The 56,419-nt window shown below is 67.5% G+C and carries 54 protein-coding genes and 5 pseudogenes (1 of these 59 cut by a window edge); 17 read left to right on the forward strand and 42 right to left on the reverse strand.

Going from position 1 to position 56,419, the window contains the following annotated elements; translation table 11 throughout:
- Positions 1-106 precede the first annotated feature (106 nt).
- The 4 genes from EJK15_RS74685 to EJK15_RS22500 all read right to left on the reverse strand — a co-directional run bounded on the left by EJK15_RS74685 (position 107) and on the right by EJK15_RS22500 (position 2,263).
- Positions 107-256 (reverse strand): hypothetical protein, encoded by a 150-nt coding sequence (locus tag EJK15_RS74685; protein ID WP_240777140.1) that lies wholly within the window; start codon positions 254-256, stop codon positions 107-109.
- 80 nt (positions 257-336) lie between these two features.
- Positions 337-549 carry a hypothetical protein gene (locus tag EJK15_RS74690; protein ID WP_240777141.1) on the reverse strand — a complete coding sequence of 71 codons (213 nt, stop codon included), beginning with the start codon at positions 547-549 and terminating at the stop codon, positions 337-339.
- An 83-nt stretch (positions 550-632) separates the two neighbouring features.
- Entirely contained in the window at positions 633-1,316 is a 684-nt protein-coding gene (locus EJK15_RS22495) for a DUF2637 domain-containing protein (RefSeq protein WP_240777142.1), read from the reverse strand.
- A 485-nt stretch (positions 1,317-1,801) separates the two neighbouring features.
- Positions 1,802-2,263: an Lrp/AsnC family transcriptional regulator gene (locus tag EJK15_RS22500; protein ID WP_138712440.1), complete on the reverse strand. Its 462-nt coding sequence runs from the start codon at positions 2,261-2,263 to the stop codon at positions 1,802-1,804.
- Positions 2,264-2,357: 94 nt separating this feature from the next.
- Between EJK15_RS22500 and EJK15_RS22505 the strand changes: the two genes are divergently transcribed.
- The 3 genes from EJK15_RS22505 (at position 2,358) to EJK15_RS22515 (ending at position 4,402) form a co-directional block, all read left to right on the forward strand.
- Positions 2,358-3,248: a PhzF family phenazine biosynthesis protein gene (locus EJK15_RS22505; RefSeq protein WP_138712441.1), complete on the forward strand. Its 891-nt coding sequence runs from the start codon at positions 2,358-2,360 to the stop codon at positions 3,246-3,248.
- 17 nt (positions 3,249-3,265) lie between these two features.
- Positions 3,266-3,763, forward strand: coding sequence for a nucleoside deaminase (locus EJK15_RS22510; protein WP_138712442.1), 498 nt, complete (start codon positions 3,266-3,268; stop codon positions 3,761-3,763).
- A gap of 171 nt (positions 3,764-3,934) precedes the next feature.
- Positions 3,935-4,402 carry a nitrilase-related carbon-nitrogen hydrolase gene (locus tag EJK15_RS22515; protein ID WP_138712443.1) on the forward strand — a complete coding sequence of 156 codons (468 nt, stop codon included), beginning with the start codon at positions 3,935-3,937 and terminating at the stop codon, positions 4,400-4,402.
- Here EJK15_RS22515 and EJK15_RS22520 read toward each other — a convergent pair.
- The 7 genes from EJK15_RS22520 to EJK15_RS22550 form a co-directional block, all read right to left on the reverse strand.
- Positions 4,365-4,664 carry a helix-turn-helix domain-containing protein gene (locus EJK15_RS22520; protein ID WP_138712444.1) on the reverse strand — a complete coding sequence of 100 codons (300 nt, stop codon included), beginning with the start codon at positions 4,662-4,664 and terminating at the stop codon, positions 4,365-4,367. The two genes, EJK15_RS22515 and EJK15_RS22520, sit on opposite strands and share 38 nt — an antisense overlap.
- Before the next feature lie 5 nt (positions 4,665-4,669).
- Entirely contained in the window at positions 4,670-5,014 is a 345-nt protein-coding gene (locus EJK15_RS22525) for a type II toxin-antitoxin system RelE/ParE family toxin (protein ID WP_138712445.1), read from the reverse strand.
- A gap of 49 nt (positions 5,015-5,063) precedes the next feature.
- On the reverse strand, positions 5,064-5,606 hold the full coding sequence (locus EJK15_RS74695; protein WP_240777143.1) for an LLM class flavin-dependent oxidoreductase: 543 nt from the start codon (positions 5,604-5,606) through the stop codon (positions 5,064-5,066).
- 284 nt (positions 5,607-5,890) lie between these two features.
- Positions 5,891-6,028, reverse strand: coding sequence for a hypothetical protein (locus tag EJK15_RS70770; RefSeq protein ID WP_171074469.1), 138 nt, complete (start codon positions 6,026-6,028; stop codon positions 5,891-5,893).
- A 473-nt stretch (positions 6,029-6,501) separates the two neighbouring features.
- Positions 6,502-8,409: an ABC transporter ATP-binding protein gene (locus EJK15_RS22540; RefSeq protein WP_138712447.1), complete on the reverse strand. Its 1,908-nt coding sequence runs from the start codon at positions 8,407-8,409 to the stop codon at positions 6,502-6,504.
- Entirely contained in the window at positions 8,409-9,572 is a 1,164-nt protein-coding gene (locus tag EJK15_RS22545) for a lanthionine synthetase LanC family protein (RefSeq protein ID WP_338089886.1), read from the reverse strand. The genes EJK15_RS22540 and EJK15_RS22545 overlap by 1 nt, the downstream gene beginning before the upstream one ends.
- Positions 9,491-9,700, reverse strand: coding sequence for a hypothetical protein (locus EJK15_RS22550; RefSeq protein WP_138712449.1), 210 nt, complete (start codon positions 9,698-9,700; stop codon positions 9,491-9,493). Before EJK15_RS22550 ends, EJK15_RS22545 begins: the two co-directional genes overlap by 82 nt.
- Positions 9,701-9,863: 163 nt before the next feature.
- Here EJK15_RS22550 and EJK15_RS22555 point away from each other — a divergent pair, with 163 nt between their 5' ends.
- Together EJK15_RS22555 and EJK15_RS22560 are read left to right on the forward strand one after the other, a co-directional pair.
- Positions 9,864-12,836: a lantibiotic dehydratase gene (locus EJK15_RS22555; protein WP_138712450.1), complete on the forward strand. Its 2,973-nt coding sequence runs from the start codon at positions 9,864-9,866 to the stop codon at positions 12,834-12,836.
- The gene (locus tag EJK15_RS22560) at positions 12,833-14,170 is read left to right on the forward strand and encodes a lanthionine synthetase C family protein (RefSeq protein WP_138712451.1); all 1,338 of its coding nucleotides are present in this window, start codon (positions 12,833-12,835) and stop codon (positions 14,168-14,170) included. Before EJK15_RS22555 ends, EJK15_RS22560 begins: the two co-directional genes overlap by 4 nt.
- Before the next feature lie 67 nt (positions 14,171-14,237).
- On the opposite strand, the gene EJK15_RS70775 is transcribed toward EJK15_RS22560, so the two are convergent.
- The gene (locus tag EJK15_RS70775) at positions 14,238-14,381 is read right to left on the reverse strand and encodes a hypothetical protein (protein WP_171074470.1); all 144 of its coding nucleotides are present in this window, start codon (positions 14,379-14,381) and stop codon (positions 14,238-14,240) included.
- 77 nt (positions 14,382-14,458) lie between these two features.
- Positions 14,459-15,124, reverse strand: coding sequence for a transposase (locus tag EJK15_RS22565; RefSeq protein ID WP_171074471.1), 666 nt, complete (start codon positions 15,122-15,124; stop codon positions 14,459-14,461).
- Positions 15,125-15,681: 557 nt separating this feature from the next.
- Between EJK15_RS22565 and EJK15_RS77660 the strand changes: the two are divergent.
- Positions 15,682-16,414, forward strand: a pseudogene (locus tag EJK15_RS77660) (IS5 family transposase).
- 15 nt (positions 16,415-16,429) lie between these two features.
- Here EJK15_RS77660 and EJK15_RS22580 read toward each other — a convergent pair.
- A complete protein-coding gene (locus EJK15_RS22580) occupies positions 16,430-17,539 on the reverse strand; it encodes an IS630 family transposase (RefSeq protein ID WP_138712453.1) in 1,110 nt (369 codons plus the stop codon).
- Between the two features lie 34 nt (positions 17,540-17,573).
- Positions 17,574-18,908 carry a helix-turn-helix domain-containing protein gene (locus EJK15_RS22585; RefSeq protein WP_138712454.1) on the reverse strand — a complete coding sequence of 445 codons (1,335 nt, stop codon included), beginning with the start codon at positions 18,906-18,908 and terminating at the stop codon, positions 17,574-17,576.
- Between EJK15_RS22585 and EJK15_RS76375 the strand changes: the two genes are divergently transcribed.
- Both EJK15_RS76375 and EJK15_RS22590 read left to right on the forward strand, forming a co-directional pair.
- Positions 18,903-19,034, forward strand: coding sequence for a hypothetical protein (locus EJK15_RS76375; RefSeq protein WP_276615420.1), 132 nt, complete (start codon positions 18,903-18,905; stop codon positions 19,032-19,034). The two genes, EJK15_RS22585 and EJK15_RS76375, sit on opposite strands and share 6 nt — an antisense overlap.
- 219 nt (positions 19,035-19,253) lie before the next feature.
- Positions 19,254-20,168 carry a DDE-type integrase/transposase/recombinase gene (locus EJK15_RS22590; RefSeq protein ID WP_206061040.1) on the forward strand — a complete coding sequence of 305 codons (915 nt, stop codon included), beginning with the start codon at positions 19,254-19,256 and terminating at the stop codon, positions 20,166-20,168.
- Between the two features lie 50 nt (positions 20,169-20,218).
- On the opposite strand, the gene EJK15_RS22595 is transcribed toward EJK15_RS22590, so the two are convergent.
- The 3 genes from EJK15_RS22595 to EJK15_RS22600 form a co-directional block, all read right to left on the reverse strand.
- Positions 20,219-21,379: a transposase gene (locus EJK15_RS22595; protein WP_206061041.1), complete on the reverse strand. Its 1,161-nt coding sequence runs from the start codon at positions 21,377-21,379 to the stop codon at positions 20,219-20,221.
- Complete coding sequence (locus tag EJK15_RS72905; protein ID WP_206061042.1) at positions 21,322-21,852, reverse strand: transposase family protein; 531 nt, start codon at positions 21,850-21,852, stop codon at positions 21,322-21,324. The genes EJK15_RS22595 and EJK15_RS72905 overlap by 58 nt, the downstream gene beginning before the upstream one ends.
- A 92-nt stretch (positions 21,853-21,944) precedes the next feature.
- Entirely contained in the window at positions 21,945-22,382 is a 438-nt protein-coding gene (locus EJK15_RS22600; RefSeq protein WP_206061043.1) for an RNA-dependent RNA polymerase family protein, read from the reverse strand.
- Positions 22,383-22,440: 58 nt separating this feature from the next.
- On the opposite strand from EJK15_RS22600, the pseudogene EJK15_RS22605 reads away from it, so the two are divergent.
- Positions 22,441-22,682: pseudogene (locus EJK15_RS22605) on the forward strand (transposase family protein); the annotation flags it as partial.
- Positions 22,683-22,774: 92 nt separating this feature from the next.
- Here the strand turns inward: EJK15_RS22605 and EJK15_RS22610 are convergent.
- The 9 genes from EJK15_RS22610 to EJK15_RS22650 all read right to left on the reverse strand — a co-directional run bounded on the left by EJK15_RS22610 (position 22,775) and on the right by EJK15_RS22650 (position 31,454).
- Positions 22,775-23,683, reverse strand: a complete 909-nt coding sequence (locus EJK15_RS22610; protein ID WP_206061044.1) for a helix-turn-helix transcriptional regulator — start codon at positions 23,681-23,683, stop codon at positions 22,775-22,777.
- Positions 23,684-24,318: 635 nt separating this feature from the next.
- Entirely contained in the window at positions 24,319-25,269 is a 951-nt protein-coding gene (locus EJK15_RS22615; RefSeq protein WP_138712456.1) for a dihydrodipicolinate synthase family protein, read from the reverse strand.
- Positions 25,270-25,320: 51 nt separating this feature from the next.
- Entirely contained in the window at positions 25,321-26,049 is a 729-nt protein-coding gene (locus EJK15_RS22620) for an amidohydrolase family protein (RefSeq protein ID WP_138712457.1), read from the reverse strand.
- The gene (locus tag EJK15_RS22625) at positions 26,046-26,921 is read right to left on the reverse strand and encodes an amidohydrolase family protein (protein ID WP_138712458.1); all 876 of its coding nucleotides are present in this window, start codon (positions 26,919-26,921) and stop codon (positions 26,046-26,048) included. The genes EJK15_RS22620 and EJK15_RS22625 overlap by 4 nt, the downstream gene beginning before the upstream one ends.
- Positions 26,918-27,682, reverse strand: coding sequence for an amidohydrolase family protein (locus EJK15_RS22630; protein ID WP_138712459.1), 765 nt, complete (start codon positions 27,680-27,682; stop codon positions 26,918-26,920). Before EJK15_RS22630 ends, EJK15_RS22625 begins: the two co-directional genes overlap by 4 nt.
- Complete coding sequence (locus EJK15_RS22635) at positions 27,679-28,383, reverse strand: creatininase family protein (RefSeq protein ID WP_138712460.1); 705 nt, start codon at positions 28,381-28,383, stop codon at positions 27,679-27,681. Before EJK15_RS22635 ends, EJK15_RS22630 begins: the two co-directional genes overlap by 4 nt.
- Entirely contained in the window at positions 28,380-29,339 is a 960-nt protein-coding gene (locus EJK15_RS22640; RefSeq protein WP_138712461.1) for a Gfo/Idh/MocA family protein, read from the reverse strand. The genes EJK15_RS22635 and EJK15_RS22640 overlap by 4 nt, the downstream gene beginning before the upstream one ends.
- An 89-nt stretch (positions 29,340-29,428) precedes the next feature.
- Positions 29,429-30,220: an IclR family transcriptional regulator gene (locus EJK15_RS22645; protein ID WP_138712462.1), complete on the reverse strand. Its 792-nt coding sequence runs from the start codon at positions 30,218-30,220 to the stop codon at positions 29,429-29,431.
- A 124-nt stretch (positions 30,221-30,344) separates the two neighbouring features.
- Positions 30,345-31,454, reverse strand: coding sequence for a mandelate racemase/muconate lactonizing enzyme family protein (locus EJK15_RS22650; RefSeq protein ID WP_206061045.1), 1,110 nt, complete (start codon positions 31,452-31,454; stop codon positions 30,345-30,347).
- 131 nt (positions 31,455-31,585) lie between these two features.
- Here EJK15_RS22650 and EJK15_RS22655 point away from each other — a divergent pair, with 131 nt between their 5' ends.
- On the forward strand, positions 31,586-31,975 hold the full coding sequence (locus EJK15_RS22655) for a RidA family protein (protein WP_138712463.1): 390 nt from the start codon (positions 31,586-31,588) through the stop codon (positions 31,973-31,975).
- 33 nt (positions 31,976-32,008) lie between these two features.
- Here the strand turns inward: EJK15_RS22655 and hisD are convergent, their stop codons facing one another.
- The 6 genes from hisD to EJK15_RS22685 form a co-directional block, all read right to left on the reverse strand.
- On the reverse strand, positions 32,009-33,253 hold the full coding sequence (hisD, locus tag EJK15_RS22660; protein WP_138712464.1) for a histidinol dehydrogenase: 1,245 nt from the start codon (positions 33,251-33,253) through the stop codon (positions 32,009-32,011).
- A gap of 50 nt (positions 33,254-33,303) precedes the next feature.
- The gene (locus tag EJK15_RS22665) at positions 33,304-34,158 is read right to left on the reverse strand and encodes a carbohydrate ABC transporter permease (protein ID WP_138712465.1); all 855 of its coding nucleotides are present in this window, start codon (positions 34,156-34,158) and stop codon (positions 33,304-33,306) included.
- Complete coding sequence (locus tag EJK15_RS22670) at positions 34,139-35,017, reverse strand: carbohydrate ABC transporter permease (protein ID WP_138712466.1); 879 nt, start codon at positions 35,015-35,017, stop codon at positions 34,139-34,141. Before EJK15_RS22670 ends, EJK15_RS22665 begins: the two co-directional genes overlap by 20 nt.
- A gap of 12 nt (positions 35,018-35,029) precedes the next feature.
- Positions 35,030-36,364, reverse strand: a complete 1,335-nt coding sequence (locus EJK15_RS22675) for an ABC transporter substrate-binding protein (protein ID WP_138712467.1) — start codon at positions 36,362-36,364, stop codon at positions 35,030-35,032.
- A gap of 189 nt (positions 36,365-36,553) precedes the next feature.
- Positions 36,554-38,677 carry an FG-GAP-like repeat-containing protein gene (locus EJK15_RS22680; RefSeq protein WP_138712468.1) on the reverse strand — a complete coding sequence of 708 codons (2,124 nt, stop codon included), beginning with the start codon at positions 38,675-38,677 and terminating at the stop codon, positions 36,554-36,556.
- 10 nt (positions 38,678-38,687) lie between these two features.
- Positions 38,688-41,150 (reverse strand): hypothetical protein, encoded by a 2,463-nt coding sequence (locus EJK15_RS22685; RefSeq protein WP_138712469.1) that lies wholly within the window; start codon positions 41,148-41,150, stop codon positions 38,688-38,690.
- A 239-nt stretch (positions 41,151-41,389) separates the two neighbouring features.
- Here EJK15_RS22685 and EJK15_RS22690 point away from each other — a divergent pair, with 239 nt between their 5' ends.
- Entirely contained in the window at positions 41,390-42,538 is a 1,149-nt protein-coding gene (locus EJK15_RS22690) for a glycoside hydrolase family 43 protein (protein ID WP_206061046.1), read from the forward strand.
- A 126-nt stretch (positions 42,539-42,664) separates the two neighbouring features.
- On the opposite strand, the gene EJK15_RS22695 is transcribed toward EJK15_RS22690, so the two are convergent.
- Positions 42,665-42,868: a hypothetical protein gene (locus EJK15_RS22695; RefSeq protein ID WP_138712470.1), complete on the reverse strand. Its 204-nt coding sequence runs from the start codon at positions 42,866-42,868 to the stop codon at positions 42,665-42,667.
- Positions 42,869-42,918: 50 nt separating this feature from the next.
- On the opposite strand from EJK15_RS22695, the gene EJK15_RS74710 reads away from it, so the two are divergent.
- Complete coding sequence (locus EJK15_RS74710) at positions 42,919-43,254, forward strand: hypothetical protein (protein WP_240777146.1); 336 nt, start codon at positions 42,919-42,921, stop codon at positions 43,252-43,254.
- Positions 43,255-43,380: 126 nt separating this feature from the next.
- Here the strand turns inward: EJK15_RS74710 and EJK15_RS22705 are convergent, their stop codons facing one another.
- The 5 genes from EJK15_RS22705 to EJK15_RS22725 all read right to left on the reverse strand — a co-directional run bounded on the left by EJK15_RS22705 (position 43,381) and on the right by EJK15_RS22725 (position 50,305).
- A complete protein-coding gene (locus tag EJK15_RS22705; RefSeq protein WP_206061047.1) occupies positions 43,381-45,042 on the reverse strand; it encodes an FAD-binding oxidoreductase in 1,662 nt (553 codons plus the stop codon).
- 11 nt (positions 45,043-45,053) lie between these two features.
- Entirely contained in the window at positions 45,054-45,998 is a 945-nt protein-coding gene (locus EJK15_RS22710; protein ID WP_138712472.1) for a TIGR03621 family F420-dependent LLM class oxidoreductase, read from the reverse strand.
- Complete coding sequence (locus EJK15_RS22715; protein ID WP_138712473.1) at positions 45,985-46,680, reverse strand: lysophospholipid acyltransferase family protein; 696 nt, start codon at positions 46,678-46,680, stop codon at positions 45,985-45,987. Before EJK15_RS22715 ends, EJK15_RS22710 begins: the two co-directional genes overlap by 14 nt.
- A gap of 290 nt (positions 46,681-46,970) precedes the next feature.
- Positions 46,971-48,161 (reverse strand): cytochrome P450, encoded by a 1,191-nt coding sequence (locus EJK15_RS22720; protein WP_206061048.1) that lies wholly within the window; start codon positions 48,159-48,161, stop codon positions 46,971-46,973.
- Between the two features lie 1,469 nt (positions 48,162-49,630).
- Positions 49,631-50,305 (reverse strand): hypothetical protein, encoded by a 675-nt coding sequence (locus EJK15_RS22725; protein ID WP_138712475.1) that lies wholly within the window; start codon positions 50,303-50,305, stop codon positions 49,631-49,633.
- Positions 50,306-50,375: 70 nt separating this feature from the next.
- Here EJK15_RS22725 and EJK15_RS74720 point away from each other — a divergent pair.
- The 4 genes and pseudogenes from EJK15_RS74720 to EJK15_RS70780 form a co-directional block, all read left to right on the forward strand.
- Positions 50,376-50,475, forward strand: a pseudogene (locus tag EJK15_RS74720) (IS481 family transposase); the annotation flags it as partial.
- A gap of 690 nt (positions 50,476-51,165) precedes the next feature.
- A complete protein-coding gene (locus EJK15_RS22740) occupies positions 51,166-51,372 on the forward strand; it encodes a hypothetical protein (protein ID WP_138712478.1) in 207 nt (68 codons plus the stop codon).
- A 179-nt stretch (positions 51,373-51,551) separates the two neighbouring features.
- Entirely contained in the window at positions 51,552-51,935 is a 384-nt protein-coding gene (locus tag EJK15_RS22745) for a transposase family protein (protein WP_171074472.1), read from the forward strand.
- Between the two features lie 17 nt (positions 51,936-51,952).
- On the forward strand, positions 51,953-52,174 hold the full coding sequence (locus EJK15_RS70780; protein ID WP_171074466.1) for a YciI family protein: 222 nt from the start codon (positions 51,953-51,955) through the stop codon (positions 52,172-52,174).
- Here EJK15_RS70780 and EJK15_RS77665 read toward each other — a convergent pair.
- Positions 52,123-53,454, reverse strand: a pseudogene (locus tag EJK15_RS77665) (IS3 family transposase). The gene EJK15_RS70780 and the pseudogene EJK15_RS77665 sit on opposite strands and share 52 nt — an antisense overlap.
- A gap of 41 nt (positions 53,455-53,495) precedes the next feature.
- Between EJK15_RS77665 and EJK15_RS70790 the strand changes: the two are divergent.
- Positions 53,496-53,726, forward strand: coding sequence for a hypothetical protein (locus EJK15_RS70790; RefSeq protein WP_171074467.1), 231 nt, complete (start codon positions 53,496-53,498; stop codon positions 53,724-53,726).
- A 636-nt stretch (positions 53,727-54,362) separates the two neighbouring features.
- Here EJK15_RS70790 and EJK15_RS77670 read toward each other — a convergent pair.
- A pseudogene (locus EJK15_RS77670) lies at positions 54,363-54,500 on the reverse strand (BTAD domain-containing putative transcriptional regulator); the annotation flags it as partial.
- A gap of 13 nt (positions 54,501-54,513) precedes the next feature.
- Positions 54,514-56,419: the 3' end of a LamG-like jellyroll fold domain-containing protein gene (locus EJK15_RS22770; RefSeq protein WP_138712483.1), read on the reverse strand. It continues 3,530 nt past the right edge of the window; 1,906 of the gene's 5,436 nt are visible here — the last part of the coding sequence; its start codon lies off the right edge, out of view; it ends in the stop codon at positions 54,514-54,516.

A 56,419-nucleotide genomic window follows, 5' to 3' on the forward strand; every position in this document is an offset into this window, starting at 1 on the left:
AAAATTTTCGAAGTCGTGTTACTACACTCTCGGCCCTTCGCGGCACCTCGAAGCTCGCTACAGGCCATCTACCTGCAGATTCTCGCTAACCATTCGCCACGTGTGACTACGAACTGCGGAACCCGGGTTTCGGGAATGCCTTCGCCAGGCCGGCCGCCACGGCGGGCGGCAGACTGGCCGCGGTGGAGCCAAGCAGCCGGACGCTCGACAGGTCGTACCGTTCCTGGACCCGGGCGTTGAGCAGTTCGATGGCCATGGCAGGCCCCACGAACACCGTCCCCGTCCCGAACGACTCGATCAGCCGGGCGAAGCGGGCGGGCGTGAAGCGCGGCAGGGTCAGCGCGGCAGGCGGGCGTCCAGGGCGTTGACGAGCATGGTCTGTCCCGCGTTGCTGCCGATGGGGAACGCGTGCAGGAAATGCCGGGAGTGTGACAGTTTGCGGCGTCGCGGATGGGCGGAGACGCCGTAGGCGAGATTGGCGTGGGTGGCGCCGACCCCTTTGGCCCGGCCCGTGGTGCCGTATGACGGGATGCTCAGCGGTTCCCGCACCTGAGAGGCAGGAACGGCTGAACATCCCTGTCACCACAAAGCATTTGCGATCAACCCTGCGCTGCATCAAATTCGCGCGGGATTCAGCCCAGTTCACCCGCGAGACCCGCACGCTTGATCCAGTGTCCCCAACGAGGGCTTCGCGAGAACCGCTCAGCGATGAGCTTTCCGGATGGCAGGGCTCCATCGGGACATCGATTCTCTTGAGCCCACTGCCAGACGACGCGGTGAAAGGCCGCGATGTCGGTGTCGCGACCTCGAGTGTCTCGCGGAGGCGGAACGACATCACCAACGCTGTCCGATCCGGGTTCGGACACCATTGGCACTTCAATAGATGGCGTCGCCTCGTGTCTCTCCCTGGAGTTGGACCTCGCTGAGAGCCGGCGAACCTGGGACATCAAGAGCTCGTAGCTGCCGATCAAAGCGGCGCTCGGCCAGGCGGCGATGATCCGGCCGATCATGCTCGATTCGGCAACCGCGATGTTGGCGCCGAGGCTGGCAAGGCTGCCGATCACAAGAAGGGTCCAGGCCAGCGTGCCGCCGCGGGAGCCGTACCGATTGGACAGGAGGATGGACATCGAGGCGACGACGATCGTGCCGTCGACGGCGAGCGGAATCAGCACCGCCGCCAAGGGGTCTTCTCCATGACGCAGGCAGAGTTCGTGCATGTGGCGGAAGGAGACGACCGCCGCGATTACGGCCAAGAGCGTGACGCCCGCGATGGTCGTACGCTGGATGTTGCGCACCGCGCGAATATCGGAATCCACCGCTCAGCCCTCCCCACCAGGAAGAACGAGTCGGGCGGAGGCCGTGAACGGCATGTACGTATCGAGTGTGTCCCCCCTCGGACACATACCTTTTGCATACGTGGGGGGCCAGGGACAACCTGAGCCTCCGCGAGTTGTTTCTGAGGCTTGTAGGTCAGCCGCCGCCCCGTCTGGGCGTAGAGCTCGGCCTTGTCGACCGGATCAGCCTCCTGAATGACCTTGACCAGGTCACCAAGTGCGATCATCACGGCGTGAATCTCCTCTCGCGTCATGCGGCGTCGGCCGCTGGACTGTCGTAGCTGCGGCTGAGCAGTCGGCGGCTCAAGCAGCTGTCCCACTCTTGTACCGTGCCGTTCCAGCAGCTCGTCCGCCGTGAGGATCGTCCTAGACACCGCGCACGGCTCTCGTCGGCAGGTGGACACCGTCCGGTTGCGGCGTGGCCGCCATGCCGACGAGAGCTTCGCAAGTGGGGGAGCGCCCGTCAGTCATGTGGGCAGAGGGATGGGGCGGTCCACGACCGTCTCGTAGACCAGGTCGGTGGCGATGGAGCCGACACGGGCGAGTTCGGAGGTGATCTGCTCGAGGTCGCTCATGCCGGTGGCGACGATCTCCATCACGTAGCAAGACTCCCCCGTGACACGCAGACAGCGCACGATCTGCGGTTGGCCGGCCAGAGTGGCGGTGACCTTGTCGTACAGCGAACCGTGGACCTTCATGCGGACGATCGCGCGCAGGGTGTAGCCCAAGGCTTCGGGCTCGACGCGCGCCCGATAGTCCCCAATGACTCCGTGCTCCTCCAATGAGCGCAGGCGGGTCCGCGTGGCCGAGACACTGAGCTGGATGGACTCGGCGAGCTTGGCCAGGGTCGCGCGGCCGTCGGTCTGGATGGCGGCGATCAGGGCACGGTCCACGTCGTCCAGCAGACTGGCGGCTGGTGTGTTGGTCATTCGTGCAGGATCCCGCAGATTCTGCGCCGAGACCACCGATAGTCGATCGATTTGGGGTGTGACACCCCCATTCGAGATCCCTAGCGTTGATCTCATGACGACATGGACACCGTTCTTCTTCATTGATGTCTTCGCTGAGCGTCCTCTGACCGGTAACCCGCTGGCGCTGGTGCCGGACGCGGACGGATTGACTGTGGATCAGATGCGCGCCATCGCCCGCGAGTTCAACCAATCCGAGACCACCTTCCTGCTCCAGCCCACCCAACCCGGTGCCGCGTGGCGGCTGCGGTCGTTCACTCCGATCGGCGCCGAAGTCGACGGTGCCGGCCACAACGCACTCGGCGCCTGGCTGTGGCTCGCCGACCAGGGACTGACCGGAGACGAACCGTCACGGACACTGATGCAGGAGATCGGCGCGGACGTGCTGCCGGTCGAGGTCGTCCGCCAGCCCGGGCGAGGTGTCCGGATTGTGATGGAGCAGTCCTCACCCGTGTTCGGGCCCGTGGTCGAGGACGCACGTCGCCTCGCTGCCGCACTCGGACTCAGGCCCGAGAACCTTTCACCTGATCAGCCGGCGCAGGTCGTCTCCACGGGAGTTGCCCACTTGCTCGTCCCGCTGGTCGATCGCCCGGCTGTCGACGGCACCGCTGTCGAGCCTCGGGCCTTGGCTGCGATCCTGGCCGAGGCGGGCGCCGAAGGCTGCTACGTCTACACCAGCGCACCCGGGGAGCCCAAGGCGGACGCCTACAGCCGGTTCTTCAATCCCACCGTGGGCATCGTCGAGGATCCGGCCACCGGCACGGCTGCGGGCCCGCTCGCCGCCCTGCTCACTCGTACACAACGGCTCCATGGGGGTCTGGTCGTCATCGAGCAAGGCCATGAGCTCGGGCGGCCCAGCCGGATCCAGGTCGAGGTCAACGGCGACCGGGTACGGATCTCCGGATCCGGGATCGTCACGGGTCGCGGAGAACTCAGGCTCGCATGAAACCGGGGAGGACCACGATGACCGTCGACAATCTCACCTCCACTGACCTCGCTCATCTACGCCGTTGCATCGAACTCGCCACCCAAGCCCTCGAGGCGGGCGACGACCCGTTTGGATCCGTTCTCACGGACGCCGATGGAGCCGTCCTGGCTGAGGACCGCAACCGCGAGGCCACCGCCAATGACCCGACCGCCCACCCCGAGATCGCCCTATCCCGGTGGGCGGCAGCGAACCTCACGCCACGGCAGCGATCAACTGCCACGGTATACACGTCGGGCGAGCACTGCCCGATGTGCTCGGCGGCTCATGCCTGGGTCGGGCTGGGCCGGATCATCTACATCCACTCCGCCGCACAGCTCGTCGAGTGGCGCACAGCACTCGGGCGCCCCGCCTCACCCGTGCGGAGCCTGCCGATCACCGAGATCGCACCCGACATCCCTGTCATAGGGCCGGTGCCACCCCTGGACAAGGAGATGCGGGACCTGCACACCCGGGCAGCCAGACGTCCCGACTGAGCACCGTCGGCGCCCTTTTACCAGGAGGGCATCAAGAGCCTGACAGATCAGCCCCGCTCCGGCCGGCCACCCACTCCAGCGCGCGCCCTGACGGCGCGCTGCCATTTGGAGGCGCGGTGGAGCAGATCATGAGCCGTGGCCGCAGTTCGCCTGCTGTCGTAGTGTCCTGGGATGGCAAGGACATTGCGGCTGGCGGTCGCGCAAAGCACGGTGCCTGAGGATCCGACCGATCCGAGGACGCTACGGGCGAGTGGGGCGGAAGTGCGCAGCCTGATGGAGGAGGCCGCTGCGGCCGGTGCGCGACTGGTGCAGTTCCCAGAAGGAGCGATCACATATCCGAGCAAGCACGTGATGTCTTCCGGCCCGCCTGGAACGCTGGCAGTGGCGGACTGGAGCCGCGTCCCTTGGGACGTGCTGCGCGAGGAGGCCAAGTCGATCGCGAGCCTGGCCGGAGAGCTTCGCCTCTGGGTGGCCTTCGGCTCGATCCACCCACTGACCTCGCCGAACCGGCCGCACAACAGCCTGTATGTGGTCAGCGACCAGGGGCACCTGGTTGCACGGTATGACAAGGGGGATCCCCGGAGCGAGACACGCACGGCGTTCAGCTTGCCTCGCGGAGCGGCTGAAACTGAACGTTGAGCCGCACTTCGAGTGCTTCAGCGAGACGTTCCAGCATGGGGATGGTGGGCATGGTGCCTCCGGCCTCGAAGCGCGCGACCGCGGGCTGCTTGAGGCCGGTCCGCTCAGCCAGTTCAGCCTGCGTAAGCCCGAGTTCCTCGCGGCGCTGCCGTACCGCCTCCCCCAACTCGAACCGAAGGCGAGCGGCCTCATAAGCGGCACCGGCACCTGGACGGCTCATGATCTCGGCACGCTTGTCGGCCCACGCCTTGCGCTCAGCCATGGCCATCACTCCTCGTCTGCCGTGTGCGCCTCGGCGATACAGCGCTCCATGGCCCGTATCGCCCGCTCGATCTCACCGGCCTCGCGCATCCGCTGCTTCTTGAACACCGTGAGCAGGATGATCCTCCTACCCGAAGCGATCCAGTACGAGATGCGCACAGCCTCGCGAGAGAGATGGAATCGGAGTTCCCGAAGCTTGCCGTGCAACTGCATGGTGTACGGCTCGCCGAGCAGCACACCCCGCTCCGCCAGGAGGTCGACATAGAAGTCGGCCGTCTCCTGATCGTCCTGGCTGAGAGAGTCGAACCACTTGTCGACCTCCGGCTCCAGTTCCACCTCTCCCCAAGTCATAACACGGACGTTATACGGCGGGCAAGTGCGCCGTCCTGCGAATGGCGTATCAGCCCAGTTCACCGGCCAGGCCCGCCTTCAGACCCGCACGCTTGATCCAGCGTCCCCAACGAGGACTTCCCGAGAACCGCTCAGCGATGACTTTCCGGACAGCAGGGCTCCATCGGGACATCGATTCTTCTCTTGAGCTCATCGCCAGACGACACGATGCTCTCGGACGATCAGCCCGCAGTCGGTGCTGGTCGGTCGAGGACGGTGGTGATGGCAGTGAGGATGTCGGCGGGTTCGGTGCGCGTGCTGTAGTTGGGACGTACGTCGATCCAGGCGATGACGCCGTCGGCGTCACATCAATGGTCGCCAGGCGCTTGGCGAGGACCACCGGATGGCGGTACGGCAGCAGCAGTACACCCGTCCCGAGCAGGATCCGTTGCGTAGCCGCGGCGACGAAGCTCAAGCAATCGAGCGGATCGAAGTACGGCAGCGACGGCGGGAGCTCGAAGCGTCCGACCATCGCACCGGGGGATAGCGCGATGTGCTCCGGCAGGTACAGCGACTCGAAGCCGCAAGCCTCGGCGTACTGGGCGTAGGCCACGATTTTGTCAGGGTCGACACCGTAGTAGGGGCGTGCTATAGCTGATTTCGAACTTCATCGTCATTCCTCCAGCTAGCCGATGCGATGAATGGGCAGTCGCCGGTCGGTGTGGCCCCGGTTTTGCGGCGGTATCGTGGTCTCGCCATGCGTCGACGACCTCCTTTACCCCGCCTGCCGCAGGCACGCGAGAACCTTGTCGTCAGCGTCAAGGCAACTTGCGCCCGGTCACGGAGCCGGGGGCAAGCAGCACCCGCTGTCGAGCGACAGTGCGATGGGCCCGTGCGCTACCTGACGCCGTAACCCCTGCGGTCGGAGACCTCGACGTGTTCCTTGTCGTCACCGGTGAGGTCGTCGGCCTTGCTGGAGATGATGTCTTTGCCGACCGCCTCATCCGCCGCGATGAGCGCTGTGGAGGAGCGCAATACCGCCGAGCGCTGTATCAACCGGATCAAGGAGTGGCGTCGGCCGGACTTCCGCTTCGACAAGACCCGGAGAGCTGCTTGGCCAGGCTTCACCTGCGAGGCGCCATCCTATGGATCCGGCGCCTCTGACCGGCCTAAAGATCCAAGCGCCGAGCACGGTCAGCACGTGAGGTGGAGCAGCTCCGCGACGGGATCCAGCATGCCGGGCAGGTGGGGGAGTGGCGTCGATCACCCGCTCGGCCTGGCCGCCGGCGTCGCCGGCCACCGCCGCATCGGCTCCGAGCTCCAGCACCTTGGCGCAACTGGGGCTCGCCGGTGCCTCGGCGGTGCGCGCAACGGTCCGACATGGTGGTGACGGCGCTGGCGCGGGTGCGCCAGAACAGGATCCATTCCCCGCAAATGGCGCGATAGGACGATGGTGACCCGGTCACGGCGGCGCGGGACCAGCGTTTCTCGCATGCCGGACAACGAACTCAGGCGTACTGGTCCGCCTGGAGCCGGTACATGGTCGCGTACGGCCCGCCGGCCCGCATGAGCTCGTCGTGATCGCCGTGCTCGGCGATCCGCCCGGCCTCGAACACGTAGATGCGGTCGGCTCTGGCCACCGAAGCGAGCCGGTGCGTCACCAGGATCACCGTTTTGCCGCGGGTGGCCAGCTTGGCGACCTGGTCGAAGATCTCGATCTCCGCCTTGGGGTCCAGTGCCGAGGTGGGTTCGTCGAACACGAGCACGGGCGCATCCCTGAACCACGCCCGCCCCAGCCCGATGCGCTGCCACTGGCCGCCGGACAGCTCGGTCCCGCCCATGAACTCGCGGGCCAGCAGGGTCTCCCAGCCGTCGGGCAGCGCGGCGGCCACGGCGTCGGCGCCGCTGGCCACGCTCGCCCGCCAGAGCCGGTCGCGGTCGCCGGCAGCTTGCGGGCGGCCGAGCGTGAGGTTGACGCGGGCGGTGGCCGGCCAGCGGGCGAAGTCCTGGGTGACGAGGGCGACCCGGTCGAACACGTCCTGCCGGCGGAGCCGTTGGATGGGGACGCCGCCCCACGTGACGCGGCCGGAGGCCGGCAGGTAGAGACCGCTGAGGAGTTTGGACATGGTGCTCTTGCCGGAGCCGTTGGCGCCGACGAAGGCCACGATCTCGCCCGGCCGGATGACGACGTCGGCGCGGTCGAGGGCGGGTCGGGTCTGGCCGGGGTAGGTGAAGGTGAGGCGCTCGGCGCGGATCTCGACGGGGTGCGGGGGAAGCGGGACGGGTCCGCTGGTCATCCGGTGTCCGGCAGCCTCGGCGCAGGCGCGTTCCCATTCCAGGACGTACAGGCCCTGCTCGTAGACCTGGTTGATGGACATCACCAGGCTGATCAGGCCTGCTTTGGCGGTGCGGATGGCGATGACGGCCGCGCCGGCGACGGCGAGCGGGATGGTGCCGGCGATGAGGAGCAGGCCGAGGGTGGCGTAGGTGAGCACGCCGGCCGCGCCGGACACGGCGTCGCCGGCCAGCCCCAGGCGGGCTTCGTCGCGGCCGAGCCTGGCCTGTTCGGCCTCGGCGCGGGCGGAGAGCCGGTGGTAGTGGCCGAGCAGGAAGCCGCCGGCGCCGTGGGCGCGTACTTCGGGGGCGACGTCGCGGCCGGTGAGCAGGCCGCTGAGGACCTCGAGTTGGCGGCTGAGCTCCATGTGGCGTCTGGCGGAAGCGAATCTGGCGCGGGCGGAGCGTACGGCGCTCCAGCCCTTCGGCACCACGGTGGCCAGCAGCAGCGGCAGGAGCAGCGGGTGCAGGACGCCGAGCACGGTGGCCACCGCGACCAGCGTGGACAGCCCGGCGAGTAGCTGCGCCGCCTGGGTGATCACGACGCGGGCGGCCCTGGTGCCCTGCCTGGCGGCCTCCAGCAGGTTGTGGAAGCCGGGCGATTCCAGCGCGGCCAGCTCCGCGCCGGTCGCCAGCCGGAGCAGACGGGTGTAGGCGAGGCGTTCGATGGTGGGCCCGAGGCGGCTGGCCGCCGCCTTACCGGCGGCCCGGGCGAGGCTGCCTGCCGCGGCCGCGCCGGCCATGACCAGGAGCGCGGGCACGGCTGCCGTCAGCCGCTCGGTGGAGGGGCCGCCGGTCATGAGCGGGACGAGCACGTGGTACGTGGACATGAGCGTGACCACGGTGGCAACGCCCGCAATCAGCTCGGAGACGAGCACGACCAGGAGCTCCTTGGGCGCGGCCTCCCTTCCCAGCCGCACGGTGACGGCGACCAGGCCGGGCAGCTCGCGGGCCATGGACAGGAACCCGGTGCGTACGCCGGCGCCCTCGTGCTTGAGCTGCCCGGCCGAGGCGCGGATGCCGCTGCCGAACAGCGGGTCGCGTTCCGAGGACGGGGCGTGTCCCGTGCGATGGCGGCCCATCAGCCGGCCAGGAACAACTTCGAGGCGATCGGGTCGCCGCCGGTGACGACCAGCAGGGCGAGGGCGATCCCGGCGGCGCCGGAGAGCAGGCCAGGTCCGGTGACGTCGAAGCCCAGCGGCAGGCGGCTGTCGTAGGCGTCGCACAGCCGGTCGAACAGGTCCTCCACGGCGAGGGCGAACCGGTCACGCGGGTGCGTGGCGAAGGCGGCCGTGATCAGCATGAGCCCGGCCAGCCCGTGGCACACGCCCGGCCCCTCCAGCCCCCAGCTCTCCGGAGCTTGGAGTAGCTGGGCCATCGCGTCGTCGGCGGCCCGCTGATAGCGGGGTTCGCAGAGCGCGTCGCCAGCCAGGCGGAGGGCGCGGGCGATGCCGGGCACCCCGTAACACCAGGCGGCGCGGCGCGGCGACGGATGCCATGTCACGCGGTCGACGCCCGCGGGCCACGCGGTACCCCATCGGTCCTCCCTGGCCAGGCCGAGCAACCAGTCGGCGACCGTCCTGATCGCCCGGCTCTCCTCCGGAGCGGCGCCGGCAGGGCGGTCCGTGCAGAGCAGGGCGAGGACGGCGAGCGGTCCGGCGGCGCCGTGGGCGAGGCCGCAGTCGGCGTAGCCGTCGGCGACCTGCCAGGCTGCGGGGACGTGACGCATCGGATACGGCGGTCGTGCGCCCGCTCCCCCGGCCAGGGCGGAGGCCACCTCGTCCCGTTTGCTCATGGGCGGACGCAGCAGCAGGTAGAGGCCTGCTCCCGCGGTGCCGGAAATCAGGTCGTGATCGGCTACGGGGCCCACGGCCGCGTCGATCCTGCCGAGCAATCTCTCGTAGCGGCCGGTGTCCCCGCGTAGCGATGCGGCGGCCGCGCCCAGGGCTGCCACCCCCCCGTCGAAAAGACCGGCCGTTCCCGCAGCCCCAGCACGCATTCCGCAGGTGAGAAAACGATGGCCGATCATGCCCCACCCATTATTGGAATCCATTTTGTCAATAGCCGAGTACAGCGGGATAATCGCCACCGCAGGATATTCCGCGCTACGAGCCGCCACCTCCCGCGCGATGGCGAGGGCGGCGGCCCGCCTGGAGGGGCTCGTCAGATGCACATGCCCGGGGCCTTGGCCCCGTACGTGGGCGTGCAACCATTGCAGGCCGTGTGGGAGCAGGTGCCGCTCCACGAATACCCGCAGGTGCTGTCGCCGCCGCTGCAGGCGTAGACGGGAGGCACGGCGTCGGTCTCGACGAGCAGCTCGATATCGAGATCGAAGACGTCGTCGGCGAGGTCGGCCTGGGCCACTGGGCTCACGGTCAATTTCCTTCCGTTGTGGACTCGAACAGAAAGGGACCTTACCCAGGATCTTCGGCTGCCCATCGCACGCTTGCAGAAAATGCGAAGTGTTCGGCGGAACGCGATTCTACTGTTAGTCTCAGCCACCATTGTCAGGCCGAGTAAATAGAAGGCAAGGTGTATGGCAGAGCTCGTAGCCGCCGACTTCGCGTTGCTGCGCATGAGCGTACTCCCGGCGGAGCACGCGGAGCGCACCCGTTCCGACCGCGGCCACCCGGCGGGCTACCTGCGGTCGATCACCGCCGATCCTTTCGTCAGGGAGGCGATCGCGGTGTCGAGCCCGTCGCTGGCGCGTACGCTCGATCTGGTGCACGAGGGGCGTCCGGTGGCGCGGAAGAAGCTGCGGCGTGCGGTGATCTCCGCGACCAGGTATGTGCTGCGCATGGCGACCAGGCCCACGCCGTTCGGGCTGATGGCGGGGGTGGCGGAGGTCCGCTTCGACGACGCGGGGAAGGTGCGCCTGGGCGATCGGCATCAGAAGCTGGCCCGGCCCGACATCGGGTGGTTGCTCGACGTCGTACGTGACCACGAGCGCCGCCCCGAGGTGCTGCGCCGGCTGCGGGTCGTGCTCAACGGCCTGTGTTACGCCCGCGGCGACCGGCTGGTGTTGCCGTATCTGCCGCGCGAGGGCGAGAACGGGGTGCGGGAGGTGTCGGTGCGGATGACGCCGATGGTGTGGGCGGTCATGGAGCGGGCCGGGCGCCCGGTGGCGTTCACCGAGCTCGTGGACGAGTTGCTCGCCGCCTTCCCGCAGGGGACCAGGAAGAAGGCGGAGACCGCGCTGGCCGGACTGGTCGAGCGCACGGTCCTGCTGACCGACCTCGTGCCGCCCGATGACGCCCCCGACCAGATCGCGCACGTCACGGAACGGGCCGGCGTGCCGGGGCTCGGTGCGGTCGCCACGGCCCTGCGGTCCTACGCCGCCACCACGGTGGGCGAGGGGTTGCCTGCCTGGCAGGCGGTGCTGAGCGCCGCCGAGGAGGTCAGGGGCGGGCACCACGCCCCGCACGTGGATCTCAGGCTGGACGCGGACGTGCACCTGCCGCGAGTGGTCGCGGCCGAGTTGGAGGAGCTGGGCCGCACCCTGGTCAGGATCACGCCGCCGGACCGTGACACCGGGCATTTGCGCGGCTACTACGACGAGTTCGTGGACAAGTACGGCACCGCCCGTCTCGTCCCGCTGAAGGAGCTGCTCGACCCGGAGCTCGGCCTGGGCGGCCCGGCGGGCTACCGCGGCTCGGAGCGTCCCGAGGGCGATCCTGAGCAGGATCGTTACCGCAGCCAGGATCGTTACCGCAACAAGGTGCTCGGCGAGCTGGCCCAGGGCGCGCTTTTCGACGGCAGGCGGGAGGTGGAGCTGGACGACGCCACGCTGGACCGGCTGGCCGGCCGGGACGACGGCCGGCTGCCCGAGGTGCTCGAGTTCGGCACGCATCTGCTGGCCGGCTCGGTGGAGGGGCTCAACGACGGGGATTTCCGGCTGGTGCTGGCGAACATGCCGCTTTCGCGCCGTACCGGGGCGATGACGGGCCGGTTCACGTACTTCCTGGATGAGCTGCGTGAGCAGACGGCGCGCATGTGGCGCGACGCCGGAGGCGCCGTGCCCGCGCAGGTGACGTTCCAGCCGACGTGGGCCAGGGTCACGAACGTGGCCAGGGTGCCGACGCTGGTGGAGCGGACGCTGCCGATCGGCACGTTCGCCGACCCCGGCCAGGAGGCGGTACTGTCACTCGACGACCTGGCGGTCGGGGCCGCCGAGGACAGGTTGTTCCTGTGGTCGTCGCAGCTGGGCGCGGAGATCGTGCCCGCGACACCGCACATGCTGGTTGTGCCGAAGCTGGCGCTCGACGCCATGCGGTTCGTGTACGAGCTGGGCGAGGTCAGGCACAGGGCGTGCGACGGGTGGGATTGGGGGCTGGCGGGGACGGTGCTGCCGTACCTGCCGCGGATCCGCCGTGGCAGGTCGATCCTGGCCTCGGCGATCTGGCGGCCCGCCATGGAGCTCAACGACGTCAAGGCGGCCGAGTCGGAGTGGGGGCGGCGGTTCGACGCCTGGCGGGAGCGGTGGCAGGTGCCGTCCGAGGTGTATTTGACCAACGGCGACAACCGCATCGGGCTCGACCTGGACGCCCCGCTGCACCGCGAGGTGTTCCGGCACGAGCTGGCCCGCAGGCCGAGCACGCTGCTGGTGGAGGCGCCGGGCGGTGACGGGTTCGGTACGGGCTGGCTGGGCGGCCGCGCCAACGAGCTGACCGTGACGCTTCGCTCGACCGCGCCGGAGCCGCCGGTCCGCACGGCGGCCAGGGTGACCGCGCCGCCGCCGTGGCACCACCCGGGCGGGGAATGGGTGTACGCGAAGCTGTACGCGTCGGCGGACCGGCACACGGATCTGATCAGGCAGCGGCTGCCGGTGTTACGGGCGGCGCTGCCCGGGTCGGTGGATCGCTGGTTCTTCATCCGGTACTTCGATCCGGGACCTCATCTGCGCATCCGGTTCCACGGGGAGCCTGGGACGCTGAATCGGGAGGTGGTTCCGCTGGTGCACGATTGGGCGGCGGACCTGTGCCGGGCCGGGCTCGCGCGTTCGCTGGTGCTGGACACGTACGAGCCGGAGGTCGAACGGTACGGCGGCGCGGAGGCGCTGGAGACGGCCGAGCGGCTGTTCGCCGCGGACAGCGACGCCGTGCTCGCGCAGCTAGGCGTGGGGCTGGACATGACGCCTGAGCTGCTGGCCGCCGCGAACTACGCCGACCTGGCGCAGTCCTTCCACGGTCCTGCCTGGGAGGAGTGGCTGCTGGCCGCCTATCCCGTGGACGATCACCATCGTGCGTTCCAGTCGGTCCGGCGTGCCGCGGTGGAGACGCTCGCGGAGCCCGATCCTCGGCTGCTGGAGATCTGGGGGCCGCGGAGGCGGGTCGCCGCCGAGTACGGCGAGCTGATCAGGTCCCTGCGCCGCAGGACGCCGCTGCCGGCACTCCTGCACATGCACCACAACCGGCTGATCGGCGTGTCCAAGCCGTCCGAGGGCGCCTCGTACGCGATCGCCCGCGGCGTCGTCCAGGCGCTGCGTGACCGGGCGAGGCACCGGGCATGACGGGGCCGGAAACGATCCGGGCCGCCGAGATCGTCGAGGAGGTGGCGCGGCGGCTGGCCGACCCGGTCGAGGTGTCACGGGTGGCCTCGACCAACACCGACCGGCTCCTGGACGGCCGGCAGCCACTGGTGTGGCATGCGATGTCGCTCAACGAGGGGTTCCTCGGGGTGGCATTGCTACACAGTGAGCTCGGGCGGCGCGAACACGCCCACGCGTTCCTGGCGGCCGCGGCCGGTGCGCAGGCCAGGAAGCACGCGTTGATCGACGGGTTGCCGGCATTGCTGTTCGCGACGCGGGCGGCCGCCGCCCAGCCGGGCGACTACGCGTCCCTTCTGGGGCGGGCGGAGTCGATCGTGCGGAAGATAGCGCGGCAGCGGGCCGAGGCGGAGCTGTCCCGGCTGGAACCCGGCCGGGCGGGGGTGGCGTTCAGCGCGTACGACGTCATCGAGGGGCTCACGGGGCTGGGCCGCGTGGTGCTGTCGTACGGGGACACCGAGCCGCTGTCCTACCTGATCGCGCTGACCGAGCCCATCGAGGTGGCGGGCACGCCGGTGCCGGGCTGGCTAGTGTCGCACGCGCCGCTCAGCGGGGCGCCGGCCGGTGACGGGCATTTCAACCTGGGGCTCGCGCACGGCATCCCAGGGCCGCTGGCGCTGCTGGCGGTCGCGTACCGGCGGGGATTCCGGCTGCCCGGCCACGAGCAGGCCATGGAACGCGTGGCGGGCTGGCTGCTGGACTGGGGAGACGGCGGGTTGTGGCCGCCCACGGTGACGTTGCGGCAGCAACTCGACCGGGCCGGCGTGCGGACGCACGGGCACGCGGAGCCGGAGACGCCGGATCGCACGGTTCCGACCGCGTACAGCCGCACGCTCCCGGCAGCGTCGCACTTCCGCCCTGCCTGGTGTTACGGCACGCCTGGTGTCGCACGGGCGCTCTTCCTCGCGGGGCAGGCCCTCGACCGGCCCGAATGGCGGCAGGCGGCGGTCCGCGCCCTGCATGAGACCCTGGCCCGTCCCTGGGACGAGTGGGGGATGGTGGACGCGGGGTTGTGTCACGGCTGGGCCGGGATGCTTCATGTCACCTGCCGCGTCGGCCGGGAGAGTGGCGACCGGGCGCTGCTGGCCGCGGCCGACGCCCTGGCCGGCCGGATCGTGGCCGAGTTCGCCGAGGACGCGCCGTTCGGGTTCCGGTATTCCGGTACGGGAGGCATCGAGGTGGCGCCCGACCGGGTCGGCCTGCTCGAAGGGGCGGCAGGCATCGCGCTGGCGCTCCACCACTACTGCGGCGGCGAGCCGCCCGCCACAGGCTGGGACGCCGCCCTGCTTCTGAACTGACAGAAGGAGACCTCCGCATGGTGGGTCTGCAGGACCTCGTCGGCGACGTGGAGGGGTCCCTCACGCGTCACCTGGGGAAGAAGGCGCTGTTCAGGGGCGGCGCGATGCGCGACGTCGCCGGGATCGCCTCCGTCGGCGACATCAACAGGGTGGTCACGGGGAGCGGGTTGCGTGCCCCTGGCGTGCGCCTGGTGAAGGACGGCACGGTCATTCCACCTGACCGCTACACCTCTCCGTCCCCCTACGGCTATGCCGGGCTCGGCGACGTGGTCGACCCCGGCAAGGTCATCAGTTCGGCGGCGTGGCGGGACCGGTCTCGGTGGCCGCCACCTGCCACGACGATCCCGGCCCGCGTCCGGACGAGACGGGGACCACCAGCGCCGGCACGAAGACGAACCGCGCGGTGTGGTACTTGGAGGCGACCTTCCGGCCCCGAGTATGGCAGGGCGGGGGAGCCATCACCCCGCAGGTCGGGCAGTCGAACCCCTCGACCGCCTCGGCGGCCTGCTCTGGTGTCAGTTCTGTCAGACCAGTCTCGCGGAACCCACTCACACAACCTGGAGGTTCTGCGAGGAGTTTGCGATCGGTAACCTGGACCAAAATGGGCAGCAGATCCAGCGCTTTCTCCTTCAGGCCATGCGCGGCGACCCGAGCGCGGAACTCACTCAGCACGCTGTGATCTAACCCGGGATCGTCCAGTTCCAGCGACAGCGCGTACTTCCAGCCCATCCCGAACTCGGCGCGGTCGGTCGCCGCCCGGTCGGTCAGGTTCTCCTCCTTCTGCAGCACGGTGATCAACGCGAGCATCCCCAGGGACAGGCCAGGGCGCCCGCGGGTGCCGTACTCCTGCGCGAATTCGGCGTCAGCGAATGATTCGCCCAGCTCATCGCGGACCCGCATGGCCAGCGGGTAGGCACCCTTGGCCGAGGCGGCCCTGGTCACCTTCGCGGTCATCTCCGGAATCTGCGGCCACGGTCGCGGCTGCACCGACACCACACGCCTCATTCCATGGCCGGGCTAGGAAACCGGCCGCAGAGGGCATCGTCGTGGCAGATCAGCCCAAGATCACGGATGTCGCAGGCGTGTCATCGCAATGGGCCACCAGGGTCCCCGATGGGCGCAAAGTGCCGCTACCGCCGGGCAACGGCGCAAGGAAGGGCACCTTGCTCGTCACGGACTCTGGCGCGGTCTCTGGACCCTTCGGGACGGAAAGGTGCAAGACGAGGCGTTCTCGAGACTGATGGCCGCCGAGCATGACGCCGTGGAAGCCGACGCTCTCCGAGGATTCCTCGGCACCGGGATCGGCAGCTGACTCAAGGGGTACCTGTCATGCGATACGCCAGTGCCGCCACCGAACAAGCCTCCCGATGGCCGCGCGATCGCCCGCTTCCTGACTTTCACGGTCCACGATCAGCACGCGATCATCGGCCTGACGGCGCCGGCGAACTAGGGTGTGTCCCGTGGATCTTTATGGCGGATTGGTGTAGATCATCCGTGTGGATGAGGAGCGTCTGAGTCGTCATGATCTGACGGACGAGGAGTGGGAGCGGCTGGTGCCGTTGTTGCCCGTCAATCCGCGTCAGGGTGGTCGTTGGGCCGATCACCGGATGGTGATCAACGGGGTGTTCTTCCGGACGTGGATTCCACCGTGGTGCGCGCCCACCAGCATGCCGCCGGAGCGCGCCTGGCGCCGCCGACCGACTTCCCTGTAAAGGGGACGCCGTAGATCACAAACCGGTGAAGGGCCGGGAGGCGCTGGGCCGCTCTCGAGGTGGGTTCAGCACCAAGATTCACCTGGTCGCCGACCGGCGCTGCCGCCCGATCGCGACGATGGTCAGTCCTGGTCAGCATGGGGACAGCCCGTACCTCCGGCGCGTGCTGGAGCGCGTACGGATCCTGCGTCACGGCTTGGGCCGCCCTCGTCAGCGTCCTGGGCGGGTCTTGGCCGACAAGGCGTGCTCCTCGCGTGGCAACCGTGCCTACCTACGCCGGCGCGGGATCAAGGCGGTCATTCCGATCAAGAAGGACCAGCAGGCCAACCGCCGTAAGCGAGGTCGCAAGGGCGGGCGACCACCCGGCTTCGATGCCGAGCGGTACCGCGAGCGCAACACCGTCGAACGCTGCGTGAACAAGCTCCGCAACGACCGGGCGGTGGCCCTGCGCACCGACAAACGCGAGTGGATCTATCAGGGCACCATCGACGTCGCCTCGATCAGGATCTGGCGCCGCGAGCCAACTCCGTGATCCACAGGACACGCTCTAGTGTCCTGAGTCAGAAATTCGTCGGCAATATGAGGCGAGGGCGTCGAGTATTTCTTCTGCGGTCTTGGTCCAGACGAAGGGCTTAGGATCCTCGTTCCACGAGGCGATCCAGGCGCGGATGTCGTGTTCCAGCGCGTGCACTGTTTTGTGGACTCCGCGGCGGATCTGCTTGGTGGTCAGTTCGGCGAACCAGCGTTCCACCAGGTTCAGCCAGGACGAGCCGGTCGGGGTGAAGTGCAGGTGAAAGCGCGGGTGCGCCAGCAACCACTTCTTGATAGCCGGCGTCTTGTGAGTGGCGTAATTGTCGCAGATCAGGTGGACATCGAGCTCAGCCGGGACCTCGTTGTCCACCTTGATCAGGAATTTCTTGAATTCGACCGCGCGGTGCCTGCGATGCAGCGAGCCGATCACCTTGCCCGAGGCCACGTCCAGGGCCGCGAATAACGTGGTGGTGCCGGCCCGGACATAGTCGTGGGTGGCCCGCTCGGGCACCCCGGGCATCATCGGCAGTACGGGCTGAGACCGATCCAGTGCCTGGATCTGCGACTTCTCATCCACGCACAACACCAGCGCCCGCTCCGGCGGATCCAGGTACAGGCCGACCACGTCATGCACCTTCTCCACGAAGAACGGATCGGCCGACAGCTTGAACGTCTCCGAGCGATGCGGCTGAAGGCCAAAAGCCCGCCAGACTCGAGACACCGTCGACTGCGACAGGCCCATCTGCCTGGCCATCGCCCGCGTCGACCAGTGCGTGGCGTTGGCAGGCTTGGTCTCCAGAGTGCGTGCGATCAGATCCGCCACCTGCTCGTCGCGCACCGTCCGCGGCCGCCCCGGGCGCGGCTCATCGGCCAGGCCCGCCAACCGGTCGGCCAGAAAGCGCCGACGCCACTTCGAGACCGTCTCCCGCGACACCCCGACCTGCTCGGCCACCACCTTGGTGGACACCGGCAAGCAGTCCTCACCAATCGCGTCGCATGCCAGGATCAGCCTGGCCCGCAACGCCAGATCCTGGGCACCCTTACGCCGCCGCACCCACCGCTCAAGCTCAGCCCGCTCTCCATCGGTCAGGTTCAGCGGCTCAACCTTTGGTCCTGGACGTCCCATAGCAAAACACTAGACGAATTTCTGACTCAGCACACTAGCGGAACAGATGGATGAGTTCTTCGGCTCGCTCGGTGCGCTCGATCCAAACCTCGCGACCGCGGCGCTGTCTTTTGATGAGCTGTGCGGCATGCAGCCTGTGGCAGTAGCGGGTCATGCTGCTGTGCGCGATCTTGACTTCCGCGGCCAGCATACTCATCGTCATGGGCCGGTCCAGCGAGAAAAGCACCTCGGCACGGATCGGTCCGATGAGTTCGGATAGCTGATCTGTTGCCGGCGCGGCCGACCTGTGCCATAGCTGCTCAGCGCCGGAGAGCGGATACGCGATCCAGACGGCATCGGGGCTGTCCAATCTGGCGATCACCGCACGCTGGCCCGCAAGCATCGGCAGCAGGACTATGTGACGATTCCCGAGATCGAAGCTGCCAGATTCCACGTCACTGATCAACAGACCTTGTTCCCCATACCGAATGCGGTCGCTCAGGGCGCCCAGCAGCAACTCCTGCCCGCCGCGAACCGCGGCGATCCCCACACGTTCGATCTCTTTGTCGAGCAGCGGGCGGGCCCGCCGCCAGAGCGGCTCGGCAGCCTTCCACACGTCGGCGAGCGCGGAGGCGTATCCACGCAGCCACTGATCGGGCCGTTCAGCGACCCCACGCCAGTGCGCAGGTGGAGAGCCTGCGCCAAAGGTCCGCTCCAGGTCGTCGATCAGCCACGAGGGATGCATGTCATGCAACATTTCGATCTGAGCCTGGACGGACACATCCTCCACCGTCATGCGCGGCACCACGCTGTCGGGTACGACCGAATAGCCGGGTACCGCGAGCGGGCGCGCCGCTTCACGTCCAGCGAGGCCAACAGCGGCCTGGATCGTCCGCCGCCACACCTGGGGCAAGCCTCTCGCCCGGCCGGCCAGCGCATCGGTGATCATGGCGAGCGCGGTGAGGCTCGGATTGATCGACAGAGAGAGGCGCGGCGCGGAGGAGATCCGCAGCTCGGTACAAATATTTACCTTGGACGTCACGGTCATCCTAGGATGCACATCAGTCATCAGTGATCGTCTTAATGAAGCTTTGATTTCTCTGTCTTGTCGGACATCGCCAAGGCTGTCATAGGAGCCAGCCCGGCAATATCCACACCGCGCATGACAGGTTGCGCAGAACGGCCAAAGACCGAGCAGGCCCAAGGCTCGGGCGCCGTACAGCAGGAGTGCAACAGAGCAGCGTGCGTTTCGGCATACCGCGCCGCCCCACGAGTACGGCACTCCGATCGTCTTGAGTGCGGCGGCGAGGGCGACCGCGCCCCTGCCCGAGGTTTGGATCGCTGCGAGTGTCGCCGGGTCCAGCACTTGGCCGATCTGCGATCGATGCACGATGCCCAGGGCAGCAGCGCGGGCACCAGCGTCACAGAGGCGGTCTACCGGCACCAGCTCAAGCCGGTGATCACCAAGGGCGCCCACACCATGAACACAATCTTCGGCGACAAGCCGACGGGTTGAGTCCGAGTGAGTTGGCTCCCCGATTGGCTCCTATCGACTTCCAGAAACGGAAAAGGGCCCGACCCGCTTAGCGGATCAAGCCCTCTACCTGGTCAAACTGGGTCGGGGTGGCGGTGTGCTGGTTCAGGACATAGGAAACCCATGTCGCAAGACATAGGAAACTTCAGCAGGGTGTGTCTCGAGACATAGGCAACTGTCGCGATCAAGAGCCTGGGCGGTGTGTCCAAGGCCAGAGTTGTCATCGCCGCCGTTGTCGTCGAGGGACGGACCCAGGCAGAGGTCGCCCGCTCCTACGGAGTGTCCAAGGGCTGGGTGTCCAAGCTCGTCGCACGCTACCGGGCTGAGGGCGAGGCGGCGTTCGAGCCCCGGTCCCGACGGCCGCACACCTCACCGACGGCGATCGACGCCGATACCGTCGAGTTGATCGTCCGGCTGCGCAAGGAACTGTCCGACCAGGGCCTGGACGCCGGTCCCGAAACCATCGCCTGGCATCTTGCCCACCATCATGCGCGTACGGTGTCGCGAGCCACGATCAGCCGCTACCTGACCCGGCTCGGCCTGGTCGTGCCCGAACCGAAGAAGCGGCCCCGCTCGTCCTACATCCGTTTTGAAGCGGAGTTGCCGAACGAGACCTGGCAGGCCGATTTCACTCACTACCGGCTGGCCGGCGGCACCGAGGCCGAGATCCTGTCCTGGCTGGACGACCACTCCCGCTACGCCCTATCGGTGAGCGCGCATGCCCGCGTCACCGGGCCCATCGTGCGCGACACCTTCCGCCAGGCGGTCAGGGCCCACGGCGTGCCCGCCTCCACCCTGACCGACAACGGCATGGTCTTCACCACCCGCCTGGCCGGCGGCCGCGGCGGCCGCAACGCCTTCGAACACGAACTGCGCCGCCTGCACGTGCAGCAGAAGAACTCCACCCCCAACCACCCCACCACCTGCGGAAAGGTCGAGCGTTTCCAGTGCGCCACGAGGCGCATGGTCGTATCCCCGGTTCAGCCGGGAGGAACTCGGAGGGAGGTTCCTGGGTCCGATGGCTTACCCAGCGCCGAAAGGCTTATGGGGACAAGAGCGGGACAAGAGCATGCCAGGAAACCGCAGGCCGTGCCCAGCGTTGATGGCGCCCGGTGATCCTGGTTCTGGCGATCTTTGTGTGGCGGCGTCACGGATCGTGAGCAAGTTCAGTGGGCGCAGAGGATGATTTTCCGGAGAAGGTCGAAGTTGGCTCGGCCGTATCGGCTTCTCTTGAGCGCCTTGACTCTCGTCACGTTGCCCTCGACTGCGCCTGAGCTGTGGGGCAGGGTGAGACCGTTGACGACGGCGTCCAGGTCGCGGCGGATGCCGTGGGTGAAGGAGTGCAGGGCGGGCAGGTCATCGGCGTCGACGGCCGCCATCCACGCTTGCAGGGTCTCGGCCGTACCGGTCAGCGTGGTCATCATCTGGGCGAAGGCGGCGACGTGGCCGGCGGTGGCGTCCAGGCGGGGGCTGCGAGCCCGTAGGTCGGCGAGTCTGGCCTGCTCGTCCGGGATGAGCCGGTCGGGGCGGCGGGTGATCCACCGGGTGACCTCGCGGATGGTCGGGGCCGAGGAGGGTGTGTGAGCTGCGGTGGCTGAGGACCGCAGCGGGTGCAGATAGCGGCGGACGGTCTGTGGACTGCCGCGATATCCCTGCGCTTGGATCTCGCGGGTGAGGCGGGCGGCGTCGGTGCAGCCGTCGTTGAACCGCTGGATCAGATAGGGCAGGTAGGGAGTGAGCAGGTCGGACCGTCCGGTCGCCTTGGCCAGCAGGTCCTCCACCGACGCGGCGCGGGCGAACCTGCGGACGGTGGGCCGGGACAGCCGCAGCTTGCGTGCGATCGCCGAGATCGTCCAGTCCTTGGCCACCAGGTCGTGCACCGCGGTGTAGCGTTCACGAGTCCGGACGATGAGCGGGCATTCCTCGTCCGATGGCTGATCTGGCATCGGCTCTGGCGGGAGCGCGTTGTCGAGCTGCTGGTCGCCGGGTTCCTCGCGGGCGGGTTCAGCGTCATCGGCGTCGGGTTCACGCAGGTCGGCGCGGCAGGCGATGACGGTCTTCTCGACCGCGTCGCAGAGGTTCCGCCAGAGATGGAAGCGATCAGCAATGTGAATCGCCTCGGGTGCCCCGGCTTTGGCCCCTGCCGCATAGGCTCCGGCCCGGTCTCTGCAGATCACGCGGACGCCGGGATGGTCGCGTAACCACTGCTCCAGGGCGTCGGCGGTCCGGTCGTCCAGCACATCGATGGGCTGGTGGGTGTCCATGTCGATCAGCACGGTGGCGTAAGAGTGCCCGCGTTTCTTGGAGAAATCGTCGACCCCGAGCACGGTGACTGGCCGATCTCGGGATCGGGCAGGGCGCGGACCAGACCGATCAGCGTGTCCCGGCCGACGCGTACGCCGAGTCGCTCAAGCAGCCGGGAGGCGGCGCGCCCAGCCAGTGCCAGCGCCATCAGCTCCAGCAGCCGGCGCAGCAGTTTTGTGCGGCGGGCGTAGCGCCGGGTGAGACCGGGCACCGGTTCGGCGAACGTCCGGACCGGGCACGCCGGGTTCTGGCAGGTCAGGCGGCGGACCGTGAGCGCGATCAGGACCGGGCGGCCCGCAGCGGGCAGATCATGCAGCAGCCGGCGGTAGCGGCCATGCACCCGCGAGGAGAATGTGCCGCACGCCCGGCAGGGCGCCGGCCCGCCCTCGGTATGCGCCGTGACCAGCACGTAGTCCCCGTGATCGGTCACCTCCTCGACGAGGAGTTCGGCCAGGTGGGGGAAGAACATCCGCAGGCAGCAGGCATCGCCCGCCACCGCATGCTGCGCACAGGGCACAATGAACCTCGCGGCCGCTCAGGTGATGATCAAATTCTTGGTCGAACAAGATCCTCACGGAGCGGCCGCATCTATACGTGGCCAGTTACACGATTGCGATCAGCCCCTGCATCAACGTCCCGGCCACCGTCTGTGACGGCACCACACAAAGATCGCCAGAGCCCGCCGCCTGCCCGGCTGGGCTCAAGTTTCATGACAGGATCGGCGTGCCAGACGGTGATGTCGTAGCCGAGGAAGCGGGCCGCCCCGGTGCGGGCGTGGGTGATCAGTGTCTTGCCCGCCGACAGGTCCAGCTTGAGGTCGTCGTGCAGGAACTGGGTCAGGCGGGCCTTGATCTGCTCGGCCTCGGCTTTGGGACCGGTGAATCCGAGGGATCTGGTCGTCTGCGTAGCGGCAGTAGCGCAACCGCCGTAGACCGGATCGCGAGGATCGGCGCTGGGCAGGAGGCGCTGCTGCTTGCGCAGGTGGCGGACTTCGGCACGGTCGCTGCGGTGGCGGGCCCGTGCCATCTGTCGCGAGACCTGGGTGTAGGCAGGGTTATGCGCCCTGCGCTTTCCTCGAGTGTAGGCGTACCAGGGGGCCGAGGGCCCGGTCATCACTCCGTACAAGGGCAAGGGCAAGGGCAAGCCCGAGTCCCAGAAACGGGCCAACCGCTCACATGCCCGCCTTCGCGGACCCGGTGAACGCGCAAACGCCCAGCTCAAGAGCTGGGGAATCCTCCGCAAGCTCGCTGCAGCCCCAGCAAGGCCGGCCACCTGTGCAAGGCCGTCGCCGTCCTTCAGAATCACCGAGTTGCGCAGGCAGCGTGAGGATGAAAAGCATTCACTGAAATTTTTCATCCCGGTTGGTGCCTGGGGACGCCCCACCGCCACCCAACAGCTCACAGCCTCAAGCGTCGCCTCTATGATCGTCCTCGCCGTGTGACGGAGGGGGCGTGACCGTAGGTCTGGCGGTAGAAGGCGGCGAACCGGCCTAGATGCACGAAACCCCAGCGGAGCGCCACCTCTGTAACAGTTGTCCGGCTGCCTGTCGCTGCGATGTGGAGAAGATCGGCGTGAGCCCGGGCCAGCCGTACAGCGCGCAGATAGCCCATGGGCGTTGTCTGCAGGTGTTCGCAGAAGCCCGATTGAAGGGTACGGACGCTCACCCTTGCCGCAGTGGCGATGTCTCTCAGGGTGATCGGTTCGGCGGCGTGCTCTTCGCAGAAGCGGCGCGCGCGTCGAAGTGCCGCGGAGGTCGATGGGGCACTGGGCTCACCGAGTTCGGCAGAGTAGGCCGGCGCGAGGTCCGTATCGAAGTACGGGCTCAGCAACCGGCCCAGCGTGGCTGCCATCAGCCGGTCTTCCGGTTCGACGGCGCGCCGCGCGCCGTCGAACGGCACCCCCAGCGTGCGGACCGCGCCCGTTGCCCGGGACCTGATGACGATCTTCAGCATGTCGTCGATGCCGTGGCCACGTAGGAATTTGTCGGCGAAGTCCCGCTCCAGATCGGTCGCCCGCAGGCGGAGCTGTCCGAGGGTCGCCACACCGTGGCGGGTCAGGCAGGCGACCCCGTCGCGCGAGGCGAACGGATTGTTCCAGCGCCAGCGCTCGGCGTATTCCTCCACGAAGTCCGGCCGGAACATGGTGAGGTACTGCTCCTCGCCATCGCTTCCCAGCGCCAGATACGCGGGGTTCTCGGCCACGAACGCGTCGATCCACCCGAGATGGACGGCCAAGGCCTCGGCCAACGCCGGATAGAGCTCCCCCTTTCGAGTCCCGGCCACCTGCTCCAGCACCTTGATGAGCTTTCGGTATTCCAGCAGTTCCACGGATCCGTCCATCGCACTCGTTCATCGCCTCGGGGGGAGGCCGTTTCATCCATTACTTGACCAACTGATGCTCGGCGGCAGCGGCTCCAGCGGCGGCGTCTGCTGATGGGAGAATCCGTCTACGTCTCCAAAGACGATCGCCCCGTTCCGTACTTCTGGCCGAGCCGGTTGCGACGCTTTCCACACCAGACGTCTCGTCTGGTGCTCCTCTGCCTCGATGAAAGAGACCCTCTCGCCGTCACACAGCGGAACCACGGATCTGAATCGCCCTTCGTCCGTACGACCCATCGCGACAGGCCGGGGATGGGGCTCGCCGAGGATGGGTATGCACCCAGTCAACGCCGTCAGGCCGATTGGAAGAACAAGTCCTTGCGCGACTAGCAATCGAACGCGTCCAGATTCGCTCATCGATCCTCTGTCAACGTAGGTAGGTGTGGGCTCTTCTTGGCTTGCCGCGTGTAGACGTTGCCGCACCCCTCAAGCCGGCCGATCAAGGCGTCGACGAGGAACGTGGGGCAGAAGTTGTCTCTCGAGGTTCAGGTGGGGCCGGGGCGCGCCAGGGGTAGCGGGCCGCCGGCGGAAGGCCGGTCCGTCCACGAGTAGACGCCACCTGCCATCAACGGCCTAACAAAGTACTAGAAGGCGATGGATGGGAGAAGGCTGGCGAACTCCTCGATGAAGCGGTCGACCATCTGGATCTCCTGGGTGTCCAGGACGTGGGCCGGTGCGCGGCAGTAGGGGCTGTCGATGAGACCTCGCCGTACTGAGATCAGCTTTTCCGTCGCGATGATGAGCTCGGTGTCGAGCATCCAGTAGGAGATGTACGGAAGGAGCCGTCGGTACAGCGCCTCGCCCGCGGCCTCCTCGTTCCCGGCGAACAGGCGCCAGATTTCGAGGTAGATCTCCACGAAGGAGCAGCCGGGCTGGGTGCCCACGGCTCCCCGTCTGATGGCGTCCGGCAACTGGACCCCCGCGTAGCCTTCGACCGCGAGCATCGGTGGGCGCTCGTTGCCCAGTTCCTCGATGAGCCGCCCGGGCGGGCTTGATTCGACCTTCACGAGCTTGAGGTTCGGAAGATCGCGCGCAATGGCCACGATGCTCTTCGCGTTCAGGCTCGTCCCGGTCTCGGAGGGGGCGTACTGCAGGACCACCGGAATGGGGGCGACGGCTTCGGCGACGGCCCGCACGTGGGCCAGGACGGCCTGCCGCGAAGGCCGCAGGAAGTGTGGCGGCAGGAGGTTGATCAGGTCTGCTCCGGCGGCCACGACCTCGCGAGCCCTCGACGCGGCGAGGAGCGTGGCGTGGTCCTGGATCGCGATGATCGCGGCAACATCAGGACGCTCGCGCGTCTCCGCGAGCAGCACCGAGGTGAGTTCCCGTCGCTCAGCATCGGAGAGCTTATGGAACTCCGAGGCGAAGCCGGGGAACATGACGCTCGTCACTCCGGTGCCCAGCACGTGCCGGACTACGCGCCGGAACCCCGGCACGTCGATCTCGCCCCGCCAGGTGAACGGCACCTCGAGAACTGGCGACACACCGCGGACCAGCACGGAGGCATCACCGATCGACGTCTGGGTCAGAGTCATGATTTCCTTCCGAATTACAGATTAATCTTCGATATACCAGGCATAAAAGGGCTAGAGGAGTCCCTGGATCACGCCGCCCATGACCGCGGCCCGCTCGCAATCGCTGAGCGGCCAGTCGATCACGCGCTTCAGCTCGGCCGCCGGGACCGTGTAGGGTGAATCCGTCGAGAAGAACACACGGGCCGGGCCGATATCGGGATGGGAGCCGAAGTCCGTCAGGACGGTGTCCCAGGGGGCGTAGCAGGTGTCGGCGAAGAGATTCGGCGCCCGGAGGAGGGCCGGAACGGCGTCGATCCAGAAGTCGGTGGCACCACTTCGCCCCATGAGGAATGACACTTCTGGATACCGTCCGCAGAGCAGGGCCAGCGGCAACGGCAACGCGGTGGGCGGGGTTCCGGTGCGTACGTACACGGGCCAGCCCGCATCCGCGGCGAACCGCAGCAGCGGATCGAGCAGGCCGTCGAGCAGATCGAAGCCCTGGAGCACCGGGTCGACGGCCAGGGCGCGGGCACCGTTGTCCCGTGCGCGGCGCAGTTCGTCGACCGCGGCGTCGCCGAACCACGGGTTGGCGACCGCGTAGGCGATGAGGCGCCCCTCCGAGATCATGGCGGCCTGGGTCGTCAGGTCGTTCCCGCGCCGGTTGTCGACTGCGGTGGCCCGTTCGTCGGGGGCGACGAGACAGCGGTCGATGCCGAGGCGGTCCATCGAGGTGAGCAGGTCGGGGACGGTCAGCGCGGCTTCCCTGCACTGTCCGATCCTGACATGGGCGTCTATGATCATCGCGTCCTCGTGAGTCCGAGCGCGGAGAGCGCATCCATGTGGACGATCTGGTCGATGACCTCGTCGGGAACACGGGGCATGCGGGTACCATCAACAATGTCGTTGACCCGCCCGATCCCGTCGATGGCCTCGTCAGTGGTCGCGATCGGGAAGTCGGACCCGAGCATCAACTTGTTCGTCACGTTCCACTCGACCGCCGCGACGAGGGACTCGTAACACACCCAGGGCCGCAGATAGATCGATGACACATCCGCGTACACATGGGGATGCTTGCGAATCGTGACCACGGTCTCCCGCCCCCACGGATGGCCCATGTGCGCCATCACGATCCTCAGCTCGGGGTGCCGCAGCGCGATCTCATCGGTCACCAGCGGATAGGTGTAGCGCAGCGGGGCATGCCGGATGGGTGAGGCACCTTGGTGAAAGAGGATCGGCAGGCCGCGCCGCTCGCAGAAGTCGTAGAACCGCAACGCCGGTTCCCCGAGCGGGTCGAAGTCCTGGTAGTTGGGCCCCAGCTTGACGCCGACCAGACCGAGGTCCATGCAACGTTCGGCTTCGTCGAGGGCACCGGGATCCGTCGGGTTCACCGACATGAACCCGATCCGGCGTCCTAGGCCGGCCGCGGCGAATTCCGCCGTGGCGTCGTTGGTCCTCTCCGGAGCGTACGGCAGGCCGGTCATGAGTTCCGGATCGGGAACGGCGATGTTGAAGACGATGGACACGTCCGCCGCGAGAGTGGCCTGGTCGTAGTCCTTCCACGTGTTGGTGGTGGTCACCGCCCGGTCGGTGCGCCATCCGTCGAAGGAGCGCTCCTCCTGCGGTGGCACGACATCCCGGTGCGTCGGGGTATGCGTGTGCACATCGACGATCATGACCACTCTCCGCTGAGGAGCCGGCGCGGGTTGTCGTCGAGCATCGCCTCGCGCTGTTCATCGGTGATTCCCCAGCCGTCGAGCTCGAGCACCCGGGCGACCGCGTAATCCTGGCTGGCGCGTTGCGACAGCCCGGCGTCCGACCCGAACAGCACCCGGTCGGGCGGCGCCTGCTGAAGGATCCGGCGTGCGGCGTACGGCGGCGTTCCGCAGATGCACAGGAAGAGGTTGGGCGTCTCCTGGGTGCAGGCCAGAGCCTCGCGCCAGCAATCGTGCAACCCTCCGTGCCCAAGGACGAAGGCGACCCTCGGGTGGCGCCTGGCCAACGCCGCGATCTGCGCCGGAGTGGAATAAGGCGGTGTGCCGTCGTGCGAGAGCACGATCCCGCCGGCCGCGCCGACCGTCTCGCAGATGGGATCCAGAGCGAGCTCGTGCGGGCTGAAGCCCTGGAGCCACGGATGGAGCTTGAGTCCACGCAGCCCGAGGACGGTGAGCAGGCGCTCCGCCTCCTCCAGCGCGCCCGGCCGTCGCGGGCTCACCGTGCCGAGGCCGACCAGTCGCTCCGGGCAGGCGCCGACGAACGCGGCGAGTTCGTCGTTGGCCTCCGGAGTCGGGTTGAACAGCCCGTCGTGACTCAGCACGACCGCACGATCGATGCCCGCCGAATCCAGGAAGGCCACGAAATCACCCGTGTCGAAGCCGGCTCCGCTGAGCCAGCTCGCCGTGTGCCAGGCGGGCGCGTGCGTATGAAAGTCGATCAAGATGACCTCTCGAATTCGCGCATACAGGTACTGAGAGCGGCGATGATGTGGTCGAGCCTTTCCCGCGAGCGTGCGACCTCAGCCTGGCTCGGGTCGTCGGTGAACCCGTCGATGGCCGCCCAGATCTCGGGGCTGTGCATCGTGATGCCCTCGACCTGGTACGGCACCGCGGGCGCGTTCCTGGGCTTCACCTCGCCTACGAGATGGGGAGCGATGACGCGGACCAGACCGGTCTCGAACTCGCCCGCGTGCCCGGGAGCCGCCGGGAGCAGGTGCCAGTAGTCGAGGTGGCCCACCGCTATGCCGAGCCTGGACGAGGCTTCCGAAGCCGCCGCATGGCAGAGCCCCGAGTTTCCGCCGTGCCCGTTGACGAGGAGCACCTTTCTGGCTCCCGCGGCGGCCAGGCAGTTCAGTACGTCGCCGATGAGAGCCAAGAGGGTCGTGGGGCGCAACGAGATGGTGCCGCCGAAGGGCAGGTGGTGGTCCGAGGCCCCGACGACGATGGCAGGCGCGACGATCACGGGCACGCCGGCTCGATCGGCGGCCCGTTCGGTCACCACCCCCGCGATGAGGGAATCGGTGCCGGTGGGAAGGTGCGGGCCGTGCTGCTCGACCGCTCCCACGGCGATCACCACGACGGCCCCGGGAAGCAGCGATCGCAACGTCTCTCGATCGAGATCAGCCCACTTGTACGCCGTCATGCGGCGGCCCGCCGGAACACCGCTTCGCTCACCCGCATGGCCTGAAGCCCGTCGTTCAGATCCGGGTGTGGGTGGAGCTCTCGTCCGCGCACCAGGTCGACGAATCGGCTGAGCTGGAGATCGAAGCACCGCGTGACGCGATCGACGGGGAAGCTCACGTTCTCCGTGCCTTTCGCGTCGCGCAACTCGAGCTCGAAGGTGTCCAGCCGCAGCGTGGCTGTTCCGAGGTCGCCCAGCACAGTGATCTCACAGGGCGGCAGCGCCTCCGTCAGCCAGCCGAACTCGGCGAGAACCTGGGTGCCGTCCGGGTAGCGCAGCCTCGCTCCGATGAGGTTGGCGGCCGCCAGACCATCGCGGGTGGGCATCGACCACGCGTCGCAGATGTCCGGCACCCCGCCGATCAGGAACGCGAGCCAGTCGAAGAGGTGCGAGCCCTCATGGATCACCGGCGCCCCGTGGGCGAGGGTCGCCTCGATACGCCGGGCGTGCGCCTTGTCCGCGGGACGGCGGACCTCGTCGTAGATGTGGGCCCGGACGAGGAGACGGGCGCCCAGCCGGCCGCCCTTGATCCACTCTCGCAACCGGGCCAGCGCCGGATCGTGCCGATAGGTCAGCCCGACCTGCAGGCGCCGCCGCTGTGCGGTGGTCAGGTTCTGGAAGGCGCCGGCGTTGGTGATCGGCTTCTCCGCCAGGACGAACCAGTCTTCGGCCAGCAGGCGTGCGGCCAGGTCAGAGGTCACCCAGGGCGGCGTGGCCAGCACGAACGCGTCGATCTTGTGTGCCGCGATCGCGTCATCGACTGACGCTTCCGTACGGAACGCGTCGCCGGCCACCTTGCGGCGATCGGGTGAGGGGTCCACGAGGCAGGCGATCGTGACCTCTGGATGCCTGGTCAGCGCGGGGAGATGCGCCGTCATCCCGATGTCCCCCAGACCGACCAGTGCCACCCGCGTCATGTCCCTATCACTCCAATCTTCGATATTTTGAAGATAGTTTCGCTATATTGGATAGACTACTCTCGACTATCTGTCCCGACAAGGGTCGCCTACGGGGCCTGGGCGCCGAGATGGCGAGAGATGTGGTCGGCCAGCTGGGTCAACCCCTCCTTGGCCTTGCGAGTAACGGCCGCGGTCAGGTCCTTGGCGAAACCGGTCACCCCCACCGCGCCCGCCACCTTGCCCTGGGCGTCGAAGAACGGTACGGCGACACAGCCGACCCTCGCCTCTTCCTCCTCGTCCTCCACTGCGAATCGCCGGCTCCGGATCTCGACGAGCTGAGCCTTGAACGTCTCCACCCCTCCCGTGGGCGCCTTGGGGCCGGTGGCCGGCTTCATCCGCGACAGGAGCGGCTCCAGTTCCTCTTCCGACAGGAAGGCGGCGATCGCCTTGCCCAGGGCGGTGAGGTTGAAAGGCGACACCTTTCCCGGATAAGTGTCGAACTGGATGATGCCGGGCGAGGCGGCCTTCGCCACGTACACCACGCTGGCCCCGTTGAGTACGCCGATGTGCACCGGCATGTCCAGCCGTTCGGCGAGCTCCTGCATCTCGCGTTGGGCGATGGTGGCCAGGTCGGCCTTCCGGGTCAGTTGTACCGCCAGGCCGTACAGTGCGAGCGTGGCCTGCCAGAAATGACTGCGCCCGACGACTCGGCGGGAGGCGTAACCGCGAAGCTCCAGGGTGTAGACGATGGAAGCGCAGGTCGCCATGGGAATGCCGGTCTTCCTGGCCAGGGCGGTCAGAGTGAGACCACCGTTGGCGGCGACGAGCGCTTCGAGCACTGTGAGCGTGCGACCCGCGGAAGGAGACGGATCACGGTCGGAGCTCTTGGCGGTGGACATGGCGCAAGTGTAAAACGCGAGCGACCTCGAACGCGGTCCGAGATTCGATAATTCGTAGATAAGTACCATATCTCGAAGCTCATGGTCCACACTTCCGCGACGCGACTCGCTCGGGATGGACTCGCTAACGCAGCAGCTCCCGCACATCCTCCTGGAGCTCCACGCCCAGCCCGGGCGCATCCGGCAGGCGGACGCGCACTCCGTCGGAGTCCAGAGGTGCGGCGAGCACGTCCTCATCGTAGTAATACGCACCGATGATGTCGGAGGGGATGTCCTCACACAGACGGGGAAGCGCGCAGGCCACGTGCAGTTGCGCCGCCGCGCCGACCCCCAGCTCACCGTTCGAACCGATCAGGACCTCCACCCCGAACGCCTCGGCGACCCGGCCCATGGCCACCGCCTGTTCCGGACCTCCGCTCTTGCCCACGTACAGGCTCACCACATCGCACGCCTGGGCCCGCACCACGTGCACGAGGTCTCCCATGCCGAAGACGCTCTCATCGGCGACGATGGGCAGGCCACGGCCGCGCAGCTCGCGCATGCCCTCAAGGTCTCCCGGCTCGACCGGCTGTTCCAGGAACGCCGGGCCGTGACCACGGACTCGCTCCAACGCACGCTCGGCGTCCCGGCGGCTGTAGCCACCATTGGCGTCCAGGCCCAGGAGGGTTTGCGGCCCGGCGAGCCCGCGCGCCAAGGCCACCCGCTCGCTGTCCGCGTCGACGTCCATGCCGATCTTGACTTTGAACGAGGCGAAGCCGGCGGCGCGGGCGGCCGCGTGCACGCGCCGTAGCCGTTCGCCGTCACCGCTCAGCGAGCACTTGATGGGCACCTCGGTCCTGAAGGGACCGCCCAGTGCGGCCGCCAAGGGAACGTCCAGCGTCCGCGCGTAGGCGTCCCACAGAGCGATCGACATGCCCGCCTTGGTGAAGGGATTGCCGGCGAGCGCCAGGTCCATACGGCTCTGCAATGCGGCCACCGGCACGAGCGGCTGACCGATGATCGCCGGGGCCAGGACCTGCCTGATGACATGCTCGGCCGTGACGGCGTCCTCACCGCTCCACGACAAGGTGGCGCTCACCTCTCCGATGCCCGATATCCCGGCCGAGGTCTCCACCCTGACCAGCAGGAAGTCGGAACGATCGTGTGCCCCCCGAGCGCCGACCACCACCAGGTCCGGCCGCACGGCGAGGCTGACCCCGGCGGTGTGAACGGATTTGACGGTCGCGATCATCATGACCTCCATCGCCCCGAGAGCTACAAAGGACGTCTCTTCGGTATTCAGAATGTAGAAACGCTATTCAGAAGATGAAATTATGGGAGCCTCCCGTTCCCCACAAGTGGGTCCCCACACCAAGGTGAGATCACATGAGTCGCACCGCGCACAGCACCGCGAGCGCCCCAGCTCCACGAGGCCACTACTCGCAGGTCGTCACTTCCGGCGACCTCGTCGTGACGGCGGGCTTTGGCCCGGTCGACCCCGTCAGCCGCACGATCGTGGGCGAGGACATCCAGGAACAGACCCGCCAGACGCTGCGCAATGTCATGGCCGCGCTTGAAGCGGCGGGGTGTGGCATGCAGGATGTGGTGAAGGTGACCGCGCACCTCGCCGATGCCGATCGGGACTGGGAGGGCTTCGACGCGGTCTTCCCCGAGTTCTTCGACCCGCCCTATCCCGTACGGACCACAGCCGGGTCCAGCCTCGGCGACATTCTGGTCGAGATCGACGTCCTGGCCAGAAGAAACCCGGCCGCTTGACGGAGGACCGCGTCCGGCGCGCCTGTGCGGCCGTCACGGCTTCCAGGTCAACTGGGCCTCGCCGTACTTCGCCGCCCGGACATCGCCGGAACGGGCGTGGCCTTCGAAGAGCTCCACCCGTGATGCCCGCCCGCAGACCTCGCCCAGCATCGCGCTGGCAGCCGGATCCGTCACCTCCTGATAGGTGACGGTCTTCAGGAACTTGCCGACCCACAGGCCGCCGGTGTACCGGGCGGCTCCCCGCGTCGGCAGGACGTGGTTGGTGCCGATCACTTTGTCCCCGAAGGACACGCAGGTCTTCTCGCCGAGGAACAGCGCCCCGTAATCGCGCATGGCGTCCAAGGCCTTGCGGGGTTCGGCGGTGAGGACCTCCACATGCTCGAACGCATAGCGGTCGGCCAGGGTGTAGGCCTCGTCGAGCGATCCCACCACGTGAATCTCCCCGTGATCGCGCCAGGCGGGTCCGGCGTAGTCACGGGTCGGCATGCCCGGCAGCAGTTGCTCGATGTACTCGCGAACCGCGGCGGCCAGGGGGGCCGAGGTGGTGATGAGCACGGCCGGGGAATCCGGTCCGTGCTCGGCCTGGCTCAGCAGATCGACGGCCACGACGAACGCGTCGGCGCTGTCATCGGCGATGACGAGAATCTCGGTCGGCCCGGCGAACAGGTCGATGCCCACCTCGCCGAAGAGCTGGCGCTTGGCCTCGGCCACGTAGGCGTTGCCAGGGCCGGCCAGGATGTTCACCCTGGCGATGGACTCGGTTCCCAGAGCGAGCGCGGCGACCGCGTGCACCCCGCCCAGCACGTAGATCTCATCGGCACCGGCCATCCGCATCGCGGCGACGGTCACGGGCGGGATCTGTCCACGCAGGGGCGGCGTGCAGGCGGCGACCCGGGACACACCCGCGACCTTGGCCGTCACGATCGTCATGTGCGCCGAAGCGGTCAGCGGGTAGCGTCCGCCGGGAACGTACGCGCCGGAGGCGGTGACCGGCACGTGACGCTGGCCGAGCCGTACTCCAGGAAGCGTCTCCACCTCGAAGTCGGTCATGGATGCCCGCTGGTGCTCGGCGAACCGGCGCACCTGCTGCTGCACGAACCTGATGTCCTCGAGCGCCTGGTCGTCGACGCGCTCGACGATCCTGTCGATCGACTCTCGATCAAGCAGGAACGACTCGGGTGACCAGCCGTCGAAGCGCGCGGAAAATTCGCGTACGGCGGCGTCGCCGCGTTCACGTACGTCGTCGATGATCGAAGCGACGCTCTCCTTGACGTTCACGGACTCTCCCTCGGATGTGAGCGGTCATGGGGTAGGAAGATCAGTGGTGTTCAGCCTTTCAGGGCGCCGGCGGTGAGTCCCTTGGTGATCTGGTTCTGCAGGAACGCGAACAGCACAAGAACCGGGACCGCGACGATGATCATCCCGGCGAACAGGGTGACCCAGTTGGTCCCGTAGTCGGCAGCCTGCCCGAGCTGGAAGAGCCCGAGCGGGATCGTCATCTTCTCGGGTGAGTGGATGAGCACCAGCGCGTAGAAGAACTCGTTCCAGTTGTTCAGGAAGCTGATGATCGTCACGGATGCCAGGCCGGGAGTCAGCAGGGGCAGGATCACCTGAACGAAGGCCCGGGCCGGCCCGGCGCCGTCCACCGCCGCCGACTCCTCCAGTTCGCGCGGCAGCGTGCGCAGGAAGCCGACCAGGACGAAGACGTTGAACGGCAGGTTGTAGGTCGCGTACACCAGGATCAGTCCGATCCGGGTGTCGAGCAGTCCCAGGTCCTGAAGGGTCAGATAGAGCGGGATGAAGGTCACCATCCACGGCACCATGAGCCCGGACAGGAACAGCGCCAGCACCACCCCACTGAAGCGGAAGGGGATGCGCGCGATCGGGTAGGCCGCGAACGCGGACAGCACGACGCCCAGCAGGGTGGCGGCGACGCTCACCAGCACGCTGTTGCCGAAGAACGAGCCGATGTCGGCGTTGGTCCAGGCAACAGCGTAGTTCTGCCAGCTCCAGTCCTTGGCGACGCTCCACGGGGAAGTGGCCAGGAACTCGCTGTTGGTCTTCATCGAGACGTTGAACACCCACGCGAACGCGGCGACCGTGGAGAACGTGATCGCCCCGAACAGGAGATAGATGATCAGATGGTGCCGCCGGAACGGCGCCCTAGTATTCGATCGAGGCACGCTTCAGCACCCTGTTGAGAATCTGCGCGACGACGAGCGTCACGACTACCAGCGCGATGCCCATCGCCGCCGCGTATCCGAACTCGGTCTGTTCGAAGGCCACCCGGTACATCAGGGTGCCGACGACGTCGGTGGAGCCGAACGGGCCGCCACCGGTCATGATGAACACGAAGGCGAAGGCCTGTATGGTCTGCACGACCCAGAGCACGAGCATGACTCGGAGCGGATCTCGCAGCAGCGGCAACATCACCGACCGGAACAGCCGCCACTCGCCGGCGCCCTCGACGCGGGCGGCCTCCAGCACGCTCTTGGGCAGCCGCTCGAAGGCCGCGCACAACAGCACGATCCAGATCCCGATGCCGTGCCAGACGGTGGTGAACGCCACCGCCGGCAGGGCGCTGGCCGGGTTGCCGAGCCACTCCGTGGCCAGACCACTCAGGCCGATGCTCTTCAACGACGGGTTGATCAGCCCGAGCGTGGGGTGGTACACGAACTTCCACATGAGAGCCACGACCGCGGCCGACAACACCACCGGTGCGAAGGTCACGAAGCGAAAGAGCCGCTCCCCGTGGATGCGCTGGGTCAGCGCCCAGGCGATCGCGATCGCCGGCGGGAACAACATGCATCCGCCGACGAAGGCGAGTATGAAGGTGTTCTTCACCGCGTTGAGGTAGTCCGGATCCCCGGCCAGGCTGGTGTAGTTGGCCGGGCCGACATAGCGGGATGACCCGGTCCTGGTCCACTCGGTGAAGGAGATGCCCACCGTGCGGACCAGAGGGTAGAGGTAGAACACCCCGAGCAGCAGCAGTGCGGGGAGCAGGAACGGGATGACGATGCGCCGCTGGGACGATCGGAACACGGGGCTCCCCCTTCAGTTGCCGTACACTCGCCGCAGCCCCTTGTCGAGGCGCTCCAGAGTCTGCGCGGCGTCCTGTTCCCCGAACAGCAGGCGGGCGATCTCGGGGTAGACGACCTTGCTCGCCTTGCTCTCGGTGATGCCGTAGGCTCGCGGCTTCAGCGCGTCGGCAGAGGCGAGGACCTGGTCGATGCCGGGAATTCCGGGCGGGCTCGGCACACCGGTGACCGCGGACACTTCGCCGATCTCGTGGGCACGCCTCGTCTGCGTCTCCACGCTGGTCAGCCGGCGGGCCCACTCGAGAGCCAGTGGGATGTTACGGCTCTTGGCGGAGATGGACATTTGCTGCAAGGCGGCCATCAGGGCGCTCTGGTCCCCAGCGCCGCCGGGAACCGTCGGGAAGGCCACGACACCGATCTGGAAGTCCTTGGGGATCACGTCCTTCATCTCACTGACGAGCCAGGATCCCATGAGGATCATGCCCGCCTTGCCCTGGAAGAACTGGGCCTGGGCGGCGGTGAAGTCGGTTCCCTTGAAGCCTTGCAGAAAGGCGTCCTTGTCCCGCAGGTCCTGCAACATCTGCAGACCCTTGAGGAAGCCCGGGTCCTCGGTGATGTGCCCCTTCCCCTCGGACAGAACGCCGCGGGCCTTGTCATAGCCGACCGTTCGCAACCACAGGTGGTCGCTCCACATGCCCATGTACGGCTCGAAGAGCCCCGTGAGCGCGATCGGCGCCACGCCCTTGGCCTTGAGGGCGTCGCTCGCGGCGATCAGATCGTCCCAGGTCGCCGGGGGTTTGAGGGCATTGTCCTTGAACAGCTTGGCGTTGTAGAACAGCACGTGCAAGGACAACTCGGACGGGACGCCGTAGACGCCCCCGCTCTTCGGGTGCGACATGAACGCGCGGACCGTCGGGCTGAAGCGATCCAGCCAGGGCTTGCCGGTCTGAGGGTCGTTCTGCTGCAGGTAGGGCTTCAGGTCGAGCAGCGCCCCGTCGTCCGCCCACTCGACCAGGCTGGGGTTCGTGCCGTCGAACATGCCGTAGTCGACGTCCGGCGGAGTTCCTGCCCGCCAGCGCTGCTCGATGCCGGGCCGCGCCTGCGTGTTGGCGAAGGTCAGCGAAATATCGGCGCCCTTGTAGTCCTTCCCCAACTGGGCGGCAAGATCTTCCAGGAGTCGCAGGCCGGGAGTCCCCTTCGCCGACAGCACACCGACCTCGATCTTGCCGCCCTTGATGGCGTCGTGCCAGCCGGCGGCAGCGGGACCGGCGTTCGCGGCCTCCTGCCTGCCGGCACAGCCGGCGAGCAGGAGCGAGCACATCGCCAGAGCCAGTATTCGCCGCTTTTTCATGATCTATCTCCGTTCACGGGCTACCGTCGGGCTGTTGTGGCCACCTGGAGCCCACACCACCCCGGATAGTTATATTCAATATTTCGAAACTAATTCCGAGAGTTTGGAAATAGTATCCCCAGCTGATACCACGCACAAGGAGATGCCCGGTGGTGTCCTCTCCGGCGCCAAGAGACGCCCGCTCTCGCGCTACGAGGCCGGCATCGAACTGAAGGCGACCAAGCCGTCAGTCCACACCCCAGGCACCCGCGTGCTCTCGGTCCAGGGGTTGCGGCCGAGCGCGGCACCGTTGTGGCGGTAGATCCCGAGCTCTCCGGAAGCCGCCGTCGCGATCAGGTCGCCGAGGCCGTCACCATCGACATCCTGTACGTCGAGCCGGGCGGTGTTCGCCCACATGGTGCCGACACGGTAAGCCGACGAAGACTCCGGCCGCGCCGGGTCCCACCGCCACAACGGCGCACTGCCAGGACCGGCGGGTGAGCCGGGATGAGGCAAGATCCACAACGAGCCGTCCCCCTCCCGGATGATCAGGTCGCGCTTGCCGTCCCCGGTCGCCTCGCCGAATCGCACCACGTCCGTACCTTGCAGGCCCACCGCTATGTCCGACCAGTTGCCGGCCGACAACCACGGGCTCGAGGTGGCCCGGCCGTCATGCAGCCAGAACCGCAGATTGCCGGCCGGCATCCGGGACAGAAGGTCCGGACGGCGGTCGCCGTTGACGTCCTCCAGGATCACGGCGGCCGCGTTGTTCCAGCCGCTCATGCCGAAGACCTTGCTCGTCGGGCTCCACGCCCGTGCCGGATCCGCGGCGGAGTGCGGGTGGAACCAGACGCTGCCGGTGCCCGCGGGATCGCGGATGAACAGGTCCATCGCACCGTCCAACGTGACATCGCCAAGGGTGAGCACGTCGGGGCCGGCCCAATCGATTCCGGCCAGTTGCCTGGTGGTGCGACTCCACGGTTGCGCCGGGTCGCCGGAGTGTGGGTAGTGCCAGAGCCGCCCGTCCCGGTCCAGCCCTACAGCGTCGCCGGGTTTGACGGGCCGGGGTCCACCTCCGGGATCGTCATCGCCCACCAGGAGCGCGGCCACGCCCGCGCTCGCCCCGGCGATGGTCGCGAGCACAGCGGCGCCGCCCTTCGCGACGGCGGTGGCCACCCCGCCGGTGGAGATGACGGCGACCCCGGTGTCCGAGGTCGACCAGGTCACCTCGGCGGTCACGTCCCGGCTCGTACCGTTGGCGAGCAAGGTGGCGCGGAAGGCGGCCGTGGCCCCCGCGTCCACGGTGGCCGACCGGGGCTCGATCCGCAACGTCGCGGCGGCCGACTGCGGCGGATTGATGGCGAGAAGGTGGTAGCCGGCCGCCCAGCCCCCTACCCGAATGCCGACCGGCCAGGGATTCTCGCCGGCCGGAGCACCGTTGTGGTAGTAGATCCGCAGGTCGCCCGCCGCGTCGGTGGCCACGAGGTCGCCCAGCCTGTCACCGTTGAGGTCCTGCACATCGAGTCGCACGTCGTCGGCCCAGGTCGTGCCGAGCCCGTACGGGCTGGCCGGATCAGCCGCGAGCGTGGACATCCGCCGCTCGGCGCGCATCTTGACCTTCTTGCTCCAGCGCCACAGCGTCTCCCGTTTCGCTGGACGAACAGGCTCCTCCCCGGCGGTCGCGGCCGCTGCGACACCTGGGTGAGGCAGCACCCACAGCGAACCGTCGTCCTCGCGGATCACCAGGTCACGAAGTCCGTCACCGGTCAGGTCGCCGAAGCGGACGACGTCGGTCCGTTCAAGTCCTTCGGCGATGTCGTACGGCGGCACCGTCAGCCAGGGGCTCGCGGTCGTGTTGCCGTCATGCGGCCATACCCTGAGGTTTCCGCCGGCCTGCCGGGCGAGCAGATCGGGCCGGCCGTCCCGGTCGACGTCCTCCACCAGGGCCGAGGCCACCCCGTTCCAGCCGTACATGCCGAGCACCCTGGCATCGGGTGCCCAAGCGGCCCCGTCGCGGGTCGGGTGATAGCCCACCGAGCCGTCGCCCGGGGTCCGGGTGAAGAGATCCGGCATCCCGTCGAGCGAGATGTCCGACAGCTGTAGAAGGTCCGGCGCCTGCCAGGCGCCCGCCACCGGCCGTCGGCTCTCTTCGGTCCATGGCCGGACAGGGTCGCCCGTGTACGGGTGGATCCAGAGCTGGCCGGCGCTGTCACGGGCGACGAGATCTCCTGGGGCGACCGCGCCGGTCCTGGCCGCGGAGGAGCGCGCCGGGACGGCGAGCGTGGTCAGGCAGACCAGAACCGCCATGACCGCTTGTGGTAGGGATCTGCGCACGACGATCTCCTCACAGAACGATGGTGGAGCCGGGCGACGCAGTCCGAGCGTGGCCGTTGACATTGATCGTCTTGAGCCCGGGCAACGGTGGGACGTGCAGGAGCACACGAGGCCGAGTGCGCCAGCGCCACTTCGCCCGGAACGTGACGTCGAGCGTCCGTCCTTTGCGCCCGAGACGGAACCGCAGGTCGGCCGGGCCGTACTGGGTCGGAATGCCGTCGAAGACGGTCTCCTCCCGCTCGCTCAGCCAGGGCAACGGGCACAGACGCAGGAGGTGGAGTTCGTCGTCCTTGAGCGCATCGTCGACCACCGCCTTGAGAAGATGCCAGGTGACCAGCGCGGAGGTCGACAGCTGGCCCTGCATGCCGTGACGGTGCTCGTTGGAGACGAAGGTCTGCGGCGACAGTCCGGCGACCGCCAGGCTGTAGAGCCCTTCGAGAAAGCGGGGACGGTCACCGGCCCGCCACGTGTGCGACAGGTTCCAGCTGTAGCAGGGCTCGCAACTGGAGACCTCGTGAAGCAGCACAGCACGGTGAATGGGATTGGAGCGGACATCCCACAGCTGGGTGTTGGGACCGACGCGGAAGAAGTCCAGGTGTGAGCGCATCAGCGGGTCGTCGGCGTCGAACACCCCCGCCCACACGAAGAACAGCGGGCCGCCGTCCAGAAGGAACGCGTCCTGAAAGATGTGGAAGGGCCGGTCGGTGAAGTCGGCCTTGGGGACGGGCTGTGCGGACCCGTCGGGGTGCCGCCAGGTCGGGGCCCCCTTCATCAACTCGCGGTAAGCCTTGACCAGGGCATCCTTGAACGCCTTGCGAGCGGCGTCCAGCTCGCTCGCCCGCGGATGTTCGACCCGCCGCAGGAGCCGGACCGCTGTGGCCAGCCCCTTGTAGCACCAGGCCTGGGACCAGATCCCCTGCGTTTCGAGCAGTTCGTCGGTGGCGACCGCCTTGGGCATCAAACCATGGACACCGTCGTGGTCGGTGTTCTCGCAGGAGTCCTTGACGAAGTCGCAAGCCTTGACGATGACGTCGAGCCATTCGTCGATGAAGGCCTTGTCACCACTGAGCAGCGCGTGGTTCGCGATGCTCTGCAGGATGGCCCCGTGGTCCGACAACCAGTCGAAGGCCCGCAGGTGTGCGGGTGAACCCAGATAGCCGGGATGGAGCTGGTAGGCCGAGCCTGGCGGCTTCCTGGTGCCCTGCGTGGATTTGAACAGCCGCAGATGCTTGCGCGCGATGCCGTGTCGGCCCAAGGGGTCGAGCAACATGTGGAAGACCATCGAGGTGGGGGTGGCCCACAGCACGTCGTAGCCGAACGAGCCGGTGAGCAGCGTGTGGTCTCCTGTTTCCGGGCTCTTCTCACCGACGATCTCGGTGAGTTCGACGAACCGTCGCAGAGCCTCGTTGATGTACGGCTCGGGCGTGTGAATGGTCGCCCCTTTGTCGGCCGTGGCCGACCAGTAGGCGTTCGCCTCGGCGAGTGCTCCGTCCCACCCGAGCGCCAGCTCGCGATCGAACTCGGCGCGGGCCTGTGGCCTCATGGCCACCAGCAGGTCAATGTGCGAACCGCTCTGGACGTCCAGGGTGAGCTTGAGGTCGTAGACACGTTCGGCCGGGGTCTCTTCGAACGTCGCCTGATCGGGCCGTAGGAGCGCGGTGCCCAGGCGGATGGTGTTGTCCAGGTGCTGGATGCGTACTTCGCGCGGTTGGCCGCCCGGGTTGTAGATCGGGGCCAGCCGCATCCGGCCGGGCAACGCCGCCTGTACCGGATCGTATTCGAGTGTCACACCGTTCTCGTCGGCGTACCCGTCCCGGAAGAACACGTGCCGTCGCGACATCCGCACCACGAACGGGAGTTTCTGCGGTGCCCGGAGCGGGTCCACGCTTTCGATCTCGAGCCGCACCCACGCGTACAGCGGGTCGGTCTCCCGCTCGTAGTCCCCGCCTCCGCCCAAGTGGCCGAAGACGGACTGCCGGACGATCACTCCTTGCGGTAACCGCCACCGGGTCCACAGCACCGGGGCCGCCGTCTCCTGCCACCAGCCCTGCTCGCCGATGCCGAGATCGTCCTGCCACATGTACCGTTTCTGCGTCACCGGCGCGGGAAACCCGCCGTGGAAGTCAGGCGGCAGGAACTGCAACTGCATGCCCTGCCCCTGGTACTTCATCACGTTGTCCTTGGTGGACCAGGCCGGCCCCGGCTCGCACATCAGCATGCCGTTGTAGAACACGTTGAACCGGAACAGATGCCCCTTCCACCCTATGGGGGTCCACTCCTGGCGCTGCGGCGCCCACCAGGATCGAGCGATGGTCAGATTCGGTTCGGGAGTGCCGGTGGACGGGACGGCCGCCACCGATTCAGAGGGACCGGCTTCAGAGGGACCGGCGTACGCGCCTGAGGTGGCCAGCACGCTGCCCGCGGTGGCGCCACCGGCCAGCGATAAGAAGCGTCTACGGGCGAGACGGGACATGGGATCTCCTCCGGACGAGGGTGGGGGTGCAAACTGAGGCTCCAGCGCAGCCGATCAGTTCGTGCATGATCTGCGAGCCTCTATCTTCGGCATTTAGAATTTATATCTTCCATATGAGAGAAATCTAGCCCCCGGCACCGGCTGAAGACAATGGTTGCCCGGAGGGCTTGCCACAATTACTCTCATATAGAGAACTATCTTCTAAATATCGAAGATAGTGTGAGAGTGAAGGAGATGCGATGTCCCCCCCATCGCCCGCTCGGCGTGGCGGCACCGTCATGGTTGTGCTCGCCATGGCTCTCCTGGCCTTGTGGCCGGCCCGTCCCGGCTCAGCGGCCGCCGCGTCCGGGCCGCTGGAGATACCGAAGAAGCTTGTCGCGCAGGACTTCCCCGACCCGGACGTCGTTCGGGTCGGGAGCACCTGGTACGCCTACGCCACCAACAACTCCGCCCACGTCCCGGTGGCGAGCGCACCGACGATCGACGGGCCTTGGACGGTACGCGGCGACGCGATGCCCGGCGGCCCGTCACCGAGCTGGGCACGGGCCGGCCGGACCTGGGCGCCCGACGTCCATGCCAACACCGACGGCACGCTGACCATGACCTACACCGCCTGGCACAGCGCTTCCGGGCGGCAGTGCATCGGCGTGGCCACGGCCACCAACCCGCTCGGCCCGTTCACCCCGTCGGGTGGCGGACCCCTGCTGTGCCCGCTCGCGATGGGCGGCGCGATCGATGCGAACACCTTCGTCGCCGCGGACGGCACGCGCTACCTGCTCTGGAAGAACGATGGCAACGCGATCTCGAGTGCCAGTACGTTATGGCTGAGCAGAACGGCGAACAACGGAACGACACTTGTCGGCTCAGCCACCGCGTTGATCTCCGCGCCGGTGGGCCAGGTGATCGAGGCGCCGGACATCGTGCAGCGCGGCGGCCGGTTCGTCCTGTTCTACTCGGGCGGTGATTACGGCGGCTGCGGATACCTCACGTCCTACGCCACCGCCACCAGCCTGAACGGCCCCTGGACTCGCGCAGGTTCGCCGCTGATGACGACGGCCAACACAGGGGTGTGCGGCCCGGGAGGCGCGGATGTCGTGACGGCGGCCACCGGCCTGACAGGGGGCGACAAGGTCGTCTTTCACGGCTGGGTCAACGGCGCACGGCACCTGTACTCGATCGATCTTTCCTGGGTGAACGACCTCCCGGTACAAGGCGGCAGCCGCAGATCATCCCTGGACGGGGATGGCCGCGCCGAGCTCGCCCTCGTTCAGTCCGACGGTCAGATCCGTGCCTGGCACAACGACACGGGCTTCTCCGCGATGCCCTACGGCAATTCCGTCATCATCGGCGACGGATTCACCGACCCCGTCAACCCGATGTTCATCTGAAACTGTTGAGCGGCGCCTGACTCGCACGCTGTTGGGCGCATGCGGGCATGACGCGGCCGGGTCAACGGCGGGCTCACCGGGTGTCCGGTGAGCCCGCCACCGCACCGAGAACTCACTGTGGGAAGGTCAGAGGGCAGGGGTCAACCCGTTCAACGGTTGGAGCGCCCTGAGCCGCAGTAGATCCGCATTCAGCAGGTCCAGTTCCCCGATCAGCTCCAGCGCCTGCCGCCGAACCCGGGCCGCCGCCACCGTATCCCCGGCCGATTGGCGGATGTCGCTCAGGTAGGGGTGGTAACCAGTAACGCCGAAAGGGGGCAGTCTCCTGGTCACGGACGTTCCTGCACGGCCGGGCGTGGACGCGTGCTGAGGGGCCGACGGCGTTGTTCGATCAGTCGGTGGCGTGGCTGCGGCGGCACCGGGTGCTGCTGCCTGGGGCGACGGTGCTGGAACGTCTGGTGGCCAGCGTCCGGGAGCAGGCCGACGAGCGCTTGTACGCGACGGTGGCGCGTCATGCGTCGTTGCGGCGGGAGCTGTCGGGGCTGCTGATGGTTCCTGAAGGGGCGCGGATGTCAGAGCTGGAGCGGCTGCGGCGGGAGATCCGCCTGTACCGCCGGGCGGGACGCGTGTCGGCTCCGCCGGTGGACGCCTTCGTCGAGCTCCTCCGCCAGGAGGCCCCGGCCCTGAGCGCCCGCACCGCCATCTGGCCGCGCACCTGATCACCCCACGACAGACCGGAGGTTGGTCGATCCGTGCATCATCCGCAGTCGCAGCGACAGCGGTGTCCCGCGGCGCGAACAGCCAGGGGCACTGCAGCGCCTTGGTCACCACGCCAGTACCGCGCCCTAGCTGATGATCTTGCCTGGGTTGAGGTTGCGGCCGGGGTCGGCGCCGACGAAGAGGACGCTCAGGAGCTGGACGCCCGGTTGGGAGATGTCGTCGGCCAGCCAGCGGGCGTGCTCCGTGCCGACCGCGTGATGGTGCGACAGGGTGCCGCCGGCATCGATGAACGACTGCTGCACCGCGGTCTTGACCACGTCGTACTGCGCGATCGGGTCGCCTTCGGCCTGTTTGAAGGCGAAGGTGAAGTAGAGGCAGGCGCCGCTGTGGTACGAGTGCGACAGGTGGCACATGATCCAGCCCTTGACCCCGAGTTGCTCGAAGGCCTTGTTCGCGCGCTCGATCGTCTGGTCGTACAGCGGAAGCAGCTGGGACCACGCGGCCGAGGTCTCGGACACGTCGGCGAGCGCGCCGCGGTCGAGGATGAAGTCCCGGATGTAGGGGGTGTCGAACTTCTTCTGGTCGTACAGTTCGCCCGGTCCGGATCCGACGCAGAATCCGCCGTGCTCGGCGGCGATCTTCTTCACCAGCTTGCGTTGCCGGGCGACATGCTCGGCGCTGCCTTCGTAGCCGATGAACGACAGGCACAGCCGTTCGAGATCCCAGCCGCGCAGCTTGAGTACGGTGATCAGCGCGGAGCTCATCAGCTTCGCGACGCCCTTACTGGTTTTGCGGGTGGCGAACGAGAAGGCGCTCTCGCGAGCGTCGGAGATGCGGGTGATCGACGGGGTCGCGTCGCTGGCCGCGATGGCGCGCATCGCCGCCACGCCTCGTTCCCAGTCGGGGAAGAAGTAGCCGAGCACCACGCGCTTGCCGGGGATGCGATGCACCTGCACGGTGGCCTCGGTGATGACGCCCAGGCGGCCTTCGCTGCCCAGGATCATCTCGCGAACGCTCGGTCCGGTCGAGGTGACCGGCACTGCGCGCGTCGCAAGGATGCGGCCCGGCTGTACGACGCGGACCGCCCGGGTGATGTCGGCGATGTCGCCGTACTTGTCCGACTGCATACCCGACGAGCGGGTCGCGATCCAGCCGCCGAGACTGCTGTAGGTGAAGCTGTCAGGGAAGTGGCCGAGCGTCCAGCCGCGTTCGCCGAGTTGCTGCTCCAGATCGGGGCCGAGAGCACCGGCCTGGATCCGTGCCAGTCCCGAGTCCTCGTCGATGGCGAGCACCTGGTTCAGCCGTCCCAGGTCGAGGGACACGACCTGGCGGTGCTCGTCGGCCGGCGCTTCGAGGCTGCCGGAGATGTTGCTGCCGCCACCGAACGGGATCAGTACGGCGTCGGCCGCGACGACCGCGTCCAAAACCGCGGACACCTCGGCCTCGTCCGCCGGGTACACGACCACGTCCGGGATCCGCCGCAGGTCGCCGGACCGGATCCGCAGCAGATCACGCAGGCTCTTGCCGTAGGCGTGCACCACCCGGTCCAGTGCGGCGTCGATCACCTGGTCACCGCCGACTGCTTCGGTCAGCGCCGCGCGCAGTTGCGCGGTGAGTCGCGACTGCGGCACGTCGAGATCCGCGAAGTCCATGGGCGGCCGGGGTGCCGCGTTCAGGTCCACATCGATGATCTTCTGCACGAACGGCGCCAGCGAGGGTTTGTCCTCGTGCGAGAAGGCGACCCCTTCGACGCCCCAGCCCCACCACTTCATGTGCTGCACAGTCATGGTCAGCCCTCTCATGTTCCGGCGAGCTTGGCGACGACCGGGGCCATCATGTCCACGGACTCCAGCGCGATCCCGACGGAGGAGAAGCCGAACCGCTCGCGGCGCAACAGCAGGTCCTGGACGATCTCCTCGACCGACCCGAACAGGGCGTGCGGGGTGCCGAGTGCCTCCTGCGGGGGGAGTCCGAAGCTCGCGGCCAGGGCGTTCGCAGTCTCGGTACGGTCGTGACCGACCAAGGCCAGATGGATCCTCGTCTGCAGCACCAGGTGCGCGAAGCGATCATCTGCCGCCTCGCGGATCCAGGCGATCTTCCGCTCCGTCGACGCCACGGTCGCGTTCGCACCGGCCGACTGGTCGATGACGCCCTTGTGCATGTTCATGTTGACCGCGACGACGTCGGCCTCGCGTGCGGCCAGTGACAGCACTCGCTTGCCGCCGCCCCCGACGATGATCGGTGGATGCGGTCGCTGCACCGGCTTGGGCGTACCGTCCAGACCTCGTACCTGGTAGTGGTCTCCTTCGTAGACGCAGGGTGCGTCGGCGAACAGGCCCTTGAGTACGGCGAGCGCCTCTTCGAGCCGCTCGATCCGGATGCCGGGCGGATCCAGCGTCAGACCGGCGCGCTCGTAGTCGGTGAGCAGCCAGCCCGCCCCCAATCCGAGGTCGAACCGCCCGCCGGAGAGCACGTCGAGGGTCGCGGCCTCCTTGGCTAGGACGACCGGGTGGCGGTAGTCGTTGCAGAACAGCATCGAGCCGATCCGTAACGTGCTGGTCGCGTTGGCCGCGGCCATCAGCGCCGCGATCGGTGCGATCTGCTCGTCCAGGTGGTCGGACACGGTGAGGCTGTAGTAGCCGAGGTCCTCGACCTTGCGCGCCAGCCGAGCCCAGGACGTAGGTGAGATCTCGGACGGTGACGAACATTGCACCGTGAAACGGAACGGCTTATCGGCCGGCATCTCGAACTCCTTGATCGTGAAGGGCGGCCACCGCCGCCTGCATCCTGGCGGCGAAGGAGGCCACCGGCTCGCCTGGCCGTGGTACGAGCGGCTCGCCGAAGGCCACCCGCACCGGTGGACGTCGCGGCCGGGGCCAGCTCTGTCCGCGTGGCATCGCGTCGTACGCGCCCGTGATGCCCACCGGCAGGCACGGCAGCAGCTTGGCCACACATAGCGCGGCCGCGCCGGGCCGGAACGCGCTCATCAGGCCATCGCGTGAACGGGTACCTTCGGGGAAGATCAAGAGGCTGAAGCCGCTGTCGAGCAGCCAGCCCGAGGCGCCACGCATCGGCCGGTCCCTGCCACGGTCGATCGGGAAGGCGTTGAACACCAGCCCGGTCAAGACAGCTCGCAGCCGACTGTCGAAGAAGTAGTCAGCGGCCGCTCCGACGGCGAGCCGGCGGGTCAGTGGCAGCGGCAGGTGCGTGACCAGCACCGGCGCGTCCAGGTGACTCGAGTGGTTCGCCACGACGACCAGCGGCCCGGCCGCCGGCGCCCGGCCGATGATCTCGAGCCGGGTGAGCGACCGCACCAGGGGTTTCAACAACGCCCGTTGCAGGACGACCCGCAGCAGTCCGGCAGCTCTCGACTCCAGCCACACGGGCAGTGCCGGCCGGCACGGCTCATCGGCCTGGGCATTCATCGAGCGTGACCTTGTATTTCGTGGCGTCCGATCCGGCCTCGCTGACGAACTCCTCCAGGTGCTCGCGCAGCGCTTCCTTTGGCGCGGCGACGTCGCGAACGCCTTCGCCCCGCCGCCTCAACCGCCGTCTGACAGGAACCCGCCCACCTCGCACCGGCCCTCGTCGGCGACGGCCCGCGTTTCGAGCGCCCACGGGCTCAACGGCAACCCGAAGGCGAGTGAGAGAGTGTGCCGTTTGCCGGATACGCGCTGCTTGACGCATGTTCTCGCAGGCCTCCACTCTTTGGGCATCAGCCGACGTCAACGGGCAACCGTGTGAACCCCCTGAAGGTCAAGCTGTCCCGGCGTTCCGGAACCCCGTTGAGCGCAATCTTCGGAAAGCGACCAAGCAATGCGGGCAGCGCGATCTCGGCCTCCAGCCTGCCCAATGGCGCGCCCACGCAGTGGTGGATGCCACCGCCAAAGGACAAAGGCGCATTGCCTGTGCGGTCGAGTTCCAATCGGTCGGGCTCGGCGAAGCGGTGAGGGTCGCGGTTGCCGGCGCCGAGATAGGCGACGACCCGCTCACCGGCCGTGATCGTGATGCCGCTGAGTTCGATCGGCTCGGCCACGCTGCGCGGGACGATCTGCGTCGGGCTGTCGAAACGCAGCAGCTCGTCGACGGCCGAAGGTGCGAGGTCGGGCCGTTCCCTCAGCAGGTCCATCTGCTCCGGATGCTGCAGGAGCGCGAAGAGCCCGTTGCCGAGCAGGTTGGTAGTGGTTTCCAGCCCTGCTCCTAACAGGAATCCCGCGGTGGTGAGCAGCTCATCCTCGCTGAACCGGTCATCGGCCTGCTGAATGGCGATCAACTCGCTCAGCAGATCATCGGCTGGTCTACGCCGACGCTCCGCGACCAGGCTGATGAAGTATTCGCGAATGGCAGCAGCAGCCGAATCGGCCTGGCTCAGCACGTCCGGCGTAATGACTTCAACCACCTGGGTCCATTGGCGGACCAAAGGCGGGAACCGCGACCGGTCCTCGGCCGGCACGCCGAGAATCTCGCCGAGTACGATCACCGGCAGCTGAAGAGCGAAGGCGTCCATGAAGTCGAGCTCGCCGCTCATGCCGTCGAGCAGGTCGTCAACCGTCCGCGCAATCTCCGCGCGCAGGGCCTGCACCCGCCGGGGAGTAAAAGCCCCGCTGACGAGCCGGCGCAGCCGGGTGTGGTCGGGCGGGTTACGCAGAAGCATGCTGGTGAACAGCAATCGCAGCGCCGGATGCGCCGACCAATCCGCGATAGCGGGAAACGCCCCCAGTCGATTGTCCGGCGACTGGTGTCGCATGCGCGGATCGCGGGTCACCGCCACACAGTCGGCGTGGCGGGTCACCACCAAAGTCCCGTCTGCGGCCCGTACGACGGCTGAGATCCGACGCAACCGGTCATACCGCGGATACGGGTTCTCCCTGCCGGCGGTCGTGGCCAGCTCGTCGAGCAGGGTCATTGCCTCGGGACTCTCCACCGCACCTGACATGAGACCTCGCATTCGCTCTTCCAGCTCGCCTTGACGACAGAGAATCAAGTGCCGTAGCTGGTTTGGTTCGCCCTGTTTTGTGGCGACACGCCGAGCGAGTTCCTTCGATGATCGGCGTGCGACCGCAATGCCTCCAGCCCGCCGGCCTGCCAGGCTCGATATCAGGCATAGGCAGGCTTTCGCGAGACTCTCAGCTGCTTGGCCACCTGCGACGGCGCCACGTCGGCAGCGAATAACTCCCCGGCCTGCATGCGCACCTGCTCGCGCTTCGCTCTGGCGGCAGGGGTAGACCACCTCCATCCGGATACCGCATCCCACCGGCATAGTCACCGACCTGGAGAAAGACAGGCAACCACGCCGAGGCACCTCAACCTTTCAACCCCTGTAGACTATTTAGTTGTGTATTCAAAGTACCACTTAATTCGTTCATTTTCGATATTCCACACCCAGTAGCAGTCGCTCAGGACGCGATAATAGTGGGCGTACTGATTTCTCTCAATCCAGCAGCTATCGTCTGACCGAAACGGGCCAGCTAGGTGCTTGAGATTGGGGTCCGTCGAGGCATTGCTTGCCGTGACAGCCGTCGCGCTAGGAGCCCCTGCCATCCCTGAACCGAGTATCATCATTGTTACGATTGAACTGACGGCTGCCGCTCTCTTGAGGATGTGATAAAAAGTCTCGCCTTTCCGTTCCGGATTGGGGCGCTGAACGCTTTGTCGACAAAGCCAGAGGAGTGGCCATGTTCGCTTTTCCTTGCTCAGTCACGTCGCCACGCTTGGGAATGAACGTAGTGGTGGAATGCGACAGCGGCTATCCAGATCGCGTCGTCCGGAGTGCGTGTTTCGTACAGCGCGCTGTACGAGCTGACGCAGGCCTCTTTCGTGGAGGCTACGGATCGGCCGGAGGGGCCCGACTCCGACGAAGCGGAGTTGATCCACTCATGCCGTTCGAGCAGTGGCGTAGTGCTGGGCCAGGCCCTGCTGGCCGGGCGTCGTAGGCTTTCCACCCGGCCAGTGCATCGCGCGGGCAGCGGCCGACAGCAGCTGCTGGCGGACGTGCTCGGTGCGGAAGCGGCCCCGACTCGCTGTTCAACCCTTGTAACGAAACTCCCGAGCCTCAAGCGGGGACATGTAACGAAACGCTGTGCGAGGGTCCAAGCTGCGGCCTTCCCGTCCGCCAGCCCGCCACCGGCCGGCCTCGCCGCTTCTGCTCAACCGCCTGCCGCGTCAGCGCCCATCGCGCATCCCAGGCGCGCACGGCGCAATGCGATCGACTACGAGCGCAAGCCCTCGCATAGCGAAGCCCACCTGACCGTGGCCGCGATCACGCTGATGACCCGCCGCCTCACCAGGAAGAACGCCACCCCCAAATGGACCGGACAGCAATCGGCCTCAGCACAGGCCGCTTGATCAACTAAGGGTGCCGGTTGGGCCCCGGTCTCAGTCCCGGTCGCCCCGCGCGAGCCGGTGCCGGCGCATGAGCAGGGCGAGCGTCCCGGCCAGGACTAGCACAACGACGGCCGCGCCGCCAGCGGCCGGGGCCCAGCCGGCACCCGCTCCAGGGTCCGTGCCCGTGCCGTTGTACGCGGCGACCGGCGACGGCGACCCGGACGGCTTCGCAGGGGTGCCCAGGGCGGCGATCAGCTCGGCGTCCATGGGGCCGACCAGGTTCTCGAGCCCGGTGCTCCGCTTACCACCGGGCCGCAAGGGCCCCGTGCCGGGGTCGATCGGCACGTTGCCCGAGCACAGGCTGGAGGTCAGGCTGACGCCCGGAACCGGCTCGGACAGCTCCGACTCATCCGAGGCCGCGAAGACCAGGTATCTGCCGCCCCGCTCGAACGGGTAGCCGCACGAAGCGGTGTCGGCGTCGGTCGCGAGCGTGAACTCGGCGGTGGGCGCGCCCTTGTAGACGTTGTCCACCCGGAAGGTGTAGACGTCCGGCGAGCGCGGGCCGATGGCGGTCCCTTCTGCCACGGTGCCGGTAAACACGGCGTCCGCGTGCTCCACGGCCTGGGCGGGAGTCCGGATCGCGCAGGAGCATGCGTAGGCCGCGGTGGACGTGCTCCCCAGCACGCAGGCGACGAGGGAGAGAAGAGCGAGCAATCGGATCACCATGCCCATACGACGTACCGGACCCGGCGATCAGTTCACTCTTCCCCGGCCTGCCCTGAACCGGCTGCGCGGCGCGGTCCGCTACGAGCACGAGGCGGCAGGCGATCTCATCCATGTGGACATCAAGAAGCTCGGCAGGATCCCATGGCGGCGGTTGGCGGATGCACGGCCGCGACAGCGACGCCGCCCCCGTATCTCTATGCGCACCGGCCCGGCCAGGCAACTCCGGAAACGACACTGGGCTGGGAGCGCGTATGTCAGCCGATCGGGGGCCCGGGCTTTGGTTCTGAAAACAAGAAGACCCGGTGCGTCAAGCCGTCATCAGCCACGATGCGGGCCCTCAGCCAACCGCATAGCCCGCCAGCTCTGCCTGCGGTGACGCCTATTCCGTACCTGCACACCCACCGCATGGTTCGCACCCGCCCCGATTTGCGACCGTGAGGGTTCAAAGACACCCCCCGAGCGGGAGACTTTGCAGTGCTGAACCCGATCGGTATCTGGCAGGAGTGGCCAACCTGCCCCGAGCCACGTATCCGCCTCGTCCTCACCGACAGCGGCTGCGACACTGTCGCCGCGCGCGGTTAACGTCTCAGCCCTTAAGCGCATCCCGGCTAAGCCCGCATTGTGCCGTCAGCCGCCGCGCCGCGTTAACCACGTCGACAGCGACGCGTCGCCATCTAGCAAGCGCCGGCGCCGGTCAGCAGCACCAAACACGGCGGCTCACTATCCGAAGAACGCAATCTCTACGAAGCGGTTCGGATAGCAAAAGGACTATGTTCGCCCCTACCTTGCCTTGCGTAGAGGCAACGGAGCAATCGCTCAGCGTGCACTCGATCATCAGCTTATGGCTATAGGGAGGTACCATGCGACGGACCCTGCTCACCTTTGTTGCGACTGCCGTTCTTGGCAGTTTCATCGCATCGCCGGCAGTCGCTGCCGCAACACCAGACTGGGGTGGGGTCATCTACAGCGAAGAGCAGGCAGTCGCTGCCGCAACACCAGACTGGGGTGGGCTCATCAACAGCGAAGAGCAGGCAGCCGCCAACACCGACTCCGTGCGTTTCGGTTAACTGAGGACGTAGGGCCGATGCGTTCTCGGCTGGTGGAACGCACGCGAGCTCGATGAGGCTGGGCGGTTGAGGCCACCCGGGGGTGCAGATGGCAAACGCGGCCCTTGATGATCGTTGGGTGTCTACGCCGGTCGATCAAGAACAGGGGCCGCGTTCGCGTGCCATCATCCCCGATCAATGTGCTCGCCCGCCACCTGGAGCCCGTCTCCGTTGCCAATCTGCCGAGTGACCTGCCCGATCTGCCGGCCCTGGCTGAGGTACTGAATGCGGTCCCCGACCCGCGCAGCCGCCGGGGACGCCGCTACCGGATCGGTCCGCTGCTGGCGTTATCCCTGCTGGCCGTAATCGGCGGCGCGACATCCATGGCCAAGATCACCCGGTTCATCGCCGGGTACGATCCCGAGTTGCGTGCCCGAGCCGGTCTGCCCGGCACACCCCAGCTGGCCGCCACTACCAGCGACCGGCAACTGATCGTTATTGACGACGTTCAGCGTCGTCGCTCCCGGTCTCTGGGAGAAACACATGGGTGGTTTGCCGAGCGCCACACGCTCGTTCGTCGTTAGGTAAGAGGAGGTCAACGATGAAATTCGCACTGCTGCTGTTCGATCCCGAGAATTACTGGGAATCGATTTCGAAGGAAGAGATGGGGGCGGCACTGGCCGAGCATGCGGCGTTCGCTCAGTACCTGCGGGAACGGGGCGTCGTTTTCTCAGGAGAGGCCCTGATGGACCGCCCCGGGAATCTTGGAGGCTACGATTCCTGCGAACTTACGAATGACGTAGCGAATTCCTGCGCCTTATAAAAGGCGTCCTCGTACTCCCTCGGCGGAATACTACCACAGAATGAATGAAGCCTCGTCTCGTTGTACCAGGCAACCCATTCCATCGTTTCCAGCATCACATCGGTTACGCCTCGCCAGCCGCCGCGAAAGTCGATGAGCTCTTTCTTGTACAGACTGTTCAACGATTCGGCGGCAGCGTTATCGTAAGAATCACCCTTGCTGCCGACCGAGCGCACCGCGCCGATCTCCGCTAGACGCTCTATATAGCAGATCGACGTATATTGCTCGGGTTCAAGAAGTCGTTGCAACACTGCCTGTCAGTGAGCATAGATGCTCGTTGAATGCCTCGGCGGGAGTACGCCAGCCGAGTGTCTTGCGGGGGCGACTGTTGAGCACGGTGGCGACTGCGTCCAGATCGCCGTCGAGACTCTCACCACGCGACCATATCGCCATTTCCAGAGCCGACGATGCCAGGTCGGCCCGCAGATGATCCGCGACCTCCCAGCCGACTATCCGCCGTGAATACAAATCCATGACGAATGCCGTGTACACCCATCCCGACCCGATCGGCACATACGTCAAGTCGGCCACCCAGCGACGATTCGGCGCTGGCGCAGCGAAGTCCCGCTCCAGCAGGTCGGCGGGCCGCTCCCCGCCAGCCGGCAGCCGTGCGGGGCCGCTTACGGCGCGCGCACGCGCCCTCGATGCCTAAGTCGCGCATCAGCCGCTCGACCGTGCACCGCGCCACCTCGATTCCCTGGCGATTCAGTTCATGCCAGACCTTGCGTGCCCCATAAACCTTCCTGCCGGGGTTTTCCCACACGCGCATGATCTCGACTTTAGCTCCTCATCGCGTCGCGCCCGAGCCGACGGCTCACGCGCGCGTCGCTTGGCCTCGTGATAGGTGGACGAGGGAAATTCCAGGACCACGCAGATCGGTTCCACTCCGAACCGATCCCGATGCAGATCAATGAACTCGATTAGCGCGGCAGTCTCGGGTCGAGTTCCCGGGCGAAATAAGCTGACGCCGCCTTCAAAATCTCGTTCGCCCGGCGCAGCTCACGATTCTCCCGCTCCAACTCGGCGATCCGCTGCGCGTCGCTCGATGTGGTGCCCGAACGCTTACCCTCATCAATTTCCGCCTGCCGTACCCATGAGCGCAGCGCCTCGCGATGCACGCCGAGCCGGTCGGCCACCCGGGCGATCGCCCCGGCCTTGCCTCCAGTTTCCTCACGCAGGTCGAACACCATCTTGACGGCGCGATCACGCAGCTCTTGGGGGTACTTCCTCGGTGCGGGCACGACTCCCAGCCTTCCAGTCTTGGGAGCCTCCAACCAACCCAGTGCAGCTCAAACACCGCACGGACAGTCCTCGGCTCATCGTCCACAGCGAGCAGGTCGAGAGTCTGCGCGGTGGCGAGCCCGGAGACATAGTCCGCGATCGAGCCCTCCGCACCGGCCACTCTGGCCGCCGCCAGTCGCAATGCCAGGGGAAGATGAGCGCACACGTCACCGAGCTCGGCGACCGCGACCGGTTCGGCATCAGCCCGGTCGGCGCCCAGCAACCGCGTTAGCAATTGGCTCGTGTCCTGGGGAGTGAGTCCACGCACTACACACACGCGGGCACCGTCGAGCGCCACGAGTCCGGTGAGCTGGCGCCTGCTGGTGATGATGGTGAGACAGTCGGGGTCGCCGGGCAGTAGGGGGCGAACCTGCTCGGCGGATCCCGCGTTGTCCAGGATCACCAGGACGCGCCGGCCCGCCAGCATCGATCGGTAGGTGGCCGTGGCGGTTTCCACGTCAGTGGGGATCCGCTCGCTGGGCATGCCCAACGCCCGGAGAAAAGAGGTGAGCACCTCGATCGGGGCGGCTGGCTCATGCGTGCCGTGGCCGTGCAGATCGACAAAGAGCTGGCCACCGGGAAAACGGCTCGCTACCCGGTGCGCCCAATGCACCGCCAGCGCGGTCTTGCCCATCCCCGCGGTGCCGACCAGTGCCGCTACCGTCATGTCCGCCGCGGCGACCATCTCGTCCAGCCACGCCAACTCGGCGGCTCGGCCGGTGAAAGCCCCGACGGCCGGCGGCAGCTGCCGGGGAACCGGACCTGCGACAGGCTGTGCCGCTGGGCAGTCGAGAGCAGGGTCCGAGCGCAGCACCTGCTCGTGCAGTGCACGCAGGGCGGCGCCCGGTTCGATCCCCAGATTCTCGTCCAGCAGACGGTGTACATCCTGGTAGGCAGCCAACGCCTCGGACTGCCGACCGGACTGGTACAACGCGAGGATCCGCTGACCCCAGAGCCGCTCCCGGAACTCGTACCGGGAGGTCAGCACGGCGAGCTCAGACGACATCGCGAATTGAGTGCTACAGCAGTACCCGGGGCGGGAAAGCGGTGACGGCGTCGGCGATGGTCTGGGCCACCGCCCTGTGGTATTCGGGGTTGCGCTTGCCTCCGGTCAGATACCCGGGCCTGACCTGGTGGGGGCTTCCCGGATCGGCTACCGCGGCGGCGATGTCGACGACGTCGTTGGCGCCGTAGTTGGTGTAGTTGGCCATCAGGTCCGCGTTGATCTCCTGGCGGCGTTGCTCGCGAGGATCATCCGCTGGTAGGCCGAGTGCTGGGATGGTCGTGACCACGACGCGGACGAGGTTGCCGTCGGGGCGCCGGGTGTGCCGGGGACTCGTCGGACTGGATGTGTGCATGAGCCGGGTGAGCGACTGCTTGATGGTGGTGGTCTCCATCCCCGCCAGGACGTCGTTCGCGCCGAGGCTGACGATGACCGTGCGCAGGTTGGGTTGCACCTGAACGGTTCGGTCGAGGGATTGGTAGGCCTGGTAAGCGGTTGGCGCGCCGAACCCGAGGGAGGCTCCGGGTACGCCATAGAGCGTGGTGGTGACGTCGAAATTGCTGGCGGCTGTCTGGTAGGCGCGCACATCGGACACCAGGCCGCGCAGGTCGCGGCCGATGACGAACCGCTTGGTCGCGCCGACCGCCCAGGCAAGGGCGACCGAGGACTGGTGCACGCCGTTAACCCACAGCGAGGCGTACTTGCCGGGGGCGTTGTAACTCACGACAAGGTGGGTCCAGACGTTCAGCTCAGCGCGCACAGTGGACATCGCGCTGACGAACGGGCCACCCAAGGTGTCCTCGGTCGGCAGGTGGAAGGCCCATCTTGGGGTCGCGCCGCCGGTGTACCGCACGTTGAAGCCGAAGTTGCGATTGCCCTCCGCATCGATGACGGTCTGTTCCGCCGCTCCGTTGGTGACCTTCACCCAGACCGAGACGGCGTAGCTGTAGTCCGTGACGAACGGGGGACGCGGCGCTGTAGCCGTTCCGGTGCCGTCAAAGGCGACCGACCCGCCGCGCTCGGGGCTCCAGGTGGCACCACCGTTGAGCGTCAGGGGGTTGCTGCCCGTGGTGTCACGTGCGGTGGTGCCGCTGCCGTCGTCGAGCCGCCACAACCCGGCCGGGAGCACGCCCTCCTGCGCGGCGTTGACCAGACCGCCTGGCAGTGGCATCCCGCCATCGGCCAGTTCGCCTGGCAGGTGGTCGACCCAGGTGGCCTCGTTCGCGCCGAGTGGGGCCGCCGCGGTCAGCTGGTCGCCCAGCACCGCGACGGTGCCGTGTGCGTTGTCCGAGGTGGACACCAGGACGCCGGCCAGGTAGCGGGGACCGTCCAGCAGGATCGTGAACGGGGTCCCGGTGGTGTCGGTCGTCGCGTTGCCGTTGGCCAGCAACGTCGGCTCGCTCAGGTTGTTCGCCGCGTGATGCGCCGGCGAGTACTTCACCGCGTTGGGCAAGTGCAGGCTCACCGTGAGGTTGCCCGTGCCACCGGCCGGGTAGGCGACCGGGTCGCTGAGCACCTCGCCGCCGGCGGGCAAGGTGATCGTGGCCTTGCCGCCGAAGGCCAGCGCGACCGGCGCCCTGACGAGGCCGGGCCCGGTGCCGGTTTGGGCACCGAGGCTCGCCGCTGCGATGGTCACCGGGATGTTGGCGTGCGGGTTGGCTACTCGGACCCGTACAGACCCGCCGGTGACCTTCGGCTTGAGCACAGTGCGCAGCGTTTGGTCGGCGAAGCCGACGCCCCCCGGCGTCGGCTTCGCCGCATCCGCCGGCGCGGCCCAGGCACCGATCCAGCCGGCCGCGACCGGTCGCGGTGCGATGGCCAGCACGTGCAACGCAGGAGAACAACTACCTGGCAGCATGCTCGTGCCGTAGTTGGGCAAGGTGATCGATTTGACCGTCTTCGTGGGATCGGTGGGCACGAAC

It is taken from the genome of Nonomuraea basaltis (assembly GCF_005893125.1).
Taxonomy (GTDB): domain Bacteria; phylum Actinomycetota; class Actinomycetes; order Streptosporangiales; family Streptosporangiaceae; genus Nonomuraea; species Nonomuraea basaltis.

Excerpts from the sequence above, each read along its gene's own strand:
- EJK15_RS74685 (WP_240777140.1), bottom strand. The coding sequence starts at position 256 with ATGGCCATCGAACTGCTCAACGCCCGGGTCCAGGAACGGTACGACCTG.
- EJK15_RS22500 (WP_138712440.1), bottom strand. The coding sequence starts at position 2,263 with ATGACCAACACACCAGCCGCCAGTCTGCTGGACGACGTGGACCGTGCC.
- EJK15_RS22505 (WP_138712441.1), top strand. The coding sequence starts at position 2,358 with ATGACGACATGGACACCGTTCTTCTTCATTGATGTCTTCGCTGAGCGT.
- EJK15_RS22510 (WP_138712442.1), top strand. The coding sequence starts at position 3,266 with ATGACCGTCGACAATCTCACCTCCACTGACCTCGCTCATCTACGCCGT.
- EJK15_RS22515 (WP_138712443.1), top strand. The coding sequence starts at position 3,935 with ATGGCAAGGACATTGCGGCTGGCGGTCGCGCAAAGCACGGTGCCTGAG.
- EJK15_RS22520 (WP_138712444.1), bottom strand. The coding sequence starts at position 4,664 with ATGGCTGAGCGCAAGGCGTGGGCCGACAAGCGTGCCGAGATCATGAGC.
- EJK15_RS22525 (WP_138712445.1), bottom strand. The coding sequence starts at position 5,014 with ATGACTTGGGGAGAGGTGGAACTGGAGCCGGAGGTCGACAAGTGGTTC.
- EJK15_RS22540 (WP_138712447.1), bottom strand. The coding sequence starts at position 8,409 with ATGGGCCGCCATCGCACGGGACACGCCCCGTCCTCGGAACGCGACCCG.
- EJK15_RS22555 (WP_138712450.1), top strand. The coding sequence starts at position 9,864 with ATGGCAGAGCTCGTAGCCGCCGACTTCGCGTTGCTGCGCATGAGCGTA.
- EJK15_RS22560 (WP_138712451.1), top strand. The coding sequence starts at position 12,833 with ATGACGGGGCCGGAAACGATCCGGGCCGCCGAGATCGTCGAGGAGGTG.
- EJK15_RS70775 (WP_171074470.1), bottom strand. The coding sequence starts at position 14,381 with ATGACCGTGCCGTCCTTCACCAGGCGCACGCCAGGGGCACGCAACCCG.
- EJK15_RS22565 (WP_171074471.1), bottom strand. The coding sequence starts at position 15,124 with ATGACCGCGAAGGTGACCAGGGCCGCCTCGGCCAAGGGTGCCTACCCG.
- EJK15_RS22580 (WP_138712453.1), bottom strand. The coding sequence starts at position 17,539 with ATGGGACGTCCAGGACCAAAGGTTGAGCCGCTGAACCTGACCGATGGA.
- EJK15_RS76375 (WP_276615420.1), top strand. The coding sequence starts at position 18,903 with ATGCACGATGCCCAGGGCAGCAGCGCGGGCACCAGCGTCACAGAGGCG.
- EJK15_RS22600 (WP_206061043.1), bottom strand. The coding sequence starts at position 22,382 with ATGGCACGGGCCCGCCACCGCAGCGACCGTGCCGAAGTCCGCCACCTG.
- EJK15_RS22615 (WP_138712456.1), bottom strand. The coding sequence starts at position 25,269 with ATGACTCTGACCCAGACGTCGATCGGTGATGCCTCCGTGCTGGTCCGC.
- EJK15_RS22620 (WP_138712457.1), bottom strand. The coding sequence starts at position 26,049 with ATGATCATAGACGCCCATGTCAGGATCGGACAGTGCAGGGAAGCCGCG.
- EJK15_RS22625 (WP_138712458.1), bottom strand. The coding sequence starts at position 26,921 with ATGATCGTCGATGTGCACACGCATACCCCGACGCACCGGGATGTCGTG.
- EJK15_RS22635 (WP_138712460.1), bottom strand. The coding sequence starts at position 28,383 with ATGACGGCGTACAAGTGGGCTGATCTCGATCGAGAGACGTTGCGATCG.
- EJK15_RS22640 (WP_138712461.1), bottom strand. The coding sequence starts at position 29,339 with ATGACGCGGGTGGCACTGGTCGGTCTGGGGGACATCGGGATGACGGCG.
- EJK15_RS22645 (WP_138712462.1), bottom strand. The coding sequence starts at position 30,220 with ATGTCCACCGCCAAGAGCTCCGACCGTGATCCGTCTCCTTCCGCGGGT.
- EJK15_RS22650 (WP_206061045.1), bottom strand. The coding sequence starts at position 31,454 with ATGATGATCGCGACCGTCAAATCCGTTCACACCGCCGGGGTCAGCCTC.
- EJK15_RS22655 (WP_138712463.1), top strand. The coding sequence starts at position 31,586 with ATGAGTCGCACCGCGCACAGCACCGCGAGCGCCCCAGCTCCACGAGGC.
- EJK15_RS22675 (WP_138712467.1), bottom strand. The coding sequence starts at position 36,364 with ATGAAAAAGCGGCGAATACTGGCTCTGGCGATGTGCTCGCTCCTGCTC.
- EJK15_RS22685 (WP_138712469.1), bottom strand. The coding sequence starts at position 41,150 with ATGTCCCGTCTCGCCCGTAGACGCTTCTTATCGCTGGCCGGTGGCGCC.
- EJK15_RS22690 (WP_206061046.1), top strand. The coding sequence starts at position 41,390 with ATGTCCCCCCCATCGCCCGCTCGGCGTGGCGGCACCGTCATGGTTGTG.
- EJK15_RS22705 (WP_206061047.1), bottom strand. The coding sequence starts at position 45,042 with ATGACTGTGCAGCACATGAAGTGGTGGGGCTGGGGCGTCGAAGGGGTC.
- EJK15_RS22710 (WP_138712472.1), bottom strand. The coding sequence starts at position 45,998 with ATGCCGGCCGATAAGCCGTTCCGTTTCACGGTGCAATGTTCGTCACCG.
- EJK15_RS22715 (WP_138712473.1), bottom strand. The coding sequence starts at position 46,680 with ATGAATGCCCAGGCCGATGAGCCGTGCCGGCCGGCACTGCCCGTGTGG.
- EJK15_RS22720 (WP_206061048.1), bottom strand. The coding sequence starts at position 48,161 with ATGACCCTGCTCGACGAGCTGGCCACGACCGCCGGCAGGGAGAACCCG.
- EJK15_RS22725 (WP_138712475.1), bottom strand. The coding sequence starts at position 50,305 with ATGGTGATCCGATTGCTCGCTCTTCTCTCCCTCGTCGCCTGCGTGCTG.
- EJK15_RS22740 (WP_138712478.1), top strand. The coding sequence starts at position 51,166 with ATGCGACGGACCCTGCTCACCTTTGTTGCGACTGCCGTTCTTGGCAGT.
- EJK15_RS70780 (WP_171074466.1), top strand. The coding sequence starts at position 51,953 with ATGAAATTCGCACTGCTGCTGTTCGATCCCGAGAATTACTGGGAATCG.